Below are 56,639 nucleotides of genomic sequence, written 5' to 3'. Positions count from 1 at the left end.
AGGCGAGGTCGAACCAGGTCTTGAAATGCTGCGAGACGCCGAAGTTATACAGGGGAACGGTGAACAGCAGCGCATCGGCACCGGTCAGTTCATCAGCCAGTTCAGTGGCGAAGCCAAGAGCCTGGTGCTGCTCCTCGGTGCGGGCCGCTTCCGGAGAGAAGCCGCCCAGGACGGCATCCTGCCAGACCCCGGTGGGGATCGGCTCAGCGGCGAGGTCGCGGCGTCGAACGCTGGAATCAGGGTGAGCGGCAGTCCACTGCTCCTCGACGAGGTCGCCGAGGGCACGGCTGGCGGACGTGGCGGGCAGGATGCTGGCATCCAGGCGGAAGAGCGTCATGGGGTCTCCGATCAATAAGTTCCTTAGTAACTCTGTTTTTCAGAGTGACTAGGCTGACAGTAGCGGTAGAATCGCCGTATGGATAGAGGCCCGGTTTCAATGCACACATGTGATTCCGCGGTCAGCCTTGCCTTCACCATCCTGGGTAAGCGCTGGAACGGGATGATTGTGGATGCCCTCAGCGCCGGGCCGTTGTCCTTCGCGGCCCTGCGGCGATCCGTCGAGGGAATCAGCGACGCCGTACTCTCTGACCGGCTCACCGAGCTGGCCGAGGCCCTGCTGCTGACGCGCGTTGTGGAGCCCGGCCCGCCGATCTCGGTGGCGTACACCCTGACGCCCAGCGGGGAGCAGCTGGTGCCGTTGCTGCGGCAGTTGGGGCAGTGGGCAACAGCCCACCTTCCCCAGTCGGAGGAGCAGCCCGAGCGGTGACCGCCCGGCGGTGACCGCCCGGCGGGCCGGAGGCAAAATTTCCGCAACGGGCCGTAGGCTTCCCCGCATGACTGCTTCCATCTCGCACACCACCTTTGACAGCCTCGACCCGTACGCGCAGTCCGTGTTCTGGGCGCAGGTGCTCGACTTCCACGCAGATCCGGAGGAGCCCTTTGGGCCCGGCGACGACGAGTGCATGATCTACTCGCCCGACGGCTCCCAGCGGCTGCTGTTTATCAAGGTGCCGGACCGCAAACAGGTCAAGAACCGCCTGCACCTGGACCTGCAGCCGGAAGAGTCCGGCGGACGGGACCAGGAGCTCGCGCGGTTGCTGACACTCGGAGCCACGCAGGTCGATGACCAGCGCCGCCCGGATGGAACCGGCTGGGTGGTACTGGCCGACCCGGAAGGCAACGAATTCTGCATCCTGCGCAGCCACGCGGAACGGTACGCCGTCTAGGTTTCCGGCGGAAAAGCAGCGATCCCGCGGAGTAGGCTGTGCTCATACCAGGTCTCTAATTGGGGGAAGAATGCAAAAGGGAAGCATGCCTAAGGGAAGCATCGCCGTGCTGCTGCTCGCCGCGGCTGTCGGATTAGCGGGATGTTCATCCTCCGCCGACGCAGCCAGGGAATCCGCTCCGGCCACGCCTTCCCGGAGCGCGTCGTCGTCCGCCCCGACAACTCCGCCGGCCCCGCCGTCGCCCACCCCCACTCCGACGCCCACGCTAACGCCCCCGCCAACCCTTTCCGCGCCGGCGCCGGTCACACCGGCCGAGCCCTTCACGGCCATAGCCATCGCCCAGCAGCTGCAGGCGGTTGTCCCCGGCATCACCTCGGTCACTGAAGTAACGGCGGAGAATGACCCGGGCGGATTCATCGGCCAGCCGGGCTATTACACCTCGGCGGCGTGGATCGCCGACGCCTCCGCAGCCGCGCCGGAGAACAGCGTTGTGGGCGGAGCCGTGGTGGAAGTCTTCGCCAGCGAAGCAGAAGCCCAGTCGCGCTTCGCCCAGCTACAGGAGCACATCGCCCTGGGCGCCGCCTACAAACGGGAATACATGTATCTGCAGGGAACGGCGCTCCTCCGCGTGACCGGAATGCTCGGCGACGAATCGGCCGCCATTTATGAGCAGGCCTTCTATGCCCTCGGGATTGGGTAACTGTTTCGGGTAGCCCAGTCGTCAAAAGGGGGAATCACCGTGGCATTGTTCAGCACCAAACCGATTGTGAAGAAGAAGGAACAGTGGACAGCGCTTCAGCCGCCGGAGGCGGTCCTGCAAACCCTGGCCACGGCCTTCTCCTTCCACGGTGAAGATGTCCGGCGGGAAAAGTCCTCGGTGGAGGTGCATTTGGGGTCCAATGCGGAATACCGGATGTGGGGCAACCTGACCGAAGAAGGGCGCAAGCACCTGCCGATCGCCCTGACGTTCACCGCCTCCTGGTTCGGCACGGGCACTGCGGTAGAGGTGTATGCCCGCGACACCTTCGGTTTCCGTGTGGGCAGCGGCAAGTCCTTCGGGGTGCCGGAAACGTTCAACCGGCGGATAGAGGAATTCCTCAGTTACGCGGCCGGGACGCTCGGCATAACCCTGCCCGTCTCCGGACCCGTCCCTTCCCCGCCGCCCATCAGTTTCTAGCCCCGCACCAGCCCGAGCACCCGCCGCAGGATTTCCTCGCCGGCCAGCACTCCGCGGGCCGCGGTGACCTGCAGGTGCGGGTCGGTGTAGCCGGTGTCGTCCAGTTCGCCGTGCGCGGGGCGGAAGGCGACATGGGCGGCCTGGAGCATCGGCCGGTCCAGCAGTGAATCCCCGGCGGCAACGATGCGCTCCGCCCCGGTCCGCCGGGCGACCTCGGCCACGGCATCCTGCTTGGTCACGGGCACCGGCACGCAGTACAGCTTGCGGCCCTGCAGCGAGACAGTCCAGCCGCGCTCCGCACACCAGGTCTCCAGCTCCAGCAGGAACTGCCCCGGCAGCGCCGCCCGGTCCACCACGGCGTAGGCAAACAGGTCCTCGGCAGTGCGCAGCTTCAGCGTCCAGGCAGCGAACTCCGGGCGGGCCAGATGCGCCGACACCTCGGCCAGGGGAGCGCAGCCGCCGGCCACCAGGGAACGGACCTTGTCCTGCCAGTCGGCGTCGGGCTCCCCGTGGTGCAGGATCACCCCGCCGTTGGTGGTCACCGCGTACTCCGGTGACGGAGCGGGCAACTGGATCCGCCGGTACTGGGCCACCGTCCGCGTGGTCACGGGAACAAACACCGCAGCCTCCGCGGCGGCCACCAGCAGGTCCTCGGCCGCACGGGTCATAAAGGACAGCGGTTTGCCCTCGTACACCTCGGAGACCACCAGGCCCGGCGCGGCGGCATCCTCGGTGTCCAGGAACAGGGCGTTGGCGGAATAGATCAGTGTCCGGTCCAGGTCCGAGGCGAAGAGGGTCCTCACGCGTCGGCCCCCGAGGCGGCTCCGGAACCGGCTGGAGCCCCTGCGCCGGCCGCTGCACCGGCAACAGCCTTCCCGTCCGCACCCACCGCCCCCGCGGTGAACCGGGGATGGATCAGGCCCACGCAGCTGAACGGCAGGTCCGGGACTTCCTCCACCGGCACGCCGCGCTGTTCGGCCAGCAGCAGCACATGTGCCACGTCGGTCCGGGCCGCCGGATGCACCAGTACTTTCCACGGCACCCGGCGCAGCAGCACCCGCGTGGTCTCGCCGACCCCGGGCTTCACCAGGTTCACGTTATGGATGCCGTACTCCTCGCTCAGCCGTTCCACCGCGGCCCAGCCGACCCAGGTGGGTGTCCGGTCGGTGCCGGCCAGCTCGGAGGCGTGCGCGACGGCGGCGGTCCGAACGGCGTCGAAATGCGCGGACACGGCGGTCAGGAAGTCCCGGGAAACGTCTGCTGCGGCCAGGTGGGAGTAGAACTTCGCGCCGTGGAAATCCTCCGGTCCAATGAGTTCCTTGTTGAACACCGTGCGGGATACCAGGCCCGAAACGGTGGAATTCAAGCAGGCCGAGGGGATCAGGTAATCCTCCCGGGTGCCGAACAGCTCCACGGAATGCCCGGGATCGGCCAGCACCGCCAGCTGCGCGGAGAACCGTACGCCGTCGGTTGCCTCGAACTTCTCCAGCGCGGCGGTCAGTTCGCGGGTGATGGCGCCCTTACCGGTCCAGCCGTCCACAAACAGGATCCGCGCCGGATCGTACCGGGAGGCGAGGAAGCGCAGCGCGGTTTCATCCATGCCCACCCCGCGCACAATGCTCATGGTGTAGTGCGGCAGGTCCAGGCCGTGCATCTGCTGCGCCCAGCGGCGCATCAGGATCCCGATGGGTGTACCGGCCCGGGCCAGGGACACCAGCACCGGCTCGCGGTTGCGGGCCGCCAGCGCCAGTTCAGTGACGGTGCCGACGGCGGCGGCCACCCGGGGTGCGGAGCGGACCAGGGCCTCCTCGTACAGGTCCTGGTACTGGGCCGAGGGCAGGTATTCCATCGGCAGCGACTCGGCATAATTCGCGCCGCCGGACTGGATGGCCGCTTCCCGCTCGGCCGTGGGTGCCTCCAGCTGCGCATCGCGCAGGTCCTTGAGCAGCCAGGTCACGTCCTCGGCCGCATAGGAGCCGAACGCCGGTCCGGTCAGCGGCACCGCGGAAACCGGCACCGCGGAGACCGGCACCGCGGCGGGAGCGGCTGCCGGGTGTCCGGCCCACTCATCGGCGGCGGGCAGGTCCGCGGGGGCCAGCAGCACGACGACGGCGGGAGTCACCGTGCGCAGCGCCTCGGTGACGCTGCCCGGGCCGGTGATGGACGCCAGATCCGTCCCGGGTTCGGGCACCAGGACAATGCTGCCGAAACCGACCGCGGACCCTCCCGTGCCCTGGACCGTGCCGAGCCGCGGGCCCACGTTGTAGGCGTGCCGCGGGCCGGGGCCGTCTTCGGTGAGGTCATGGCTGGCGAAGTCCACCGAGTTGTTGATGGCGTAGTCGGGCCGGTCGATGGGCACGATGGGGGAGCGGGTGGTGGTGGAAAAACGCACCGGCCCGGTTTCGGCCAGGGCGTTGGCCACGGTTAGGGGCACGTGGATGAATTCCTCGCAGCCCAGCACCAGCACCGGTCCGGTGCTCGAGGGCAGGGCGGCGCGCAGTGCGGCAGCGATGACGGCCAGGTCCTCGCCGGACACTGCGCCCGGCAGGGCCTCGGGCAGGGTGCCCAGGTACTGAGAGGACATTCCCGCGGGATTGCCGAACCGGTCGCTGCGCAGCGGCCGCTGGCAGTCCTTCGCTGCGTCCAGCACGGTCAGCGTGCCCGGTTTCTGCGCCGTCGCCTCCACTGCCGCGGGGCCAGCGCCGTCGTTTCCTGCGGCGGCGGGCAGGGCAGTGATGACTTGCTGCGCCCGGGCCAGGATGTCTTCGCCCAGCTCGATGCGGCCGGTGCCGAGGGCAACTACTTCGATCCGGCAGTCCAGCTCGGCGGCCAGCTCGTCGAACCGCGCCCGGTCGGCGTCGGAACGCAGGTCGATCAGCGAGGCCACCACGTACACCGGATGCGGGGCCGCGGCGTGCAGTTCGGCGATGGTGTTGATGACCGTGGCACCGGTGCTCAGCTCATCATCCACGAGCACCACCGGGACGTTGCCGTTCAGCAGGGCCGGGTCGGTGGGCAGCAGGCGGTGCGAGGTGGCGTGCGAATGGGCTTCCTCGAAAGCCCCGTAGGCCACCGCGCCCTCCGGCGCGTGCCGGGTGGAGTGGATGTAGTAGGAGCCCAGTGTGTCCGCGACCAGCCGGCCCAGCCCGGTGGCCGTTTCCGCGTACCCGATGGTCAATACTTCGGGGTGGGAAATCGGCAGGTCCCAGAGCTGTTCCCGGGCATGCATGAGCCGGGCGCGCGCCGACCGTCCCGCAGCCGGGCGGGCGCCGGCGCCGCGGGCGTCGCCGTCGACCGCCGCGCCTTCACCGCGCAGCACCGCCTGCACCTCGGCCGCGACCGAGCACAGGACGGCCCCGTTCACCGTGCTGCCCAGCGCGGCGCCGGCCAGGGAGCCAAGCAGCTCGCCGGCGGCCAGCACCAGGGCGGGTTCGGTGGGGACGTGCTTGGCCAGCACGCGGGAGACCAAGAGGTGCGCCCGGCGCGGGTTCCGGCGCAGCGCCAGGCCCACCAGGTCTTCCACGGGCAGCAGCGCGGAGGGGTCGGAGGTGATCCGCACGCCCAGGGCCTCGTGGACAAACCCGCCGGTCCAGGGGTGCTGGCTCAATTCATGCTCGCTTCCAGAAGATCTACATAGGTGGTGTCGGGGGCGGCCACGCCGAAGGCGGCGGCCCGGACGAGGGTGGAAGCTGCCCACGCCTGATGCGGTTTCATTTCGTTCATCTTGTTTTTATACGGGGACGCCGCCGCCCCGCCGCCGGCCGCACCGGAGATGTGCAGGGCGTCCAGGTAGGCCTCGTGGCTGATCACGGACATGGCGTGGACCAGCGGAACGTGCGAGGGATGGATAACGGTTTTGCCGAGCAGGCCGTTGGCCAGGTCCAGTTCGATCTCGCGGATCAGCCCGTCCAGGTTCGCCGTCAGCAACCGCTGCCGCAGGCCCAGCTCGTCCGCCTCCGCGAATGGGGTGGAGCGCAGCATGGACCGCAGGACCCGTTCCCCGGAACCGTAGTGTTCCCAGACCGGTCCGCTGATGATGAAGCCGTCCGGCCGGCCCAGGATGTTCACGATGTCGCCGATCACCGCGGAGACCACCTTGACGTCATAGATGGTCAGGTCCCGGGACCGGCGCAGCCCGTAGGCGCTGGACATGTCCGTGGCGCCTATCCGCACCGCGAGGACATCAGCCCGGTTTGCCTGCAGCAGGTCCTGTATCCCGGTGAGGGTGGATGTGCGGGTTTCGGCGTGGATCATCAGCGGCGATTCCAGGATCGGCATGATCCGCAGCGGCCGGGTGCCCGGCACGGCAGCTTCACGCGCCGCGTTCACGGTGTGCAGGGCGTCCAGGAAACGCTGCGCGGACCCGGTGGTGTTCTCGAACTTCGGGATCACGAACCCAGTGAGCACGTCCAGCGCCGTGCCGGCGCGTTCGGCCAGGCTGAGCAGCTGTTCCGGGGTGCGTACCCGGACGAAAAGCATCAGGTCCGCTGTACTGCCGCTGCGGCTTTCCCGCTCCAGCTCGACCAGGGCGTCCACCACATTGGTTTCCGCTGCCGGAACATCGGCGTCCGCAATGGAATCCTCCAGGCACAGCACCATACTCAGCACGCCGCGGGCGGCCTGCTTGCGGACATCCTTGACCAGGTCCGGGCGGGTGCCGGGGCAGTACAGGGTGGCGCCAAGCGCGGTCGCCAGCAGGCCGGGGTCGGAATCCAAGCCCAGGTCCTGCGGCGGACGGTGGAACAGGCGGGCGGTTTCGGCCTCGCTGAGGCTGGAGAAGTGGCGCACGGCGTCAGTTCCCCCGGAACGGGAAACGTGCGGTCATGCTGAATCCGAAGGCCTCCCAGATGGATTTCAGTTCCATGCCGTAGGGCATCACCTCGGCGCGCAGCTCCAGCACGTTGCCGATCCGCAGGACCGAGAGCACGTAGAAGCTGCGTTCTCCGGCCGCTTCCGGGATCGTGACCGATTCCCCGTTGAACAGGCCCACGTTCATGGGCTGTTTGGGCTTGGGGAAGAACAGTGCCCGGCGCAGCATCCCGGAATGGCGCAGCGCGATCAGGGCCAGGTCATCTTCGTAACTGACCAGCCGGCGGTTCCCCGGAGTGTCCACGGCCACGCCTTCGAGGGCGTCGGCGGGGATTCCGGGACCGGGTGCGGGCTGGCTGCCGGTGCTGAAGTCCCGGCCCTCCCAGACGGCGCGGATGGTCCCGGCGACGGCAAGGCTGCCCACTGCCGATTCCATCGGAGTCAGGCGCAGGACCGGGTTGCCGGTGTCCAGGGTGCGCAGCTCCTTGATGCCCGGGGCGGGGAACAGCCGGGTGTGCAGCGGGGCGGGGGCGGAGGGTGAGGCCGCGGGCGCGGCTGGGGACGACGGCGCGGACGACGACGGCGCCCCGGAACCGCGGGACTCGGCGTCGTTGGCGGTGGCCCGGTTGGCGGTGGCCCGGTTGCTGTGCGCCTCGGCGTTGGGGGAGAGCCCCAGGGACAGCGAAGTGCTGACCGTGGGCGGTGCCGCCTGCTGCCGGGGCGGGGACAGCGAGAGGGATCCCGGGGCCGGAGTTGCGGGAGCCGACGTCGTGCGGGGCGGGCTTGCCGGCGTCCCGGACGAGACCGGAGCCGACGGCGAAACCGGCGTCGAGGCAGCGGGTGCGGCAGCAACCGGGGTTGCCGCGGCGCGCGGCTTGACCCGGCGGCTCAGGTAGGGGAGATCGGTGCGCACGGCACGCGAACGGTTCACGGCCATTGCCTAGAGGTCGAATCCGAAGTCGGCGGCGAGCCCGCGGAGCCCGGTGGTGTATCCCTGGCCCAGGGCACGGAACTTCCAGTCACTGCGGTGCCGGTACAGCTCGCCGAACATCATGGCGGTGATGCTGTCCCGGTTGGCGGCGGGCAGGTCGAAGCGGACCAGTTCCCCGCCGTCGGCCCGGGCCACCCGGATGTAGGCGCTGCGCACGGCGGCGAAGGTGCCCGGGCCGCGCAGTTCGGGGTCCGCGTAGACGGCAAACACAATCTTGGTAACGGACTCGGGCACCCGGGAAAGGTCGACGTCGATCTGTTCCTCGTCCTCGTCGCCGGCGAACTGCACCGAAGCCTCGGGGCTGGCGATCTGGTTGAAGAACACCAGATGGTCATCGGAGAGGACCCGGCCGTCGGGGCCGCAGAGCAGGGTCAGCGGCACCAGCTCGGACTGCGGTCCGCGGCTGGGAATCACATTCCAGCCCAGGCCCACCATTACCGAGGTCAGGCCCGGGTTTTCCGCGGTCAGGGCGGCGTTGGCGCCGGCCACCAGGGTACCCATTTACTGCTCCCCGAAGGTCAGGGAGGAGGGGGAGAACTTGTCATCCAGGAACCGGCCGTGCGTGGACAGCTCGGCGATGGCACCGGTGCGGACCTGGTTCTCCAAATCCCGGGCGATGCCCTCGAGGATGGTCAGTTGTTCAACGAGCAATGCGGTGGCCTCGGAATCGTCGGTCCGCTCCCGGTCATTCAGGGCCACGTAGGCCCGCAGGGGAGTCGGAAGGTAGTTGGTGATGATGGCGTTGAGCAGCACCCGCTGCTCGGTGGACGCGCCGTTGCTGCCCACGTACTCCAGCAGCGGGGCCAGGATGTCATCGATCTGCCGGACCATGGAAGAGACCATCGGCGGCAGGGCAGCTCCGGCGCGGCGGACGGCGGTGCGCAGGTTCACCAGTGACCGTACGGTCTCCCGGTGTTCGGCGTCGGGGCCCGACGGCGGCTGGTCGCCTTGCTGCGCCAGCTCCGCCACCGGTTCCGGCGTGTTGCCGAAAAGGGACCCGAAGAACCTGCCTATCGCCACGGCCGTACCTCATGCATGGAAGCTGCCCTGCCCGGCATTTAGCGGGACTCGCTCTGGCGGGAGCGCTCCAGGTACGGCTTCGCCTGGGTGATGGTGCTCTCCAGGGACTTCACCGTGCCCTCCATGTTGCGGGCAGCCTCGGAACGGAAGTTGTCGATGGCGTCCATGGTCTGGAACACGTTGTCGAAGGCCCGCTGCAGGGTCTCCACGCTCACGCCGGAGCTGGAGGCCTGCTGGTGGATGCGCGCCGTCTGGTCCTTGAGCATTTCGCTGGTGCTCAGGATCATGTTGTTCGTGGTGGCGTTCACGGCGTCGATCTGGTCCAGGACCATCTTCTGGTTCGCCAGTGCCTGGGCCACGATCACGGCGGTGCGCAGCGCCGAAATGGTGGTGGTGCGGGCCCGTTCCACGCCCTTGATCAGTTCCACGTTGTTCTTGCGGATCAGGTCCATGGCCAGGTAGCCCTGCACGGAGACGGCCAGCTGGGTCAGGATGTCCTGGCGGCGCTGCCGGATGGGGAAGAGCACGTCCGCTTCCAAGGCGTTGGCCTGTTCAATCTGCCCGGAGTTCTTGAGCTTGTCCACCTTCTCCACGCAGGCGGCGTCCAGGGACTCGGCCAGCACGGAGTATTCGCTCAGGGTCTGCATGGTCTTCCACAGCTCCACCTTTTCCCCGGCGAGGGAGGCGTTGTCCTTGAGCAGCTCGTCCTGGCCGGCCATCAGCGACTTGATGATCTTGTCCAGCTGGACCTGCGCGGACTCGTACTTCTGGAAGTACTTGGCCAGCTTGTTGCCGCCCGGGATGATGCCCAGGATCTTGCGGCCGGTGCCCAGGTTGGCCTGGTTGGGGGTCAGGTCCTCCACGGTGCTGCGCAGGTCGCCCAGAGTGGTGGCGACCTTCTTCTGGGCGTCGTTGCCGGAGCGCTTGGCGCCGGCCACCGAGGTGGAGGAGCGGTCCAGCAGGCGGCTGGAGTAGCCGGCGGACGTGGTCATTTCCTGTCCGGCCAGCTTGTTGATGGAATCCACCTGGGCGGTGAACTCCGGGCTGCGGGCGTCCAGCTTGGATACTTCCTCCATGAAGGAACGCGCCTGGGCGGCGATTTCCTTGCGGCGTTCTTCCGGAACCGGGACCATTCCCGGAGCGTCGTTCGGCGCTACCGGGGCGGGCGGTTCGGGTGCCTGAAGCACCAGGGCTTCGGAGGCGTCCGGGGGAGTCAGCGGTGAAGTCATGGTCCAGCCTTTTCGTAAGGTGAGCTGCGGTATGGGTGCGGGGAGTGTTCCGGCCCGCGGAAGCACTCCCCGCAGGGGTGTAGCTGAGAGCTAGAGCCTAGCTGAGCTGGACTCCAAAATCGGTAACAATTCCGGCCAGTCCCGAAGCGTAGCCCTGGCCCACGGCCTTGAACTTCCATTCGCCGTTGTTGCGGTACACCTCGGCGAAGATCATGGAGGTTTCCGGTGCGGCGTCCTCGCTGAGGTCGAACCGGACAATCTCGGAGTCGTTGTCCTGGTTGATCACCCGGCAGTATGCACCGCGGACCTGGCCGAAGTTCTGGTGGCGCACGTCGGCCTGGTCAATGGAGACCACAATGACCACGCGCTCGACGTCGGCGGCCATGGAGGTCAGGTCCAGCAGGATCTGCTCATCGTCGCCTTCACCGGCGCCGGAGCGGTTGTCGCCCAGGTGGGTGACGGAGCCGTCCTTGGCTGCGGGCTGGTTGTAGAAGATGAAGTCGTCGGAGGACCGCACCTTGCCGTTGGCGCCGATCATCAGGGCCGAGGCGTCGAGGTCGAAGGGTTCGCCCGTGGTGGTGCGGGGATCCCAGCCCAGGCCGACAACGGCCTTCTGCAGCCCGGGGTCGGTCTTGGTGAGGGAAAGGTTGTTGCCCTTCGCGAGGGTCAGACCTGCCATGGTATTCAGCTCCTAGTACGGGGGATGGGTTTAGTCGAGGGCGATGCCGAAGTCGGTGGCGACTCCGTACAGTCCGGAGGCGTAGCCCTGGCCGATGGCGCGGAACTTCCACTCTCCGCGGTTGCGGTAGATCTCCGCGAAGATCATGCAGGTTTCCGCTGCTGCGTCTTCGCTGAGGTCGTAGCGGACCACTTCCGCGTCCGTGTCCTGGTTGACCACCCGGCAGTACGCGTCGCGCACCTGGCCGAAGTTCTGGTGGCGGGCTTCGGCCTGGTCGATGGAAACCACAATGACCACGCGGTCGACGTCGTCGGTCAGGATGCTGAGGTCAATCAGGATCTGCTCGTCGTCGCCGTCGCCCAGGCCGGTGCGGTTGTCGCCCTGGTGGACCACCGAGCCGTCCTTGGCGGACAGCTGGTTGTAGAAGATGAAGTCGTCCTGGGAGCGCACCTTGCCGTTGGCGCCCAGCAGCAGTGCCGACGCGTCCAGGTCAAAGGGATCCCCGCTGGTGGTGCGCGGGTCCCAGCCCAGGCCGATCAGGGCCCGTTCCAGCCCCGGATCGGCCTTCGTGAGGGAAAGGTTGCTTCCTTTGGACAATGTCAGGCTGGACAAGGTGCTCTCCTTTGAGACGTGCGGTTAGAGCGAGCGGGCGGCGGTGGGGATCAGGTCCATGACCGTGCGGCCCTGGGCCCGTTCGCCGAGAGCGGTGAAGCTCCAGCCCGAACCGTCGCGGGACACCTTCGCCATGACCATGGCCGTGTGGGTGCCCGAGTCGGTCAGCTGGTAGCGGGCAATTTCGGGGCTGCCCGGCGTCGAGTCGTCGATCAGGCGGCAGAAGGCGTTCTCCACCTGGTCGAAGGTCTGCCGGCTGTAGCTGGAGATCACGAAGACAATCTGCTGCACGGCGGGGGAGACGGCCTGCAGGTTTACCAGGATGACCTCGTCGTCGCCCTCGCCGGCACCGGTGAGGTTGTCACCGGTGTGCTTGGCGGAGCCGTCCTTGCTGGCCAGCTGGCCGTACCAGACCTGGTCAACGGCGTTGCCGTTGGCATCGAAGAAAATGGCTGAGGCATCCAGGTCCACTTCGGCGGCCTTCTTGGTGCCGAAGATTCCACGCTTGACCGGGGCTGCGGAATCCCAGCCCAATCCCAGACGCGTCTTGCTCAGTGCGCCGCCGTCCTTCTTCGTCAGTGACAGCGACTGACCTTTCTGCAGGCTCAGGCCCATGATTCTCCTTTGTTATTTGGTGTACGCGGGTTCATTGGCGGCGTTGGCCGCTGCCACGCGCTTGTTGCGGACAATCGAGGAGGTCAGGGCGGCGAGGATGAAGACCACGCCGATCAGACCGGTGATGACCTCGTTGATTTCGAGCTCGATGGTGAGCAGCAGGATGGCGGCCAGGGCGCCGATGGCCCAGTGTGCGCCATGGTCCAGGTACACGAACTCGTCCAGGGTGCCCTGGCGGACCAGGAAGACAGTCAGGGACCGGACGAACAGGGCGCCGATGAGGCCGAGGCCGAGGGCAATGATGATCGGGTCCGAGGTGATCGCGAAGGCGCCAATGACACCGTCGAAGGAGAAGGACGCATCAATGACTTCCAGGTAGAGGAAGAGCATGAAGGCGGCCTTGCCGGTGGCCTTGACCAGCCCGTTGGGGCCCTTCTTCGGCTCGTGCGCCTCGGCGTCGTCGGCGTCGTAGTCCTCATCGCCGTCGACGTCGAACATGTCGCCCAGCCCCGTGACCAGCAGGTAGGTGATCAGGCCGGCTACACCGGCAATGAAGATGTCGGTGGTGTGCTCGGCATCGGCCAGCAGGGCTGCGGCCAGCAGGGCGGCGAGGCCAACCACGAGGGAGGCGCCGTTGATCTTGCCGATCTTGCCCAGCGGGGCCTCAAGCCAGCGCAGCCAGCGGATGTCGCGTTCCTCGAACATGAAGTCCAGGAAGATCATCAGCAGGAACAGGCCGCCGAAGGCAGCGATCTGCGGGTGGGCCTCGTGCAGGATGTACCCGTAGGTGCCTTCCTGCTCCGGATCGCCCTTTTCCAGGGCCAGCTGCAGCGCATCGATGGGGTTCATGCTGGCACTGATGCCCACAATCAGCAGCGGGAAGATGATGCGCATGCCAACGACGGCGATCAGGATGCCGACGGTGAGGAACATCTTCTGCCAGAAGGGGCTCATTTTTTCGAGGATGCGCGCGTTGACCACGGCATTGTCGAAGCTGAGGCTGATTTCGAGAACACCCAGGATGGCGCAAAGGACAAGTGCCTCTACCCCGCCGTAGAAGAACGCGATGACCAGCGCGACGGCCGTAATGGCGAACGACCAACCGAAAGTCTTGAGAAACACTCTGCTTGCAGCTCCTTCAGTTCCTGCACGCAGCCGGTGGCCGGGGTAGGCAAAAACTAGGTAGAGGATGGCTTTGTTCCAAACGGAATTAGGGGTTCAGTATGTCGCACCGGAAAGGGCGCGGGCAACTACCACCGGTAGCGGCGGCGGGGACGCCGGAGCGGGCCGGTGCCGCGGCGCGCAGCGCGGCGTCTGAGGGCCGGGTCCTGGGGTGCTTGCAGAGGCGCGCGATTGGGCAGGGACGGCTGCCGTCTGGAAGGATAAAGGAAAGCCTACTTACCAAGGCGCCGTTTGAAGGAGGACTGCATGCAGGACCACACTCAGGACCACACTCAGGCTCAGGATCATGTTCAGCCGCAGGACCAGACGCTGCCCCAGGGCCAGGCGCTGCCCCAGGACCAGGGGCTGCCCCAGGATCAGGGAAGCCGGATCACCAGCCCGGTGATGAACATTCCGGCGGCCGACATTGTTGACGGCGGCGCCTCTGCTGCCCCGGCTTCACAGGTGGATCCGGCCGAGGTGGCCATCCTTGCCGAAGCGGAGGATCCGGGCACAAGCCATCTGCGGCTCCAGGAACTGGCGACCGATCATCCCCTGGCCCGTCCTGCCGTTGCCGCGAACCCCGCGGCTGGCCCGGAACTGCTTGAATGGCTGGCCGCACTGGGCGACGCCGGTGTAAACGAGGCCCTCGCGCGGCGCGGAGCCTAGCTGCAGGCCGTTTGTGCTTTGCACGCTTCCAGCCGAGGCGGGTGCAACTCACTGCATCACTGCAACTAACTGCAACTAACTGCAACTAACTGCAACTAACTGCATAACTAAGGGACATCCCGCTGCACCAGGACCTGGGCGGCGGGATGTCCTGTATCCGGGGTCGGGTCGGTCGGCAGGTCGGAGGGAGGGGCCGGGGTCGGTCGGCGAGGGGGAGTGCGGGGCGCTGCTTCTTAGGTGAGCAGTTTTTCCCACGCTCTGTTATTGGTGAGGCTGGTGGGTTCCCTCGAATCACTTCAGTAACAGAGCGTGGGAACCCGCGTGCGCCGGGGGAGTCCTGGTCCGGGGAAACCAGCACCTTTCGCCGCTGGCTGCAGGCGGGTTGTATCCGCAGATGAATTCCTTGTTCCCACGCCTGTGACCGCCGCAACAGTGGGCCGAACAGCGTGCTAGGGTCTTCTGCGATACGTATCTGTTGGCTCGGGGGGACCATCACTTACTCCTTCCGGGCGTAACTACCTGGGGGAGAATTGAAAAACTGCACGAGCTGCGGCGCTGCACTACAGCCGCACTGGAAATTCTGTACCAACTGCCAGGCGCCTCAGCCGGCGCAGCAAGACAGTGGAACCGCAGCTCCTGCCGACCCGGATGCTTCGCGCACAGCCGGTTCCGGGGACCAAAATGAGCAGCCGACGCAGCGCTTCGAGCAGCCGGCCGCCGGGCCTACGGATTCGCAGCCGACGCAGCGCTTCGAGCAGCCGACCCCCTGGCCTACGGATTCCCAGCCGACGCAGCGCTTCGAGCAGCCCCCGGCCCAAGCGGGTGCGTCCACCCCGACAACCTCGGTATTTGATCCGCCCGTTGTCGCCCCCACCGGCGCCTACGCAACGGGCGGAAGCTTCGCTCAGCACGCCCCGGGCCAGGGTGCCGGCGCTTCCGCCAATCCCGGCGGATACGGGCCGGGCAACGGCAATAACTTCACCGGCCCGGGCAACGGCGCGAACAACAACGGCAACGGCCCCGCCGGACCCGGTGTGCCGCCGTCGGGCTCCGAAACGCCGAAAAAACCCAACCGCAAGGTAATCATCCTGGTTGTGGTCCTGGCGATCCTGCTTGCCCTGGGCATCGGAGCGTACTTCTTTGTGCAGAACATCGTCCGCGGCGGCGCCGGCTCCCCGGAGGCTGCAGCAGACAAGCTGTTGGAATCCATCGAATCCAAGGACGTGGTGTCCCTGGTCGGGCTGGTTCCCCCGAACGAGCGTGAGCCGCTTCAGCGGCTGCAGGAACACGTCGAAGAGAAGATGGACGAATTCGGGATCCAAGACGCCATGGACAAGGTTGGCCGCGGCGAGGAAGAAAACGAGGACGAACTGACGTTCGACGGCGTCGACATCACCTTCACGGACGTTGCGCCGGAAATCACCGAGATTGACGAGAACACGGCCCTGATCAAGTACACCGAGGGTGAAGTCCGGGTACAGATGGACCCGGACGCCACCAACGGACAGCTGCGGTCCCTGCTGGACGCATCCGGTGACGCGGGCGAGGAAAAGATTGACGAGACCACAAAGCTGTCCGAGCTGGGACCGGACGGATCGGCCCTGACGCTGGTCGCCACCAAGCGTGACGGCAGCTGGTACATCAGCCCCACGTACAGCGTGGTGGAAATGGTCAACCAGAGCGAAGACTACGGCCACGGCTCCGTGCCGGATTCCGCAGGCGGCAGCAACAGTCCCGCCGAGGCGGCGCAGGCCATGGTGGAGTCGCTGCCCGAGGTGATGGACAAGGGGAGCGTGGAGCCGCTGGCCGGAACACTGTCCGTCCACGAAGGCGGCCTCCTGTACCTTTACGGCGAAATGTTCGACTCGGTCTTGGAGGGTGTGGCCGGGGAAGAGCTGAACGTGAGCGACGTGCGCTTCTCCGAAGGTGAAACGGACGGAGACCGTGCCAGCGCCGTCGTCGAGAACATCACGCTGGAAAGCGGATACGGCGACGAGATCACAGTGACCAAGGACTGCATCGAGGGTGAAACAGATTCGGACAGCTTCTGCCTGAGCGGTTCCGGCTACTCCTCGAACGCGTCGCCGGAGATGTTCGGCGGGGTGAAGGAGTTCTCCCTGACCACGGTCAAAGAGGACGGCAAATGGCGGGTCAGCATGGAGGACACCGTTGTTGACTGGATGATTCGGTGGTCGGATTCGCTCACCCGGGAGCAGGCCCTGGCCTTGATGCAACTCGCCAGCAGCGAGGATCCCAGCGGAGATATCGTGCCCGATGAAGCCACTGAGGTGGAGTTCAACTCGGCCGGTTACGCGGTGCTCTCCCTGAGCCTGGATGAGGACATGGAACTGGCGGCCGAAGACGAATACGAGTTCGGCACCATCACCGTGTACTCCGAGGACGGCAAGGAAGAGATCAGCACCCTGGGCTACGGCGATGAGATTCCGGCAGGTGACTACAAGCTGGTGGTCTTCGCCGGCTATGAATGGGACGGCGAGTTTGCCGAGAACGGCAGCGACACCAACTATTCCAAGGAACTTACGCTGACCGAGGACGACGGCTATTCGTCGTCGACGTCCCCGACGTCGCCGAAGTCGCCATCCACGACGCCGTCACCCTCCGCCTCGCCCTCGACGGCGCCTGACGCCCCGGAGGACTCTGCCTACGGCTTGCTGATGCCAGGGGAAACCATGAGCCACGACATGGCTGCCAGCGACGGCGAGTCAGAGGCCGTGGTGACTGTGATGGGTTCCTCCACGTCACCGATTGTCATCGGCGTGACCCTGGACGGCCAGGAACACAAGCTGGACATTGCGCAGGGAGGACGCGGCGAGCTCCCCATCCCGTATCCCAATGACGGCAAGGGCCACACCATGACCGTCCGGATGATCGACGGCGGTGACGGCTCCATGATGCTCAGCTACAACATCAGCATCGAACGCAAGTAACGTGCACCGGTACCGGGACCGCATGCCCGTCCCGGTACCGGTGCTCCACTCTTCAAGATTTCCCGGCGACTGCCGGCGCACACGACGTAGAAACCCAAGGGAAGGCACCATGAAATTCTGTGCAGAATGCGGTAAACCACAAGAACCGGGAGGCCGGTTCTGCCCGGAGTGCGGGCACGCCATGGGCGCCGACACTTCGCCGGAAACCAGCTCCGCCCCGGCGCAGCCCGTTTCGGGTCCTTCCGGAGAAACTCCTGCGGCCGGTCCTGCCGGCGAAGCCGGAACGGCCGGACCTGAGTCCGCCGGAGCGGGGACCCCTGCAGCCGCCGCCGAGGTCCGTGAGCCGCAGTTTGCCCCCGCCGGTGCCCCCGCCGCAGGCCACCCCCACCAGGGCTTCGCCCAGCCGGGCCAGCCGGGTCAGCCGCAGGGCTTCGCGCAGCCGGGTCGGCCGCAGGGTTACGGTCAGCAGCCGCCCCAGGGTTACGGTCAGCCGGGTCAGCCGCAGGGTTATGGCCAGCCCGGTCAGCAGCCGCCGCAGGGTTACGGTCAGCAGCCGCCGCAGGGTTACGGCCTGCCGGGTCAGCCGCAGGGTTATGGCCAGCAGCAGCCGCCGCAGGGCTACCCTTACCCGCAGGGTTACCCGCAGCCGCCCGTGCAGCAGGCGCCCAAGCGTCCGTCCGCATTTGCCGGCGTCCCGGTCAGCGACTATGTCCGGGACGGCATTGCGTTCCTGGCCCTGTTCTTTTCGCTGTTTATGACCTGGTGCTGGGGACTTGACACCTACGAAGAGAACGAGGCCAAGGCCTGGGGCCGGGTCGACGTCCTGCTGATCACCATCCTCAGCATGCTCTCCCTTGGCGTCAGCTACCTCTGGCGTGCCGGAATGCTGGGACAGAAGGTTGGTTACCGGGCCATTCAGGACATCAGGCTGCTGGCCAATGTCCCGTACGTGGTGCTGGTGCTCGTGTATCTGCTCCTGAGCATGCTGGCCAAGGACGCTTACTCCAACTTCTACGGGCTGGGCGCAGCGGTGGCCTTCGGCCTGGCCGGAGCGCTGCTTGCCGCACAACCGCGGCGCGCGGAAATTGCCGATGGAGACGCCGACGGCGCCCGGAACCGGCGTTGGCTGTTCATCGCGTTTGGCGTGGTGGGTCTCGCCGCAGTTGTCGTAGTTGTTGACCTTGTCCAAGCAGCGATCCAGGTTGTGTCGGAGGACATCGATGTCGACCACATGGGGGTCAGCCTGGTCCTGGCCATCCTGGGTTCGGGCCTTGCCGTATTCATCCTGGCCTTCATCACACTGCGGGTCCGGCGTGGGGAAGACCCCTGGCGCTTCCTGGGTGTCGTCCTGGGCGTGGGCACCGCATTCCTGGCCCTTATCTCGCTGACCCGAACCCAAGCATTCGATATCTCAGTCACCCCGGGCTGGATCGGCTTCCCTCAGATGTTCTGGATGGCGTTCGGCGTTGTGATGTCAGCACCGTCTGTTGCCCGTCTCACGGAACGTACTGTCGCGGCCCCCGACGACCGCAAGGCTGCACTTAAGCCGTTCCTGTTCCTGGCGTTGCTCCTGTCCTCCGCCGTCGTGGTCTTTTCGCTGGTGGGCCTGACCGTGGCCTTGGTGAACGAGTACGACGTTATTGCCCCCTGGGTAGTCACGCTGATCCTGGGCCTCGTTGCGGCCGTCGGCACCGTGCTGGCGCCGCGGCTGCTTTACCGCGACGGACGGTCCACGTTCGTGATGGGCAGTGCCTACGCCGTCGGGCTGTTCGTTATTGCCCTGATCCTGATGATTGTCTGGGCGGTCGCGGGATCCGATGGCTCACCGTTCAGTGAGGGTATTCCCAGCTCGCCAGTCGAGTCCATGGTCCTGGTACTTGGCTGGATCCTGGCCTTCGGCGTGCTTGCCGTGCTGTGGCTGAACCGTGCGGTCCGCGCACACTTCACCTCGCTGCCTGCTGCCGGCAGCCGTACCGGGTTCAACTTTGCAGGAGCTCCGGGCCAGCAGGCGCCGTCGCACACTCCGGGCATTCCGACGCCGGCAGCCCTCTACGGTGCGCAGCAGGTTCCGTTCCAGCAGCCGGCACAGCCCGGGCAGTTCGCGGGTCCGCAGGGTCAGCAGCCGCCGCAGTTTGGCGGACAACCGGGCCAGCAGTTCCCCGGGCAGCAGTCCGCTCCGGGAACCCAGCAGGCACCTGCGCAGCCGCAGCACCAGCAGGCACCTCAGGAGCAGACTCCCGTCCAGGAGCAGGCTCCGGTCCAGGAGCAGGCTCCGGTCCAGGAGCAGGCTCCGGTCCAGGAGCAGGCTCCGGTCCAGGAGCAGGCACCCGTGCACGAGCAGGCCCCGGTCCGGGAGCAGGCAGCGCACCTGGCGCCGGCCGAGCCTCAGCAGCCCGCCGAAGAGGAAGCGGCCGAAGAAACCGTCCGCCGCGTCCCCGCAGACGATCCCGATGCCGCCCTCCTGGCAGAAGCAGCCGATCCGGCAACGCCTCTGGCCCGGCTGCAGGAGCTGGCCACCCATCCGCGGGCGCGGGTAGCGGTGGCGGCGAACCCGTCCACGTACCCGGATCTGCTCAACTGGCTTGGCCAGCTGGGCGATCCGGCCGTGAATGAGGCATTGAACCGCCGCCAGCAGTAGGTACCGCACCGCACCGCACTGCGGCAGCCGGCGTCGTCGCACCAGCGACGGCGCCGGCTGCCTTTTCATCCGACACCACCTGAGGGGCATTATGAGGACACCGAAACTGCCGTTCTCCGGGCGGTCCCGCAGGAACATCAGGGTGCGGCGCAGGACGGCGGCCGCCGCGGGCATGGCCGTGTTCCTGGTTGCCTGTTCGGGCACCACACCGGAGCACCGGCCCGCCCCATCCGCCCCAACGCCAGCCGCCCCCAGCTCGGCAGCGCCACCCCCGGCCCCGTCCTCGACGCCGGCGCCGTCCTCCACCCCCGACCCGAACGTGGCGGCCCTCCCGGTGCCCTCCGGCTGGCTGGCCGGCAGAAGCGGCGACGCCGGCCGCCTGGTGCTGCTGGGTGACTCCTTCGCTGCGGGTGAAGGCGCCGGAGATTATCGGCCGGCTGTTCCGGGCTACCGCGATTCCTGCCACCGCAGCCTGCACCCGGTGGGAACGGACCTGTTTGCGCCCGAGAACATTACAAATATCGCCTGTTCCCGTGCCACCACCGGCCACCTTGAAGAGCTGCAGCAACTGGTGACCGGCGATTCCGGCCGGGACGCCGAATCTGTGCCCGCCCAGCTCGCACAGCTCCAGGCCGCAGACCCCACGCTTGTACTGCTTTCAGTAGGCGGCAATGACCTGGACTTCGCCGGCCTCCTGCAGGCGTGCCTGCTCGAGGCGCAGTCCTGCAGCGAGAACCCGCAGCTGCGGGAGGACGCGACAGAGCAGCTCGCGGGCCTGCAGCCGGCCCTGGCCGAGGCCTATGCCCGCACGGCGGCCGCCGTCACCGTACCGGTGCTGGTGCTCCCGTATCCGCAGCTGTTCGACGCTCCGCAGGACGGCTGCGGACGCTTGGACCCCGGCGAACAGGCCTTCGCCCGCCAGCTGATCACCGACCTGAACGCGACCATCCGCTCCGCCGTGGTTGCTTCCCCTGCCGCCAACATCTTCTACGTGGATGAGGTGGAGGGCGCCCTGACCGGACACGGCGCCTGCAGTCGGGACCCCTATGTCCATTCCGCCAACGTTTCCGGCCTGCTGGAGGCAGCCGGCTCACGGGCCGCGGACCAGGAGCTGCTGCATCCCACCCGGGACGGTTACCGGGCCATGACCCGTGAGCTGATCCGCTGGGCGGATCAGAACCCGGCACCGGGAACCCAGTGAGCCGTGTCATATCGGACGGGCATGCTGGGTAATACTGGACCGGGACAGCCTGCAAGGACGCGGGCGGGGAACGAAAGGACGTGCCGCCGTGACAAACCGCCCGCCAGGCGCTGCAGCGCTGGACGGATTTTCGACGCTGCTGGTCACCGAGGGAGATGACCGGATCCACGTCCGGCTGAACCGGCCCGAGGTCCGCAATGCCATCGACCAGCTCATGGTGGATGAACTCCACGCAGTATGCGCCGAGCTTGAACGCCGGCCGCGCACGCTGATCCTCTCCGGCACCGAGGTGTCGGGGAAGGGAGTCTTTGCCTCCGGAGCCGACATTGCCCAGCTGCGCGAACGGCGCCGCGACGACGCGCTGGCAGGCATCAACTCCGGGATCTTCGCCCGCCTTGCCGCCTTGCCGCTGCCCGTGATTGCCGCGCTGGACGGGTACGCGCTGGGCGGAGGAGCTGAACTGGCCTATGCTGCCGATTTCCGGCTGGGCACTCCGCGGCTGAAGATCGGCCAGCCGGAAGCAGGCTTGGGCATCATGGCCGCCGCCGGTGCCACCTGGCGGTTGAAGGAACTGGTGGGGGAACCGTTGGCGAAGGAAATGCTGCTGGCAGGCCGGATCCTGGACGCTGATGAAGCACTCGCCGCACGGCTGGTTACCGCACTGCACGAACCGGCCGAGCTGCTGCCGGCCGCCCACGCGCTCGCAGACCGGATCGGTGCCGCGGATCCGCTGGCCCTCCGCCTGACCAAAAGCGCGTTTTCCGCTCCGCGGGAGGCCCACCCGCTGATCGACAACCTGGCCCAGGGCATCTTGTTTGAGTCCGCCGCCAAGTTTGAACGCATGCAGGCGTTCCTGGACCGCAAGGAGACCGGCCGTGACCGATGAAAACGAGAACACCGCCGTCGTTCCGGACCGGGTGGGTGTACTGGGCGGCGGACGGATGGGCGCCGGCATAGCCCATGCCTTCCTGCTCGCGGGAGCGGAGGTGGTGGTGGTGGAACGCGACAGGGACGCCGCCGACGCCGCCCGCGCCCGTGTCACCGGGTCCCTCGCCAAAAGCGTGGAACGAGGCGATACCGATGAAAGCGCCGACGAGCTGGCCGAACGTGCCGTGTTTGCCGTGGACTATGCCGAGTTTGCCCGCTGCGGGCTGGTGGTGGAAGCGGTGCCGGAGGACTTCGCGCTAAAGGCTGCCGCGCTGCGGGCTGTGGAGGAACAGCTCGACGACGGCGCCTGGCTGGCCACCAACACCTCCTCCCTGTCCGTGGACAAGCTGGCCGCCGAACTGTCCCGCCCCGAACGCTTCTGCGGCCTGCACTTCTTCAACCCGGTGCCTGCTTCCAAGCTGGTGGAACTGGTCCTGGGGGCCGCCACCTCCGACGTACTGGCCCGCACCGCCCGGGACTGGATCAGCGCCCTGGACAAAACCGCCGTCGTGGTCCATGACGCCCCCGGCTTCGCCTCCTCCCGCCTGGGTGTTGCGATTGCCCTGGAAGCCATGCGCATGGTGGAGGAAGGCGTGGCCTCCGCCGAGGACATCGACGCTGCCATGACGCTGGGCTACCGGCACCCCACCGGACCGCTGCACACCACGGACCTGGTGGGGCTGGATGTGCGGCTTGGCATTGCCGAGTACCTGCACTCCACGCTGGGGGACCGGTTCGCCCCGCCGCAGATCCTGCGCGACAAGGTGGCCCGCGGCGAGCTGGGCCGCAAGACCGGGCAGGGGTTCTTCAGCTACGAATAGCCCTTGGGCCGCACGGGTGAATGCTAGAGCTCGGCGACGGCGAGGATCGGCAGCGTAGGTGCTTCCGAGCCGCCCGCCGGTTCCACGGTCATGGCCACTGCCCCGGCAGCGGACACATCGCCGTCGAGCCAGATCCGGACATCACCGCCGGTGAAGCGCACATTGGGGATGGGTGTATCGTCCTCAAGCAGCCACAGCTGGTATTCCTCGCCCTCGCCCGCATCCGGCAGGCCGCCGGCCACGAATAACGCCGCGTCCTGGTCCTGCGAGATGACCAGTGTGGCCGGCGAACCGTTCACGTCCAGCCGGTGGGTCGTGACATCGGGTGCGGACAACAAAGAATTCTCACGGATCTGTTCGGCTGCTGCGGACTGCTCCTGCTGCCGTTGCTCCCACTGGACGCCCAGTCCCCAACCGCCCAGGGCAATGCCCGGAATCAGGACGGCGGCTGCCGCCGCGGCCAGCAGGGAACGACGGCGGCTCCGTCGCCGCTCGTCCAGGGAAGCGACCTCGGCCATCTGCCCCGGCTTGGTGCCGTGGATGGCCGCGAGCACCGAACTGCGCAGCTCCGCAGGAGGCTCTTCCTGTGTTTGGGCTGCCAGATAGGCGCCGACCTCGGCGTACTCCGCCACCTCGGCCCGGCACTGCGGGCACTTTGCCAGGTGCTGCTCGAAGCCGACGCGTTCCTGCGGCTCAAGGGCGTCCACGGCATACAGCGGCGCCAGCTCATGGAGGGTGCCGGCGCCAACATGGCGGTCTGAGCTGTTCACCGTTCTCCCCCCAGCACTGATTTGAGACTCTTCAACCCGTCACGGATCCGGGCTTTGGCCGTGCCCAGTGGAATGCCGAGGTGCTCGGCCACCTGACGGTGCGTGCATCCCTGATAGTAGGCCAATGCCACCGCCTCGCGCTGGAGGGGGCTGAGGGTATCCAGCCCGTCGCGGACCTGGTGGGCGTCCATACTCTGTTCCACTTCCTGCCAGGTTTGGTCAGCTGGCGGTTCGGTCCGCTCTTCTTCATAGGTTTGTTCCCGCTCACGCTCACGGACCAACTGGCGGATCCGGTCCACGGCCCGGCGGTGGGCGAGGGTGCACAACCAAGCCGGTACCGAGCCCAGCGCCGAATCGAACCGCTCCGACTGCTGCCAGGCCATCAGATAAACCTCCTGGACAACTTCAGCGGCGATCTCCGGGGACCTGACCACGCGTAACGCCAAGCCGTAGACCTTCGAGGAGGTGGCGTCATAGAGCGCCGCGAAGCTCGCTTCATCTCCGTTTCCGCTGCGCCGCACCAGGTCCGCGAGGTCCGGCCCGTGGTTTTCGCCGCCGTCGGGGGACGTATCCGCGGAAGCCGGTTGACCGGGATCCCTCCGGTCTATGCGCGGGTCATTCATTCGCTTCCACGGATTGTCCCTTCGACTACCCCGCCCCAACCGCGGTGCGGTGGCGGGCGTTCCCGCCGAGAAGATTGTCACATCACCACTCCGCGGCGCCACCCGCACCGGGATCCACGTCCGCTGTCCGGCCCATGTGCGCCGTTTATCCGCTGTCTGTCCATATGTACTGTTCGCCGCCGGACGCCGAACGGACGGGTCCGGCGGGAACGGGCGGTCCGGGAAGCTTCTGCAGGTTTTTCTTCCCGCGACCCATCCGCTCGCGGCTCGGCTCCGAACCTGTGCTGTTACACACACCCGACCTCACGAAGGACACGATCATGAATAAGAAGATGCGTCTGCTTGCTGTTCCTACCCTGGCCCTGGGTGCCGTGGCGCTGTCCACCGGTCCGGCGATGGCCCACGGCGAGGACTCCTGGTCCAGCCAGGCCACACTGAACACGATGAACAATTCCGGCACCACGGGACAAGCCATGGTGGAGGTCCACGGAACCGAAGCCCAGGTCACCGTCAACGTGTCCGGTGCTGCCGAGACCTTTATGGACGGACCCTTCCCGCATGCCCAGCACATCCACATCGCGGCCCAGGGTGTTTGCCCCGGCCCGGATGCCGATACAGACGGCGACGGCGTGGTGAACACCACCGAAGGCCACCCGTTCTACGGACACATCGGGACCTCACTGACTACTGAGGGGGACAGCAGCCCCGATTCCGCGCTGGCTGTGGAACGCTTCCCGGGCGGATCGTCCTACACCTACGAGCGGACCCTGGAACTGAGCCCGGAGACGGCCGCTTCGCTCAAGGACGGCAGTGCGGTGGTTGTGGTGCACGGTGTGGACCCGTCACGGATGCCTGAGGCCGCGGCCGCGAAGATGTCCGACCTGGACCCGTCCCTGCCCGCAGCGGCAACCCTGCCCGCCGCCTGCGGCACGCTGATCGGCTCGCAGATGGCCGACATGCCCGCCGGCGGTGCTGATACCGGAGTGGAGAGTGACAACGGTGCTGCCGGCACCGCCGTCGCCGGCGCCGGATTTGGCTTCCTGGCGCTGGCCGGCACAGCGGTGGCTGTCCTCCGCCGCCGCGCGCGCGCCTAGCGGATGCCATGAAGGTATCTGCACACGGCCGCCGCGTGCTGACCGGCGCGGCGGCCGCCCTCCTCCTGCTGGGCGGCTGTGCGGGAAACACCATGCCGGAGGGCAGTAGTCCGGCTGCGTCCACGGCGTCCACGGCCCTTCCGGCACCGGCTGCTGAATCCGCTGCGCCGGTGGCCCCGCCCACTGCGACGGCGGCCCCGCCCGCTGCGCAGCCTGCGGCTGCCGCCCCTGTTTCCTTGTCCATTCCGGCCATCGGAACAAACTCGCAGCTGCTGCCATTGGGGCTGCGCGATGACGGCACACTTGAGGTTCCCCCGGAACCACCGGGCTCACCGGCGGGTTGGTACACAGGCTCGCCGGCGCCCGGCGACCGCGGCCCGGCAGTCCTGCTGGGACATGTCAATGCCACCGGCGGCGGCCCGGGCGTCTTTGCCGGCCTGCGCGACCTCCGCCCGGGGGACCGCATCAACGTTGCCCGCGAGGACGGTTCCACGGCGGTTTTCACCGTGGACCGCGGAGAGCAGTACGGGAAGGCCGACTTTCCGACCCTGGAGGTGTACGGCAACACCGAGGCGGCGGAGCTGAGGCTGATCACCTGCGACGGATTTGACGCAGCCAGCGGCGAATTCGACGACAACTACGTGGTGTACGCGACGCTGGTGCCCTGAGCGCGGCATCCCGGGCGTCCGCTAGGACGTCAAAGCGCCGGCGATGACACAGCCTGCAGGAAGGTTTCCGTTATGGCGGCGTGGTCCAGGGCAGTGGCCACCGAGATCACGGGCGCCGGGGCCAGGAGCCCGTGCACCGTGTCCTCACCGGCAATCACGCGGCGGTCCACCAGGGTCTGTCCCCGGCTGTGCCCGGCCAGTTCCACCCGGACCGGATAGTCCTGCAGCACCACGGTCCCGGGTGCGGCGATTAGGCAGGCTGCCCCGGCGTCGCCCATGGTCACCGGCGGCAGCCCGCCGTCGTCGGCCTGCGCCAGCGTTTGTGCCGCCGCCGGAACCGCCGCCGGTGCCGCCGCCGGTGCCGCCGCCTGCACCGCCGCCTGCACCGCCGCGCGCGCCCCGGAGGCGAGCAGCGTCCCCACCAGCCGTGCACCCGGATCGCCGGACCCCTCCAAGGCCAGGTACTGCTGCGCGTCCACGGTGGCGAGGGTAAAAACGTCCAGCCCATACATGGTCACGGGCAGGCCGGAATCCAGCACCACGGCCAGTGCCTCCGGGTCCTGCCAGGCGTTGAACTCGGCATGCGACGTGGCGTTGCCGATCCCGGCCGACCCGCCCATAAACACAATCCGGGCCAGCTTCCGTGCCGTGCGCGGATAGGCACGCAGGAACACGGCAATGTTGGTCAGCGGTCCGATGCCCAGCAGCGTCACGGGTTCGGGGGAGTCCTCGATGGTGCGGTGCAGCAGCTCGACGGCGGCCAGCGGCGAGGGAGCCGCCGGACTGGCCGGCAGGGTCAGCCCGCCCAATCCGTTGGCTCCATGGAAGGCGTGCGCATTGCGCGGTTCGTTGATCAGCGGCCGTTCGGCTCCGCGGGCCACCGGGATGTCCGGCCTCCCGGCCACCGCCAGCACATCGAGGGTGTTGCGCAGCACCTGGTCGACGTCGGTGTTCCCGGAAACGCAGGTGACGGCCCGCAGGTCGATTCGCGGGCTGCGGGCCAGGAACATCAGGGCCAGGGCATCGTCCACACCGGTGTCGACGTCGGCAATGACGGGAACCGGCGGCTGCGGCCGTGACGTGGGAGGGGAAGGAGGAGAGGAAGGCACACGCCGGCTTTCGTTTGATCTGCTGCCCGCGGGCAGGGAAGGTATCTAGAGAATAGGACACTTCGGGCAGGGACAAGGGATGGCCATGACGGACACCAACGGGGCCCTGCGCGTTGCCGTGCTGGGCGGCGGCATTCTGGGTGTTTCGACGGCGGTGCAGATGCTGCGCGGCGGGGCCGCGGTGGTGCTCGTGACCGAGGCAGGCATTGCCAGCGGCGCGTCCGGCCGGTCACTGGCCTGGCTGAACTCCGCGGGCCCAAAGTCTGAGGCCTACCACCGGCTGCGGCTGGCCGGCCTTGACCGCTACCGCACGCTGCTGGCGCAGAACCCGGGGATCGGCTGGCTGGGTTTCGGCGGCGGACTGTACTGGGCGTCAGCCGCCGATGAGGCGGACACGCGGGAGCGGCACGACACCGAGGTGGCGCACGGCTACGACTCCCGGCTGCTGCCGCAGGACACCGCGGTGAACGTGCTGCCGGGCATCGACCCCGCGGTGGCCCCGGAAGCCGTCACCGGTCCGGTGGTGCACAACCCGGGCGAAGGCTGGGTGAGCCTGCCGCACCTGGTGCAGCACCTGATGCAGGAGTTCACCGCCCGCGGCGGTGAACTGGTAGCCGGGGCCGGGAAGGCCGCCGTCGTCCTGGCCGACGGGCGGGCAGCAGGACTGAGGCTGGCGGACGGACGCGGGATTGCCGCTGATGCGGTGCTGGTGGCGGCCGGTGCCGATACTCCTGCCGTGGTGCGGCCGCTGGGGGTGGACCTTCCGGATGCCTCGGACCTGGCCCTGCTGGTCATCACCGAGCCGGTGGAAACATCTCTGGCCACCGTGCTGAACACGCCGCGCGTCTCGGTGCGTCCGCATCCGGGCAACCGGCTGGCGATGGATTCCTCCTGGTACCTGGACCGGATCACGCGGAACGCGGACGGCAGCTACGCCATTGATCCGGCCGTGGTGCAGGAGCTGATTGGAGAGGCGTCCAAGGTGCTGGCCGGGCAGCCGGAGCTGCGCGCGGCGGAGCATCTGGCCGGCCGCAAACCGATTCCCGGCGACGGCGAGCCGGTGCTGGGGGAACTTCCCACCGTGCCCGGTTGTTTTGTGGCCTTTACCCACTCCGGTGCAACGCTGGGCCTGATTGCCGGCGAGCTGCTGGCCGGTGAAATCCTCACTGGCCGCCGGCATCCGCTGCTGGCCGGGTTCCGGGCGGAACGCTTCAGCTAGCCTCGACGTCGGAGAGCGCGGCGGCGCCGTTCGCCGGGTCCGCCGACGGCGCGGCCAACAGCGGTGCGAACACCAGTTCGGCGGCACCCACCAGCAGCAGCTCCGAGCGCAGGGCCGCTCGGCGCAGCTGCACCCGCCCGCCCAGGCCGGCGATGGCGTCGCCGGCCACGGAGCCCTGCAGCCGCTCCGGGTTGCAGGCAAACAGCGTGCCCAGGAAACCGCCGAGCACTATGGTCTCCGGGTTGAAGATGTTCACGAAGTTGGTCAGCGCCACGGCGAGGTGGTCCAGCTGCCGGTCCGCTTCGGCCCGGACCGCGGCGGAACGGGGTTCGGCCATGGCGGCATCCAAAGTGTCCTGGTCCGCGCGTTCCAGACCCAGTGCCGCCAGCAGGCGGGGCAGGTTCACTTCCGTTTCCAGGCAGCCGCGCCGGCCGCAGTGGCACAGTGCCCCGTTGCTGCGGACCATGGTGTGGCCCAGTTCGCCGGCGTATCCGTCGGCTCCGCGCAGGGGTTCGCCGGCCGCGATGATGCCGCCGCCGATGCCGCTGGCGCTGCCGTTGAGGTACACGGCGTTACCGGCGTCGACGGCGGCGCCGAATAGGCTTTCGGCCACGGAGGCCAGCGTGGCGTCGTTGCCGGCGATGACCGGCAGGCCGAGTGCCTCCGCCAGCGGTGCGGCCAGCGGTTCGTTCCGCCAGCCCAGGTGCGGAGCCAGCAGTACCAGGCCGTCGGTGGTGCGGGTGAGCCCGGGAACGGCTACGCCCACCCCCACAATCCGGTCCAGGGTTTCCAGCTCGCCGGCCATTGCGGCAAGGGCGGCACGGGTGAGCTCCACGGTGTCCGGGACGCCGGGAGCGGCGGGGGTTTCGCAGCGGATTCGCCGGTGCACGCGCCCGCCCAGGCCCACCAACCCCACGGTGACGGCGTCGACATCGGGATGGACCGCCACAGCTGCCACCTGCTCATTGGGGTGCACCAGGGGGCTGGGCCGCCCCACCCGTCCGGCGGGCGGATTGGTTTCATACGCCAAACCCATGGCGGCCAGTTCCCCGGCCAGGGCGCCCACGGTGGAGCGGTTGAAACCGGTCCGGCGGGTCAGCTCGGCCCGGGACAGCGGTCCGTGCCGGTGCAGCAGGGTCAGCACCCGGGACAGGTTAGTTGCCCGCAGGCTGTCGGTCCCGCCTCCGGCCGGTGCCGGCTGCACACTGCCCGTGGTCTTGCTGTTCCTGCCGGCCATGCCGCCGATCCCCCTGCCCGTGAAACTGCCCGTGAAGCTGCCCGTGTACCAGCCTGCCAGCCCCTGCTTGGGCCCGGCTGCCGGTTTCAGCGTACCCGCTGAAACCGTTGACACCCCCGCTTCGCCGGAATATGTTGTGGCTACCAACTAATTCTTGCGACCTGGAGCTAACGTGACAATGACGCCATCGCCTTCTGACCGTTTTACCTTCGGCCTGTGGACCATCGGCTGGACCGGAACGGACCCCTTCGGCACTCCCACCCGCGCCAACCTGGATCCTGTCGAAGGCATGCATAAGCTCGCCGAACTGGGCGCCTACGGGGTGACCTTCCACGACAATGACCTGGTGCCGTTCGATGCCTCAGCGCAGGAACGGGACCTAATCCTGAAGAACTTCACCAACGCCCTGGCCGAAACCGGCCTGAAGGCGCCCATGGTGACCACCAACCTGTTCACCCATCCGGTCTTCAAGGACGGCGGCTTCACCTCCAATGACCGGTCCGTGCGCCGCTTCGCGCTGCGCAAGGTGCTGCGCAACATTGACCTGGCCGCCGAACTCGGTGCGGAGACCTTCGTGATGTGGGGCGGCCGGGAAGGCAGCGAATACGACGGGTCCAAGGACTTCGCCGCGGCGTTTGAGCGGATGAAGGAAGGCGTGGACACGGTAGCTGGCTACGTGAAGGAAAAGGGCTACGGCCTGCGCCTGGCCATTGAGCCCAAACCCAACGAACCGCGCGGCGACATTTTCCTGCCGACCATCGGCCACGCGCTGGCGTTCATTGCCCAGCTGGAGAACGGCGACATTGTTGGCCTGAACCCGGAGACGGGGCACGAGCAGATGGCCGGGCTGAACTTCACCCACGGCATCGCCCAGGCCCTGTGGTCCGGCAAGCTGTTCCACATTGACCTCAACGGGCAGAAGTCCATCAAGTTCGACCAGGACCTGGTCTTCGGCCACGGCGACCTCACCAGCGCCTTCTTCACCGTGGACCTGCTGGAAAACGGTTTCCCCAACGGCGGCCCGCGCTACGAGGGCCCGCGCCACTTCGACTACAAGCCCTCCCGCACCGAGGGCTACACCGGAGTCTGGGAATCAGCCAAGGCCAATATGGACATGTACCTGCTGCTCAAGGAACGCGCCACCGCTTTCCGGGCCGCCCCCGAGGTGCAGGAAGCCCTGCAGTACGCCGGGATCGGCGAACTGGCGCAGCCCACGCTGGCCGCCGGGGAAACCGTCACGGACCTGCTGCAGGATGCCTCCGCTTTCGAGGACTTCGACGCTGCTGCGGCCGCGGAGCGCGACTTCGGGTTCGTGAAGCTGAACCAGCTGGCACTGGAACACCTGATGGGTGCCCGCTAGGCTCTCGGACCTAACCGGAATCACACGCGGAAAAGTACTTCCATCCGTGCTGCCGCCGGCCCTTTGGGGGGAGCCGGCGGCAGCACCTGTTGAAAGGCCGGGCATGCCCCTCGTCGCCGGAGTCGACAGCTCCACCCAGTCCTGCAAGGTAGTCATCCGCGATGCGCAGAGCGGGGCCCTGCTGCGCGAGGGCACTGCACGCCATCCCGCCGGCACCGAGGTGGATCCCGAAGCATGGTGGACCGCTCTGCAGGAGGCGCTTGCCGCTGCCGGGGGTCTGGTGGACGTGGCCGCGGTGTCCGTGGGCGGGCAGCAGCACGGCATGGTCTGCCTGGACGAGACCGGGGCCGTGGTCCGCCCGGCCCTGCTCTGGAACGACGTCCGTTCTGCGGGAGCGGCTGAACAAATGGTGGCCGACGCCGGCCCGGACGGCGCGCGCTACTGGGCGGACAGCACCGGATCGGTTCCTGTGGCCGCCTTTACCGCCGCGAAACTGCGCTGGCTGGCGGAGAACGAACCGGACAACGCCGCCCGCACCGCCGCGGTGTGCCTGCCGCACGACTGGCTGAGCTGGCGGCTGGCCGGATACGGGCCGGGCAGCGGCGCCGAGGCCCTGGCCGCCCTCACCACCGACCGGTCCGACGCCTCAGGCACCGGTTACTGGTCCCCGGCGAACGGCGAGTACCTGCCCGAGGTCCTGAAGCAGGTCCTGGGCCATGTGCCGCTGCTGCCACGCCTGCTCGGGCCGCTGGAAGCTGCCGGGCGCACGCCGTCCGGAGCCCTGATCGGGCCCGGCGCGGGGGATAACGCGGCCGCCGGGCTGGGCGTTGCCGCCGGGGTGGGGGACGTAGTGGTCTCCATCGGCACTTCCGGTACTGTGTTTGCCGTCGCCGACGCGCCGACGTCGGACGCCACCGGCCTGGTGGCAGGATTCGCCGACGCCACCGGGCACTACCTGCCGCTGGCCTGCACGCTGAACGCCTCCCGGGTCCTCGACGCCACCGCGGCGATGCTCGGCGTCGACTTGCATGAACTGACCCGCCTGGCGCTCTCCGCCCCGACCGGAGCGCAGGGCCTGGTGCTGGTGCCGTACTTCGAGGGCGAGCGGACACCCAACCTGCCGGATGCAACCGGTTCCCTGCACGGGGTGACGCTGGCCAATTTCACCCCCGCGAACCTGGCCCGCGCCGCAGTCGAGGGCATTGCCTGTTCGCTGGCGGACGGGTTCGCCGCGCTGAAGGACACCGGCGTGGACGCGCAGCGGGTGATCCTGGTGGGCGGCGCCGCCCGGTCCGAGGCGGTGCAGCAGTCCATCGCCGCGGTGTTTGGCCTGCCCGTCACCGTGCCCCGGCCGGGGGAATACGTGGCCGACGGCGCCGCGCGGCAGGCGGCCGCTGTCCTCACCGGGGACTGGCCGGCCTGGAACGACGGCACGTCCACCGTGGTGACGGCCGATCCGGCACCGGAAGTGTTGGCCCGCTACCGGCAGGCCGCTGTCACTCCTGCGCTTCCGGCCACCCGGTAGGCTCGTGCCCATGACGAACACCGGTTTCCACGGCACAGGTCCCAACGGCAGCCCCATCGAACTGGCGGCCGGTTCCTACCGCGCCACCATCTACCCGGTTGGCGCCACGCTGGCCGCGCTGACCCGGGACGGCCGGCACCTGGTGTTGCCGCTGCCCGAGGACACCGTGCCGCACGCCTACACCGGCAAGGTGCTTATGCCCTGGCCCAACCGGATTGCCGGCGGACGTTACTCCTTTGAGGGCTCCGACTACCAGGTGCCCGTCAACGAACCCGAGACCGGGATGGCCCTGCACGGGCTCGTGTGCTGGGACGAATGGCAGGTAGCCGAGGCCGCTGCCGACCGCGTGGTGCTGCGGCACCGGCTGATGGGCCAGCCGGGCTATCCCTTCACCCTGGAGCTCGAAGCGGTGTACGCGCTCGACGCCGGCGCCGGGCTGAGCGTGGAACTGGCCGCCCGCAATGCCGGGACTTCCGCTGCGCCGTACGGGGTCTCCGCCCACCCCTACCTCACCGCCGATCTGGTGCCGGTGGACCGGTGTGTGCTGGAGGTGCCTGCCGCGCAGGTGCTCGGCACCCTGGAACAGTCCGGCCGGCCCCTGGACCTGTCCGAGCTGCAGGACGTGAAAGGCACCGCGCTGGCTTTTACGGCTGCGGAACCCATCGGCGCCCGCACTGCCGACCATGCCTATGCGGGCCTGCCCGACGGCGAATGGCAGGTCCGCCTGACGGATCCCGAAACCGGCGTCGGCTCGGTTCTGTCCGCCAACGGCAAGGACGCGCCCTGGCTCCAGGTTTACTCCGGGGAGCAGATGGGCCGCCGGGGTGCGGCCGTTGAACCGATGACCTGCCCGCCGGATGCCTTCAATTCCGGGGAGGGCCTGATTGTGCTGGCTCCGGGGGAGGAGCACAGGCTGGGCTTCGGCATCGCTGCGGCCTGACCCGCGGCCCCTGTTGCGGGGGTGGGCACGGCTCTAGCATTGTGCCTATGGCCCAGGATCCAGTGGAGTCCAATCCAGACCACTACGCCGTGGTGTTTGAAAACGAGCGTGTGCGCGTGCTGGAGTACCGGGACACCCCGGGGCATATCAGCGTGGCGCACCGGCATCCCGACAGCGTCATGATTACGGCCAGCTCCTTTCAGCGGCGGTTGCACTCGAGTGCCGGTCCGGCGGGATCCCATATGGATGTGGAACTGCCTGCTGGTGCCGTGCGCTGGCTTCCGGCCCAAGAGCATTACGGCGAAAACACGGGTGAGACGGAAACCCACGTTTTTTTCGTGGAGCTCAAGGAACCGAATCCGGCGGGAACGACGCCTGACGTGTTGGGACCTGCTGCCCCCTGACCTCTTCGTTCAACCGGCGCCGGTACAGCATCACCACGAGCGCTCCCGTGCCGCTGGCTACGATTCCCGCGACCAGGCCCAAAGCAACGGCCGGAGGACACATCTGTGCCCGGGACGTACGGTCCAGTATCGCCGCGAGCAGGGCTACGACGGTGAGCAGGGAAGCGGCCAGAATATCTGCACAGGCCACGTGGCGACGGCGGATCACGCTGCTGGGTTGAAGGAGCGGAAGCAAGGGCCACAGTGACAGCAGCCCCAGCTCAACTGCTGCCACCACCAGTACAGCCAGCGCGGTGACGGGTTGCCGGAGAGGTGCGGCTTCCGGAAAGGTCCCGACCGCTGCGCCGGCCAACCACGGGATTGCCCACACCTGGCACAACACGCACCCGGCCAGGAGCAACGCAAGTGCGGCCTTGGCGGCCACGGGATGTATCCCTCGCATCGAAACCCCTACTAATCGAAAAACGATAGGTATATGTTGTTCGGCGATAGTTGCAGATTGTGTGTGAGAAGCACAAGAGATTCCGGGATGTCGCCGGCGCCAGCCTTGCCGTGCATCCGCAGCGACCGTAGACTGCCCGAATGCGCGCCCTCGAGACCGACCGGCTGACCCTCCGCCCGTTCACCGCCGACGACGCCGACTTTGTCCTCGACCTGTACTCCCGGATGGACGTGCAGCGCTATATCAGCGGCCACCCCCCGAAGCTGATGAAGGACCGGACCGAGGCAGTTGCGCTCATCGAGGCGTGGGCCCGCCGGGATGACGGGACCTGCGGCATTTGGGCCGTGCAGGAGAAGGCGGCGGAGGACAACGTCGCTGGGCAGCTCACCGGGACGCTCCTGCTGAAGCCCATACCGGCGTCGGGCCCGGAACTGCAGGAGTCCGGCGACATTGAAATCGGCTGGCACTTCCACCCGGACTTCTGGGGGCGGGGCTATGCGCCGGAGGCTGCAGCCGCCGTCCTGCAGCATGGGTTCGACGCCGGCCTTCCCCGCATTGTGGCAGTAACCAATCCCGCCAATACGGCGTCGATGCGGGTCTGCGGGAAAATCGGGCTCCAGGCGCAGGGCACCACCGACCGGTACTACAACAAGACCTGCCAGCTCTTCACCGCTGACAATCCCGCCGGGAACAACGCTGGTGCGGAGAGCTAGCCCTCCCCGAACTGCTTGCGCAGGAACGCCAGCGCGGCGAGCTCATCCTGGCTGCCCCCGGCCTCGTGCTGGTTGAAGGGCCAGACGGAGAGTTCCTTTGGGCCGGCATAGGTGTTGTAGGCGGCGTACACCGTGGACGGGGGAGTGGTGGTATCCATCAGGCCCACCGCGAACAGCGCCGGTGCGGAGGCGCGCGGCACCAGGTTCACGACGTCGAAATAGCGCAGCGTCTGCATCACCTGCTGCGCCGTCCCGCGCTGCATGGACAGGAAATCGGTGATTTCCCGGTACGGGTAGGCATCGGTAACGGTCAGCGCCCGCGGAAAGTCCGAAAGGAACGGGACCAGGGCGACGACGGCGGCCACCTCCGGGTACAGCGCGGCAGCCGCCAGAGCCAGCCCGCCGCCCTGGCTCATCCCCAGCACCGCCACCCGTTCCGGATCCACCGGCACCAAACCCCTGCCCGCAAGTGAACGCATGGCCTCCACCGCCCGAACGGCATCGGTGATCAGCCGGCGGTAGTAATACGTCTGCGGATCGAGCACCCCGCGGGTCATCACCCCCGGAACCTGGGGACCGGCACTGCCGGCGGCATCCGGCGTCGTGCCCGTGCTCCAGCCAGCACCCTGCCCGCGGGTGTCCATCTGCAGGTGTGCGAAGCCGGCTGAAGCCCAGAACAGGCTCTCGTGTGCGTCGCCCCGGCCGCCGCCGTAGCCCACAAACTGCACCACGCCGGGCAGCGGGCCGTCGCCCCGGATGCTCCGGGCGGGCAGTCGGAGCCAGGCCCGGATCGGGTCACCGGCGAAGCCCGGGAACACCACGTCGTAGACCTCAACCGTCCGTAACCCGCTGGGGAAGGGGGTGACCTCCACCTCCAGAGGATGTGCCCGCGCCTGGTCCAGGGTGTCCGCCCAGAACCGGTCCAGGTCCTCCGGGGCGCTGGTGCTGCCGCGGTAGGTGGCAAGTTCTTCGGCCGGCAGATCGTAATACATGCGGCTCCCGGGTGTCGTAGGGGTGCAGGCGGTGCGGACCGGTGCTGCTCAATCCATGCGGCTCAGTCCAGTGGGCTCAATCCAGCGGGCTCACCTCCGCCGGGCAATGCAGCCGCCGGGTGTGGTCCACCTCGCGCACGGTACCGGTCAGGGTAACACCGGCCGTTGCACGGATATCAGTGCTGGAGGCGCCCAGTCGCAACTCCAATTCACCTGGTTCCACAATCCGCACCCCGTTCCGGCCGGTGAAGGACGCAACGTCCGCCGGCACGCCAAAGCTCACCCGCGCAGAAGCTCCGGCGGCCAGCGGCACCCGGGCGAACCCCGTCAGCCGGTGCTCCGGACGGACCACCGAGGCCACCGGATCGTGCAGGTACAGCTGGACTATCTCCGTGCCGTCGCGCCCGGAGGTGTTGGTGACGGTCACGGAGACCACTGTTTCGCCGTCGACGCCGAACTCCGCCGGACCGTCCAGTGCAGCATCGGACCAGGTGAAGGTGCTGTACCCGATCCCGTGCCCGAACGGGAAAGCAGGGGTGGGGTCAATGCTGGACACGTCGCTGGACCGGGCCAGGGGAGCGGCCAGATAGGTGGAGGGCTGCGCGCCGGGGGAGGCCGGCACACTGACCGGCAGCCGTCCGCTGGGATTAATCCGTCCGCTGAGCACGCCCGCCACCGCCGGTCCGCCCTCTTCGCCGGGGAAGAAGGCCTGCACAATGGCCGCCGCCTCGGTGGCCGCCCGGCCCAGGGCGTAGGGCCGTCCGGTGAGCAGCACCAAGACCACGGGGGTGCCGGTGTCGAGCAGGGCCTCGAGCAGCTGCTGCTGCACCCCGGGCAGCACCAGCGATTCCGTGTCGCAGCCCTCGCCGCTGGTACCGCGGCCAAACAGGCCGGACCGGTCGCCCAACACCGCCACCACCACGTCCGCGTCCCCGGCCGCGGCCACGGCGGCGTCGAATCCGTCCGTGGCAGGTCCGTCCACGCTGCAGCCTTCGGCGACGGTGATCGTGCTGTCCGGGAATTCGGTGCGCAGTGCGGCGGCCACCGTGGGCAGTTCGATGCCGGCGGCCACCTCCGGATGCTGCACCCCCACATGTGCTGGGAAGGAGTAGCAGCCCAGGAACGCCATCGGATTATCTCCATTGGGCCCGACGACGGCGATCCGTCCCGGTGCTGCCAGCGGCAGAATGCCGTTGTTGGCGGTCAGGACCAGGGCCTGTTCGGCCACTTCTGCGGCCAGGGCACGGTTTTCCGGTCCGTCCAGGTTTACGGATCCGGCTACGCTGACCGCTGGGGCGCCGTCCGAGGCCCTGTCCGCCGTGCCGCCGGCCAGATCCAGGCCGGGTATGCCCGCCAGGGCTGGCGGGACGGCTGACCAGTCCGCGTCCAGCAGCCCGAGCTGGATCTTCTGCTCCAGCACCCGCTGCACCGCGGTATCGATCACGGACTCATCCAGCCGCCCGGCCTCAAGTTCCGCCAGCAGCGGCTCGCCGAAGGCATCCACAGTGGGCAGTTCGACGTCGACCCCTGCGGTCAGTGCCGCTGCGGCGGCCCCGCCCATGGTGCCGGCCACCCGGTGCAGCTCCTTGAGGAAACCCACTCCGAAGTAGTCGGCCACCACGGTGCCTTCAAATCCCCAGGTCTCGCGCAGCAGGCCGGTGAGCAGGTCCCGGTCCGCAGCGGAGGGGACGCCGTCGACGTCGGTATAGGCGTGCATCACCGAACGCACGCCGGCTTCCCGGACCGCCATTTCAAAAGGTGGCAGCAGCACGTCGGCGCGCTCGCGGACACCTACCGAGACGGGCGCCAGGTTGCGGCCGGCCTTGGAAGCCGAGTAGCCCACAAAGTGTTTCAGCGTGGCCACCACGCCTGCGCCTTCCAAGCCGCGGATGTAGGCGGAGGCGATGCTCCCCACCAGGTACGGGTCCTCGCCGATGGTTTCCTCCACCCGTCCCCAGCGGGCGTCGCGGACGACGTCGAGCACCGGAGCCAACCCCTGGTGCACCCCGACGGAACGCATGTCCGCGCCGATGGCTGCGCCCACCCGGGCAATCAGCTCAGGGTTGAAGGTGGCCCCCCAGGACAGCGGAACCGGGTAGGCCGTAGCGCCCCAGGCCGCGAATCCGGCCAGGCACTCCTCATGCGCCATGGCAGGGATGCCGAACCGGTTGGCTCCGGCGATCCGCTGCTGGGTGCGCATCAGGGACAGGGCACCCATCCCCGCATCCACCGGGTGCGTACCGAAGGGGCGGGTGAGCTGGCCCAGCCCGGAAGGGAGCAGGTTCTCGAGGGGGACCGGTTCCTTCATGTCGTGCTGATGCGGGGCGACCTGGCCGCCCTCGCTGGAGGCACCCACCCAGACGCCAAAGAGCTGGGCCACTTTTTCCTGCCTGGTCATCTGTGCTGCCAGCAGGGCGGCGCGCTCGCGGGCGGTCCGGGAGGTGTCACGCCAGGGCAGGTAATCAACTGTTGTATCTGTCATGTCTACTTTCCGCCCACGCCCATAAGGCCCTGGACCAGCGCGCGACGCGCAAAGAGGTACACCAGCAGCACCGGAATCATGGAGAGCATCACTGCGGCGAGGATGCCCGGCACGTTGATGCCGTACTGGGTTTGGAAGTTGAACAGGCCCAGGGTGACCACCTTGGTGGAGTCGGACTGGGTAAGGATCAGGGGCAGGAGGAACCCGTTCCAGCCCTGCAGGGCGGCGAACACGGCGATGGTGGACAGTCCGCCCTTGGACAGCGGCAGCACCAGGCGCAGGAACGTGCGCGCCGTGGAGGCGCCGTCCACGGACATGGCCTCGTAGAGGTCGGGGGTGATGTCCCGCATGGTCCCGGAGAGGATCAGGGTGCAAATCGGCAGGGCGAACGCCGCCGTGGGCAGGATGATGCCCAGCAGAGTGTCATACAGCCCTACGGAATTGATCAGGTAGAACATCGGCACAATCACCGCCTGCACCGGAATGGCCAGCCCCAGCAGGAAGAACCTGAAGATCAGCGTGGTGGACCGGGACTGGCTGCGCACAATGGCGTAGGCCAGCGGCGGAACCACGAGCAGGACTATGCCCACCACCCCGGCGGTGACCACAAAGGTGTTCAGGAAGTACTTGCCGAAGCCGCTGCGGAACACCTCCAGGAAGTTGTCCAGCGTGAAACCGGTGGGCAAGGCAACCGGGCCGTTGGCGCTGAATTCGGTGCGGCTCTGCACGCTGGCGGCCACCATTACGTACAGCGGCAGGGCCACGATCAGCAGCCAGAGGGTGACGGCGGCGCCGGCAATGTAATTGGGACGGGTACGCATCAGACTCCCTCCATGGTGCTGCGCATTTTGTCGTAGCCGGAGAGCTTCACCATGACCAGGGAAATGGCGGTGGCCACCACCACCAGCACCACGGCAATGGCCGAACCCATGCCGAAGTTGTAGCGGCGGAAGGCTTCCTCGAACATGTAGAAGGCGGTGATGGTGGTGTCTGTCCCGGGTCCGCCGTTGGTCAGGATCAGCACCGTTTCAAAGGTGGTCAGGCCGCCCACCACCATGAGGATCACCGAGGTGATGATGCTGTTGCGCAGCTGCGGCAGGGTGATGGAAAAGAACTGCCGGGCCCGTCCGGCTCCGTCCACTTCCGCGGCCTGGTAGAGCACCGGCGGAACGGATTTGGCGGCCCCTTGGTAGATCAGGGTGTGGAAGGGGGTGAACTGCCACATGCCCACAAAGATGATGACGCCTATCGCGGTGGGCTGGTGGCCGAAGAGGTTGCCGTCTCCGAACAGCCAGCGGAACTGCGCCGGGACGCCGAAGTTTGGATCAAGCAGCGCCCGCCACAGCACGGAGATGGCTGCCGAGGACAGCAGCAGCGGCAGGAAGAAGATGGCGCTGAGCACGGCACGGTTGCGTTGCGGCCCGGCCGCCCATACACCGAGGAGGATGCTCACCGGAGTTTGGGTCGCCACCCCGAGCACAATGAACAGCAGGCTCAGCCACAGGCTCTTGAGCATTACCGGATCTCCGGCCAGCTCCTGCCAGTTTTCCATGCCGACAAACTTCGGATCGCCGAGGCCCGTCCAGGTCATAAAGGACAGGACCACGACGGCGATCAGCGGGATCACGGCGAAGAGCAGGAAAAACACGGTGGCGGGCAGGGTCCATGCCACGCCGGGACGGTTGAGGCGGGCGCGGCCCGGCCGCACCGGACGCCCCTTGGCGGGGTGGTCCGATGCGGCCGGCGGCCGCGGTGGAAGCAGAGTGGTCATGGTCTGGCCTTTGCCCCGGTTTACTTCTTCAGGGACTGCATGGCCGAAATGAAACCGTCTTCGTCGATGCTTCCGGCGAAGAAATCGGCCACGGCGCTGTGGATGGTGGGGGTGGCGGCCGGCGGATAGGCCTGGTCCCAGGAGAGCTGGAAGTTCGGGGCGTCCTGCACCAGCTCGAACTGGTAGCGGGCATACTCCGGGTTGGTCGCCTGGTCCAGGAACTGCTCCGTGCTGGTGGTGGTGGGCAGGTTGCCGGTGGCCATCTGCGCCTGGACGAATTCATCCGAGTACATCAGTTTCAGGAAGTCCCGCACGGTGTCCGGGTACCGGGTGTCCTTGAGGACGGAATAGTAGTTGTTGGTGTTGCCCACCAGGTTGGCGGCGTCACCCTTCCCGCCCCCAATCGCGGGGAACGTGCTCCAGCCCAAGTTGGTGGCCACGAAGTCAGGGTTGGTGTCCCGGATGGTGGAGTACTCCCAGGAGCCCATAAGTTCGAAGCCGGCCTGTCCGCCTGCCAGCAGCGCGGGGGAGCCGCCGTCGGTGAACTTCACGGACTGGAAGTTGGTGCCGAAGGCGCCGGAATCCACCAGGTCGCGGAGCTTGCCCAGAGCTTCCCGGCTCTCTTCGGAGTCCCACACGCTGGTGTCGCCGTCGAGTGCGGTCTGGAAGAGTTCCGGACCTGCCACCCGGTCATAAACGTAGGAGAACCACATCTGGGTGGGCCATTCATCGCCTCCGCCCAGGGCAATGGGCGTCTTGCCGGCTGCCTTGAGCTTGTCGACGGCGGCGAGCAGGTCATCCCACGTCTTCGGGGATTCGGTGATGCCCACAGAGGCGAGGACTTCCTTGTTGTTGAACAGCATGACCGGCTGGGTGCCGCGCATCGGGATGCCGTAGGGAGTGCCGTCCACCGTGGCGACGTCGAACACCGAGGGCAGGAAGGCGTCCTTGAGCTGCGGGTCCTCTTCGATGAAGTCATCCAGCGGCATCAGCAGGTCAGCGTCCACGAAGTTGGAGATGCTGCCTCCGCCCCAGTTGAAGAAGATGTCCGGTGCGGCGTCGGTGCTCATCACCGTCTGGAGCTTCTGCTGGTAGTCGGCGCCGGGGATGGTGTCCAGGACAACCTTTACATCGGAGGTTTCGTTGAAGCGGTCCACCATGGCGGTTTCGACGTCGTTGCTCGCGTCTCCGTAAACGAGGACGTGAACCTCGTTCTCGGGACGGTCTGAGGATGCGGATTCGCCGCCTCCTCCGCAGCCGGCCAGCGTGAGGCCGAGGGCCAGCGTGCTGGCTGCGGCCAGGACCGGGGTCCGTAGCGAGGGCTTGTTCATCTTTGAACACCTTCCGAAAGTTTCGGTATATTGATCGAAAGTTACTTGACGCGGTCAGCATAAGTTGGGCGTAATGTGATGCGCAACACTTTTCGATAAACTGGTTTCCGTTTTTGTATCGCCTCACCGAAGGGCACTTCATGCCGTCATCCGTCCCGCAGAGCCCGGTCACCCTGGCTGATCTGGCTGCGGAAGCCGATGTTTCCCTCTCCACAGTTTCGAAAGTATTGAACGGCAGGTCCGATGTTTCACGGGCCACCCGGGCGAAAGTGGAGGCGCTGCTGGAGGATCACGGCTACCGGCGGAAGGGAGGAGCGAAGTCGCGGCTGCTCGAGCTGGTGTTCCACGAACTCGAAAGTGCGTGGGCGCTGGAGATCATCCGCGGGGTGGAGAATGTGGCCCGTGAAAAGGGACTGAGCGTGGTCCTGACCGAAAGCGGTACCCGGCACGCGCCGTCGCCCGAGTGGGTGGAAGGCGTGATTGCCCGCCGGCCGGTCGGCGTCGTGCTGGTGTTCTCCGACCTGGCCCAGGACTCGCGCCGCCAACTCGAAGCACGGTCCATTCCTTTTGTCATCATCGATCCGGCGGGTGACCCGGCGCCGGATGTGCCCTCTGTGGGTTCGGCGAACTGGTCCGGCGGCATGATGGCCACCCGGCACCTGATCGATTTGGGGCACACGCGCATTGCCGCCATTACCGGGCCGGAGGACATGATGTGTTCCCTGGCCCGGATTGACGGCTACAGTTCCGCGCTCAATGCTGCAGCCCTGCCCCTGGACCGGGAGCTGATCCGGTACGGGAACTTCCATGTGGACGGCGGACGCGACCACGCCTTGGAACTGCTCTCCCTGCCGGACCGGCCCACCGCCATTTTTGCGGGCAGCGACCTGCAGGCGCTCGGGGTGCTCGACGCCGCCCGGCAGCTGGGCATCAGCGTTCCGGAGGAGCTGTCCATTGTTGGGTACGACGACCTGCAGGTGGCGCAGTGGTCCAGCCCGGCGCTGACCACGGTGCACCAGCCGCTGATCGAGATGGCCGAAGAAGCAGCTCGGATGGCGGTGCGGTTGTTCGAAGGGGAGCGGCCCAACAACCTGCGACTGGATTTGGCCACGTCACTGGTGGTGCGGCAGAGCACGGCGCCGGTGGCGGCACCGGTCGGGTCGCGGGGATCGGGGAACTGAGGTTGGGAGGCGAAGGTTGATCCCCGGCTGCTGGGGCACAGGCGTTCAGAAGGGTGCGGGTTCCAACACGTCGCCGGGCTCACGCGTTGAGGGTGCAGATCCGCATTCCAGGAAAGGATCAGTGCGGTAAACCCGTCCCGTGGGCGAGGTCCACTCGATCACACCTGGTGTTGGCTGGCGGGCCTTCCAATAACCCAGGGTCTTGAACCGGTGGTGCCGGCGGCACAGGTGTTCAAGGTTGCCGTGCTCGGTGGGACCGCCTGCCGCCCAGTCGATGGTGTGGTCGATTTCCGTGACGGCGGTGCTGACCCTGCAACCCGGGAACCGGCAGGTCCCGTCCCGGGCGCGTAGCCAGCGGGCCAGTCCGGCGGGGACTTTCCGACGCCTGCCCACGCCGAGGATTTCACCGGTCTTCGGATCCTGGGCCAGACCCGTCCACCCCGCAGCGTTGCGGGCCAGTCGGCGGGCTTCTTCGGCGCTGATCGGACCGTAGCCGTGGAGCTCAGCCGGCTCCTCGTTGGCGCCGAAGAGGGTTTCAGCGTTGATCAGGACCATGATTTCGGCCCGCGGCAGGACTGCTGAGGCGTCGGGATCGGCCTCGGCAGGTCCACTGCCCGCTCCGCCGGCTGCTCGACCGCCTGCACGGTCGGCTGCACGGTCGGCTGCTCGACCGCCTGCACGGTCGGCTGCTCCGCCGGCTGCTCGACCGCCTGCTCCGCCGGCTGCTCGACCGCCTGCTCCGCCGGCTGCTCGACCGCCTGCTTCGGCGCCCGCTCCACTTCGTGCACCTGACGGGGCTGAGCCGAGGCCGCCCATCAGCAGCTGGGCCAGGACATCGGCGCGCAGCTGGTCCGCAGTCCGGGAGTCACCGGCGGCCTGTTCACCGCGGGCAGCAGTGCTCAAGGCCGTGTAGATCTGCTGGGCTTCCGCGGCCCGCAAATGCGCCGACAGCCACGACATGCCGTCCTCGTCCCGGTCCAGGACAACCCGCCGCTTATCAAAGGCAGTCAGATGCCGTTCGGGCACGGTCTCCGGGTTTTTGCGCTCCCTTAGCCGCCTGGCCTTGGCACAGAACTGGCTCCTCGTTACGCCTTCTGCCTTGGCCAGCAGTTCGGACTCGAACCCGGGAAGCTCCGACGCCGGAATGTTCTCACACTGGTCGAGCACCACTTGAGCGTGCCCGTAGCTGAACCGTCCGTCTTCCAATCCGGCCAGGGTGGCGGTATGGACGCCGCAGAGCCTGTCCGCTTCGAACATCATCCCCTGCGCGGTGGTCTGCGGGACGTTCAAAATAGCTGCGCATTCCGAAGCTGCGAGGCTGAACGCGAGCCCGGCTTCTTCCCGGCCCAAATCCTTGCAGAGACCGGACCGGAAGAGTTCCTCCATATGGTGGATCAGGCGGGCCTCCTGTGCCTGCGTCCACCGAACCAGATGGACCACGCGGGCCAAAACATCGCAGGTGGTCTGTTCGTCAAAGGATTCAAGGTTCTGCAGGGCCAGCACCCCGCTGAAGCCGTCCGGAAAACCGGCGTCAAAACCTGGATCTCCGGCAGCGCCTGGATTTCCGGCAGCGCCGGCATAGGCGGTGGTGGAGGCCGCGGCGTCGAAGCCACCGCCGACTTGTCCGGCGTCGTTAACCGCTACATGCAAATCAGCCCGGAAAACTGCGAGTGTGCGCTCCGAGTCGGAGGCACCCGCCTTACCAGCCTGGCCTTTAGCCGACTGGTGTTTTGTCTCTGATTCTTCAGTTATCCGTTCGGCGTTTCCGAGCTGATCCATGCCTCAAGGATTTCACCCGGCACTGACAATTCCGGGGCCAAAAGAGGGTCAAAACGACCTTTCGGGAAACTCCAAATACCCGTCTTTTTGACACCGCTACCTACCCTCCAAAAGCTGACCCTGTTTCTCCCCGGGGCCGCTCCGGACGGCACACATGGCCGGTAGCCCGGCAACGTTGGTGGCGGCGGTAGGCTCGCCGTGAGGGCGGCAGCCCCGCACCCCGCACCCCGCACCCCGCGACCCGCCGCCCGCAGCCGGCAGGGGACGGCTGATCGACCGGCCAGTGACGTCACACAGAAGGAGCATCTTTGAGGTATTCAAACCCCCGTTTCGAGCTATGGGACGGAACGTGGGCCTTGGTCCAGCATTCGTATCCGCGCCCGTTGTGGGAATACCGGGTTTTTGAAGAAAACGGCGACTTTATCCGCCGGAGCCCGCAGTTCGCCAGCAGATCGGAAGCGGTCCAAGGAATGGAACGGCTTCGCGGCGAGACGGCCCCAAGTGCCGCTGCCTCCTTCGAGGTCCGGCAACTCACTTCTGCTCACCGGACTGAGGACGGAACACCGCCCACCGGGCAGGAAGCCGTGGCAGAAGTTCGTCACGGGGTTCTTTCGGCAGCCCGGGGGCTCCGCCACGCAGCACTCACCGACGACGATGAGCAGCGGGAGAACGTGGCTGATTGGGTGGAAGCCATGTTCAACGCAATTACAGATGAGCAGTCGCTGCGTCGATCTGCAGCCAAGGCGCTGGAACTGTACCGCGGGGGAGCGGGCGGCTTTGCGGACTACGGCAGCGCTGTCATGGCAGAAGCGGGCCACAACCTCGGGCTGGCCTTGATTCGCGGACGGGACTTTCCGGAAACGTGAAACCCGCCCGGCCCTGACGCCACCCCTGCCCGGTACTCAGCCCAAACGGTGAATGGAAAAGGCGACCAGGAACCCGAAGGAAGCAATCAAACCGGTCAGCACATGGCTCTCTTCGAAAGCCTCGGGAATCATCGTGTCCGCGAGCATGGCCAGGATGGCCCCGGCAGCAATGGCAGTAATGAAGGCGATCAGCTCCACGGGTGCACCTTGCAAGGCAACAAAGCCGAGCAACGACGCCAGTCCGCACAGGATCGCGATACCGCCCCACACGCCGAAAACGTACTTGGCGCTGCGCCCGGAACGCTTCATGCCCGCAGTGCTGGAAAGCCCCTCAGGCACGTTGGAAATGAAGACAGCAGCAAGCATGGCAGGGCTGACCGCTGACGCCGTCACCAGCCCCAAACCCAGCACTACGGATTCCGGAATGCCGTCCAGCAGTGCACCCACGGCAATGGCGCCGCCGCTGCCCGGGCTGTCCTCCTCGCTGGGGTGCTTGTCGCCGGAACGCTTCCGGTGCCGCGCGCCGGCCCGGGCCAGCAGGGTATTGGCCCCGACATACGCCACCGAGCCGGCGAGGAAACCCCAAACGGTGGCCGGGAGGCCGCCGGATTCCACGGCCTCGTCCACCAGCTCAAAGGCCAGGGCGGAAATCAAAACACCGGCGCCGAAAGCCATCACCGAAGAGACGATCTTCGGCGGGATATGCCATTTCCATGCAATGGCGGACCCGATCACCAGCGCCGATCCAGCCACCGTTCCCCACAGCAACGCGTCATACCACGAGCCCAAAGACGTTCCTCTCTCCGTTTACCGAAGATCAGCATACTGATACTTGGGCCAGCAGGTTCCATCTCGCCTCCGGTCTATTCGGCCTCGAAGGCCCGCGCACGGACCAGGGGAACGCGCAGCTTGGACACGGCATCAGACATGAGTTCGGTTCCAACGTCTGAGAAGGACCCCATTCCGCCATAGAGGCCAAGGCAGTCAGCAGCGCGCTCCCGCAGGTCGCCCGCTTCGGTCACGCCCGCAAACAACTCTTCGATCCGTGCGGCCACCCCGGATCGCCACTCGTCGTTCTCCAGGCGGGCTGCGGCCCGGACAGCGGCAGCGGCTGAAAGGATCTCGTCCCGGATTTCTTCCACCGGCTGCTGGATACTCAACGCCGAAACCTCTGCCGCAGGGGAGAGGATCTCCACCCGGTTCCCGAACGGGTCCTTGCAGTGGAACCGGCCAACGACGGCGGCTTGGGCACCTCCGTCAGGCCCAGCGCCTCGCCGTAGAAGCGCCGGGCGGAGTTTTCGCCGTCGGCCGGCATTGAAACCTGGACATGGTGTAACCGCATATCTCCCCCAAAACAGTGCCCGCGAACCCCCAAAGCCAGGTGTTCACGCACCGTTAGCCTAGCGTTCGCGACCCCGTAAATCCGGGCAGTTAGCGTGGCACACATACAGCCGTGGCGTTCGGCACGAAGTTCGGCGCCAGGCCCGCGGGAGGCCTAACGTCGAAGTGGACGAGCCACCGTCCGGCGGCGGCTGCAACATCAATGTGCGAAGTGTGACGAGGTACCCCGCAGGTGGCATACAGGACAGGACAGACGGCACTTCAAGGGCACCCTCCGCTGGTGGTGGGGCACCGCGGGAACAGCGGTTCGGCACCCGAAAACACAGCGGCTTCCTTCGCCCGGGCGCGTGCAGCTGGCGCCGACATGATCGAAACCGATGTCCGCCTCACGGCCGACGGCGAGTTGTTCCTTTTCCACGACGAAACCGGCTTCCGCACTACCAACGTGGCGCAGGTCTACCCGTTACGGGCCGGCGACCCCATCACCTCCTTTACCGCAGGAGAGCTCCGCCAGCTGGATTGCGGAGCGTATTTCGACGCGCAGTACACCGGAGAGCCGGTGCTCTTCCTCGCCGACCTTCCCGAGGCGGTGGGTTTTGACCTGGGCATCAACCTGGAGATCAAGGCGCCGGCCAGTTCGCCGGGCGTTGAACAGGCCCTTGCCTCAATGCTGGCCGACCATGATGACTGGATGCGGCTGCGTGAAACCCGGCCGGTGACGGTCAGTTCCTTTGACCCCGCCGCCGTGGGCAAGGCGGCTGACTGCAACCTGCAGGCATGGCAGCTGGTCGACGCCGATCCGGACGCCCTGCTGCTGAACGGGTTGGATCCGCGGACAGCCGGGGTGGTGGCTAATCACCTGTGCCTTACCGACGACGGCGCCGCAGCGGTCCGCGCTGCCGGACTGGGCCTGTGGGTCTACACGGTCAATGCTCCGGCACACAGCGCGAAGGTCCTGGCGCTGGGGGTGGACGCTGTGATTACGGATTACCCGGAAAACCTGCGGACAGTTGTCGGCGGCAGCAGGGAGCAGTCCCTCCTTCCCCTCGCGGGCTAGCGGGAGCGGGCCACAACGTGGACCCTTACACCCGCCCGGGATATCTTCTCCAACGCCGTCGGGTCTGCAGTTTCATCTGTCAGGAAATCGTCGATCTGACGTAGGTCCGCCATTTTCGCCAGGGTCATTTTACCGACCTTTGATCCGTCGGAAACGACAATAACGCGCTGGGCCGCCTCGACCATCGCCCGGTTGGTCCGGGCCTCCGTGGCGTCATGGGTAGTCACTCCGCCCTCGACGCTGATCCCGTCAGTGCCAAGGACAGCAGTGCCAATGTTCATTGACGCGAAGGCCGATTCGGATAGCGGCCCCACCGCCTCGAGCGAGCTGGCGCGGACGGTACCCCCGGTGATGATGACGTTCAGCCTCGGATTCGCGGCGCAGTCGACGGCAATGGTCAATGCGTTCGTAATGATGGTCAGGTTCGTTCGATAGTGGAGAGCGCGTACGACTTCCTGCGTCGTGGTGCCGCCGCTGACTGCAAGGGCGTGGGGCCCTGATGGAATCATGAGCGCCGCCTGCCGTGCAATAAGGCTTTTGGTCCCCGGCGCCTGGGCGTCCCGCAGCCGCACTGGAATCTCCCTGCTCGAGCCCCTGGCCCTTGCGCCGCCGTGTGTCCTGATCAAGAGCCCCTGTTCATCCAGGGCGGCCAGGTCGCGTCGAAGGGTCGCTTTGGATAGCCCTAATTGCTGGGCGAGACCGTCCAGGGAGGCGTAGCGCTCGTTGTGAAGCACGGACAATATCCGGTGCATACGGTTGAGGCGTTTCCTGCTGATGGCATGGGGGCGGAGTTCCTCTGTTCCCAGGTCTGACATGGCGGCCCGCCTCCCATGCGCGCGCAAAATTTCTGCTCACTTTAGCACCGGGTATTGATATTTATTGCGCAAAGCGAACACTTTACTCATCGCAGGTACGACGCGGGACGCAAACGCCAAAAGGAGCGGGCCATGCCTGGATTTACTGCGCCTACAGCCACCGGAATGCGTACATATTTAGGTGTTGACGGAGGAGGAACGAAAACAGCGTTTGTCCTGATTGACGCAACCGGCCGAGTACTGGCCGAAGTGGAGCAGCCAAGCTGCTACTACGTGGACGAAGGCATTGAGCTTGTAGCAACAGTTCTGCGCAAAGGCATAGAAGAAATATCCCTGCAATCAGGCATAGCCCCCGCAGACATCACACAGTCATTTTTCGGGCTCCCGGGTTACGGAGAGGTCAGCGGGGATGTGGCGGAACTCCGTGCCATGCCGGAGGGCATTCTGGGATCGTCCCGCTACTCGTGCGACAACGACATGATTTGCGGATGGTCCGGCTCGCTCGCTGCAGCGGACGGCATCAACGTCATCAGCGGGACCGGTTCCATGACCTACGGCGAGCGCGCAGGCCGTACCTATAGGGCAGGAGGGTGGGGCGAGCTGTTCGGGGACGAAGGATCCGCATATTGGATTGCCGTGCGCGGATTGAACGCCTTTTCACGGATGAGCGACGGGCGGAAGCAGCGAAGCGAGCTCTACGACGTGATGCGGGCACGCATGAATATCTCCAACGACCTGGACCTGGTCGGCATTGTCCAAAACGAGTGGCACGGCCGGCGGATGGCAATCGCGGACCTGTCAAAGACGGTGGTCCAGGCCGCGGAATTGGGCGACGGACTTGCCGCGGAAATCATCCGTGACGCGTGCCGTGAACTTGTGCAGATTGTCGACGTCACCGCTATGAACCTCAGCTATTGCGCAGATGAAGCGGTTCCGCTTTCCTATTCCGGCGGAATGTTCGGTTCCGCTTACATGCGGAACATGTTCAGCGATGCGATCGGATTCCGCGCGTTCCGCTACGAACTTCGCACGCCTCTCCTCGGGCCGGGAATTGGGGCTGCCCTGTATGCCGCACGGACTGCGGGCCAACCGTTGTCCGATCCGGCGCTCGAGAACCTCCAGCAATTGCAACCCACGACCTAAGGACACCACCATGAGGAAAACCCAGTCCTGGATTGTCTACGCTTCGCTCCTGATTCTTTTCTGGGGCGTTTGGGGCGCCTTTTCCGCCTCTCCCACCACGCTCTACGGATATCCGAACGAAATGGTGTACGTGATCTGGTCACTAACCATGATCATTCCGGCGGCGTTTGCCCTCCGCCGGCAGAAATTCGACCGGCGTCCCATGGCGGCTGTATACGGCGTACTTGTGGGGCTGACCGGCGCAGGCGGCCAGCTGCTTCTTTTCGAGGCACTGTCCCGCGGACCGGCATACCTCATCTTTCCGATCATCTCGATCTCCCCGGCCATCACTGTTGTGATGGCGATCGTCTTCCTCCGGGAGAGACTCACCAAGATTGCAGTACTCGGGCTGGTGGCCGTCCTTGCCGCACTGGTCCTCTTCAGCATCTCCAGCGGAGATGACGATGCCAGTGCAGGGACCTGGCTGCTCCTTTCAATCCTGATTTGCGTAGCTTGGGGCGTGCAGGCGTTCTTTATGCGCAAAGCGGCAACCATCGGCGTGAATGACGCGACCACCTTCGCCTGGATGGCGATCACCGGCCTGCTGCTCGCACCTGTTGCACTCATAGCCGGCGGCGGAATCCCGCTTGATGCCCCGTGGCAGGCACCGGCCCTGACCGCCGCAACCCAGCTGCTCAATGCCGTAGGTGCCCTGTTCCTCGTGATGGCGCTCAGCCGGGGGAAGGCGTCCATCGTTTCACCGGTCACGAATGCGCTCGCGCCGGCACTGACCATTGTTGTATCCCTTGCGGTGTACCAGACGCTGCCTTCCACCTACGGGCTGATTGCCATTGTCCTTGCCTTGGTGGGATCAACCCTTATGGTCTACAGCGACGAGCGCCGCGGCGAGGCCCTCAGCGAGGCCGTCCTGGCAGACGACGCCGAACGCCGGACACCCCTGTCCACGTAATCGCGGCCGTTGACCGTGTCCGGGGACGGGTTTCACACTAAGAGCAGCATATGCGAGGTCCGTCCCCGAGCAGAGGTGCTTCCCATGGACAAGAACTTCCTGAACTATCCCGACTGGCAGGCCACCGCGGATACCCTGCACCTGTTCCTGCAGATGGCCGGCAAGGTGAAAGTGGAACGAAGCTGTCCGGAACCGGAGTGGGCGCACGTACGGATGCCGCTGACGGTGCAGGGTATCGGCACCGGCGTGATCCCCGGTCCGGACACCAACTTCGAGATCTATTTCAACCTGCGTGAGCACCACGTCGATGTGCAGAACACGAATTACATCCGCACGCGGCTGGACCTGACCGACGGGCTCAGCGTGGCCGGCTTCTACCAGCAGCTAATGGATGCCCTTGAGTTCATCGAAGCTCCCACGCCCATCAACACGGAGCCGCAGGAATTCTATGATCCAGTGCCTTTTGATGCCGACACCAAGCATCACAGCTACGACAGGCATGCCGTGGAACTGTTCCTGGACAACCTGCACTTCGCCCAGCGGAGCCTGTCACAGTTCCTGGCACCGGTGCGCGGCAAGGTGCATCTGCCGGCGTACTGGTTCGGCACCATGGACATCTCCGGAGCGATTTACAGCGGCCAGTCCGCTCCCTATCCGGGCAAGGGAGCCATTGCCGCAAACAGCTTCGATGAGCGGTTCTGCGAGTTCGGTTTCTGGCCCGGCGACCCGTCATCCATCGAACCGGCGTTTTACGTGATGCCCTATCCGTTCCTGTCCAACATCGGCAGCTACGGCAGCATGCTGGCGCCGCCCCAGGCAGAGTTCCTCACCAAGTCCAGCGAATTCATCCTCACCCTCAAGGACGCTTTCTCCACCCCCGATCCCCAGCGTGCGGTGGTGGACTTCTGCCGCACCAGCTTCGACATCCTGCAGCGGATGGATCCGTGGAGCGACATTGAGTGGATCACGGAACCGCTGACCTACGCCCCGCAGCACTAGCGCGTAAACGGCCGGAGCGGCTGACGCAGCGCCCCTTCGCGCAGGAGCTTCAGGCGGATCTGGCGGGCTGTTTCCATGTGCGCACGGGCAATCCGGCGTGCCTCATCCACGTCCTGCCGCTCAATGGCCTCGATCAGGGCCGCATGCTCGGCCAGTGCGGTATCCCATCGGGTCTCCACGGACAGCGTGGACTGCGGGGCGTGCACCAGGTGCGTGCTCAGCCGCTCCAGCAGATCCGTCAGGACCGGATTGTGCGCACAAGCCCACACCGCCGCGTGGAATTCCAGATTAGTGGTGATCCGCGTGGTGTCATCAGGCTCCGTCAGCTGCCGGTCGCGTTCCAGCAGGGCCTCCAGCCGCATCAGGTCGGTGAACTGCCGCGCGCGGGCTGCCTGTCCGGCCGCTTCTTCTTCGAGCATGATCCGCATGTCATAGATTTGGATGACCTGCGCCGGATCGATTTCGGGCACCTGCAGCCCTCGTGCCACCCGCTCCAACAGGCGTTCCTGCTGCAGGCGGGAGAGCGCCTCCCGGACCGGAGTCCGGGAGACGCCGAAGCGTTCGGCCAGGGTTACTTCCCGCATGGGCGTACCGGGGCTGTGCACGCCGGAGAGGATCTCACTGCGCAGCGTTGCGAAGATCGCCTCACCGTCAATACGTGCTGATGCTGCTTGGGCCACTGAACGTCCTCGAAGAGATACGGAATATAACCGAAACTGTCGGTCCCAACATTACGCGGTCACACCGGCCCTACGCGGTCACACCGGCCCGGCGCAGTCAGGCCAGCGCGCCGGCCCTGCGGCCGAAGACGCAGCCGGCGGCCAGGCCGGACCCGCCGGGGTAGTTGATGCTGAAGAGTCCGCCCAGCATCTCGCCCGCGGCGAAGAGCCCCGGGATGGCGTTGCCCTCGGTGTCCAGCACCCGACCGGAGGTATCGCCCCGGACCCCGCCGAACGTAAAGGTGATGCCGCAGGTGACACCGAACGCGTAGAACGGTCCGGTTTCCAGCGGATTCGCCCAGTTGCTCTTCACCGGAGCGGTTTGGGCACCCCGGCCATCGAGCACGTTGGGATCGAACTCCACGCTGCGGTCAATGGAGGAGTTGTAGTCCGCGACGGTTTTCTCCAGCGCTTCGGGGCTGATGCCGGTCTTGGCGGCCAGCTCCGCGATGGTGTCCGCGGTTTCCACGGAGACACCGGGCATGTCGTATTCCTCGGTGCGCAGCATCGGGCGCAGCGCGGCGTCGAATATCTGCCAGGCGACGGACCCGGGCTGGCGGAGGATTTCCTTGCCGTACTTGGCGTAGGTGTAGTTGCGGAAGTCTGCACCTTCATCCAGGAACCGCTCGCCGTCGCGGTTCACAATGATGCCCAGGGGGTAGCTCTGCCGGGTGAGCCGGTTGGTCAGCTCACGGTTGCTTTCGTTCTCCGGCGTAAAGGCATCCCATTGCACGCTGTGGCAGGTGTTCCAGTCCCCGCCGCGGCCGGCGCCGGCGTCGAGCGCAGCCAGGATCATGTCGCCGGTGTTGTACGGGGTGCCGCGCACCTTCGCGTTCTCCCACCCTTCGCCCAGGTGTTCCCGGCGCAGCTGCGGATCGGATTCAAAGCCGCCGGCGGTGAGGATTACGGACTCGGCTTCGATCCGGTACTCACCAACGGGTCCGCTAACGACGACGCCGGTGACGCGGCCGCCGTCGACCACAAGGCGGGTCGCGGGGCTGGCGTAACGGATGTCAGTGCCCAGCTCCCGGGCCACCCGGACGTGGTCCGCCATCATGCCTTCGCCGCCGCCCACGTTTCCCACGTGCAGCCCGCCCCAGAACAGGTAGCTGCCGTCCGGACGCTCGTAGGCCTGGCGCTCGTACATCAGCCGGTACTTCAGTCCCAGGCCGTTAAGCCAGCGCAGGGTGGACTGGCTTTCGGCGATCAGGACCTCGGTCAGCTCCGGGTCGTTGCGCCCTTCAGTCACCTTGGCCAGGTCCGAGGCGTAGTTTTCTGCGGTGTAAGGCGGCACCACGGTGGAGGCGTGCCGGTCATCGGGTTCCACCAGTCCGGCCAGGTCCTCCAGCCCGCCGTGGACAATCCGCGTGGCGCCGGCGGTGTAGAAACTGTTGCCGCCGGAAAGTTCCTCGGCACCCTTCTCCAGGAGGATCACCTTTCGTCCGCGTTCGGCTGCGGCGTGTGCGGCGGTAAACCCGGCGTTGCCGCCGCCCACCACCACTACTTCGGTCCTGACGGTCTCCGGAACTTCTGTCATGATGCACTCCTGGTTGCTGTTGCATACAACTGTATACATTCAATCTGCGAACGGTGAAGAGTCTACGCAGATTCCCTACCCGATCCAACGGCGGCGAAATATTGAGGCACATCTTCCTTTTGTTACCGGAGTCGCGTTTGGGACTAGAGTGATGCGGGTCACTTCGGGTATAGCTGTATTGCATTGTGTACAACGCGCCCCACCCCCTCCGACAACGAAGTAATGGAACGGGAAACATGAAAAAGACCATTCGCACCGGGCTTTTCGCCCTGGTCGTAGCCGTGGTCACGGTGCTGGCGTTCGTCAACGCAGCAGCATCCGGCGGCACGGCAACCGCACGCAGCAAACTCACGCTCATCGCTCCGGCCGCCCCCGGAGGCGGCTGGGACGGGTTTGCCCGCGAGGCGCAGCAGGCGCTCCGCAGCAACGGCGTGGTGAACAATCCGCAGGTAGTCAACGTGCCCGGCGCCGGCGGCACCATCGGCCTGAGCCAGTTTGTCCAGACCCCGGGGCGCGAAGACGCGCTGCTGGTCACCGGAGGCGTGATGGTGGGGGCCATCGAACTGGCGGACAATCCAGAGTCCATGGCCGACGTCGTGCCCATCGCCCGCCTCGCGGACGATTACGCCGTGCTGGTGGTCCCGGCCGACTCCGAAATCCAGACCCTGGCCGACTTCCTCGACGCGTGGAAGGCGAACCCGGGCGCCAACTCGATAGGCGGCGGGTCCCTGGGATCCATCGACCACCTGCTCAGCGGACTGCTGGCCCAAAAGAGCGGCATTGATCCCCGGGACGTGAACTATGTGGCGTACTCCGGCGGCGGCGAAGCCCTGACCTCCCTGCTGTCCCACACCACCGTGGCCGGCATGTCCGGCTACAACGAGGTGGCGGACCAGATCGAAGCCGGCACCCTCCGGGCACTGGCCATCTCCTCGGAGGAACGGCTCGACGGCGTTGATGTGCCCACCTTCATGGAGCAGGGAGTGGACGTGTCCATGTCCAACTGGCGCGGCGTCGTCGCAGCCCCCGGCATCTCGGACGAGGCGAAGGCCGAGTTCATCGCCATCATCACCGAAATGCGCGACTCCGAGGAATGGAAGGACACGCTGGAACGCAACAGCTGGACGGACAGCTTTGCCACCGGCGAGGAATTCGAAGCCTTCATCGAAGAAGAAGTTTCCACGGCACAGTCAATCGTGAAGGAGCTGGGACTATGAGCCTCGCCCAGGACAAACCGGCACCCGTGCAGCAGTCCACCAACCGGCGCGGGGGCGCACTGGAAGGCCGCAGCGAACTGATTGTCGTAGCGGTCCTCTACGCCATAGCCGTCTTCCTGGCGGTCGGCACCGCCACCATGAACGTGCAGGGCAGTGCAACACCCGGGCCGCAGTTCTTCCCCATCCTGGTCTGCGTGGCCCTGTTCGCCGTCGCCACCGCCCTGGCGATCTCGATAATCCGCCGTCCCGTCATCCCCGACACCCGGATCCACCCCGGCCGCGGCAACTTCTCCGGCGCCATGCTGGACGACCTTTCCGGCGAACACGAATTCGCCGCCGAACACCCCGCAGCAGGGGAGGGGCAGCGGAACTGGAAAACCTACTCCGACTGGCGCACCGTGGGCCTGGTGGTGGGCGGCGTGGTGGTCTTTACCGCCGCACTGAACATCCTGGGCTGGATCCTCAGCGCCGCGTTCCTGTTCTGGGTGATCTGCTACGCCATGGGCAGCAAGCGCCCCGGCTTTGACGTGGGGGTATCCCTGCTCTTCGCCTCTGCCGTGCAGCTGGCCTTCAGCGCCGGCCTCGGCCTCAACCTGCCCTCCGGCTTCCTGGGAGGGATGCTCTGATGGATCAGCTGGCACTGCTTTTTGAAGGGTTCGCCCACGCGCTGACCCCCGTAAACCTGCTCTGGGTGCTTATCGGCGCGGTGCTGGGCACCGCCGTCGGCGTCCTGCCCGGCCTCGGCTCCGCCATGGCGGTGGCCCTGCTGCTGCCGGTGACCTTCTCACTGGAACCCACCGCGGCGTTCATTATGTTCGCCGGCATCTACTTCGGCGGACTGTTTGGCGATTCCACGGCAGGCATCCTGCTGAACACGCCGGGCAACTCCTCAGCCATTGCCTCCACCTTCGAGGGCCACCGGATGGCTAAGAACGGACACGCCGCCAAGGCGCTGGCCACCGCGGCCATCGGCGCCTTCATCGGCGGCCTGATCGCCACCACCCTGGTGGTGTTCTTCGCCCCCACGCTGGTGAAGCTGGCCACCGTGTTCGGGCCGGCCGAATACTTCGCGCTGGCCGTCTTCGCGTTCCTGGCCATCTCCGCGGTGGTCTCCGAATCCGTGATCCGCGGCGTGGCTGCCCTGGGCATCGGCCTGGCCCTGGCGCTGGTGGGCATCGACGGCCCCAGCGGCACCGCCCGGTTCACCCTCGGCATGCCGCAGCTGTTTGACGGGATCTCTGTCATTGTCATCACCGTGGGCCTGCTCGCGCTGGGTGAAGTCTTCCATGTGGCCTCGCGGATCCACCGCGACCCCGTCGCCACCCGGATCGAGTCCGGCGGCAACGCCCGGATCAACTTCAAGGACTTCCGCAAGGCACTGCCGTCCTGGCTGCGCGGCACCGCGTTCGGAGCCCCCTTCGGGCTGATCCCGGCCGGCGGCGCCGAAGTCCCCACCTTCCTGGCGTACGGCACCGAAAAGCAGCTCGCCAAGCGCCGGAAGGACCCGGAGTTCGGCACCACCGGTTCCATCAAGGGGCTGGCCGCACCGGAAGCGGCATCCAACGCCACCGCGGGTACCGCCATGGGCGCCCTGCTCGCCCTGGGCCTGCCGACGTCGGCCACCGCCGCCATC

At 66.8% G+C, this 56,639-nt stretch carries 55 protein-coding genes (2 of these 55 only partly in view); 27 read left to right on the top strand and 28 right to left on the bottom strand.

The features are described 5' to 3' along the window. Positions 1-337: the 5' portion of an FMN-dependent NADH-azoreductase gene (locus LOC57_RS11695; RefSeq protein WP_229960074.1), read on the bottom strand. It extends 320 nt beyond the left edge of the window; 337 of the gene's 657 nt are visible here — the first part of the coding sequence; it begins with the start codon at positions 335-337; the stop codon falls past the left edge of the window. Between the two features lie 78 nt (positions 338-415). Here LOC57_RS11695 and LOC57_RS11690 point away from each other — a divergent pair, with 78 nt between their 5' ends. From LOC57_RS11690 to LOC57_RS11675, 4 genes are all read left to right on the top strand, one after another. Next, the gene (locus LOC57_RS11690) at positions 416-766 is read left to right on the top strand and encodes a winged helix-turn-helix transcriptional regulator (protein ID WP_227926816.1); all 351 of its coding nucleotides are present in this window, start codon (positions 416-418) and stop codon (positions 764-766) included. A 67-nt stretch (positions 767-833) separates the two neighbouring features. Then, complete coding sequence (locus LOC57_RS11685; protein ID WP_229959848.1) at positions 834-1,226, top strand: VOC family protein; 393 nt, start codon at positions 834-836, stop codon at positions 1,224-1,226. Between the two features lie 85 nt (positions 1,227-1,311). Further along, entirely contained in the window at positions 1,312-1,926 is a 615-nt protein-coding gene (locus LOC57_RS11680; protein WP_229959846.1) for a hypothetical protein, read from the top strand. A gap of 39 nt (positions 1,927-1,965) precedes the next feature. Next, positions 1,966-2,403 (top strand): hypothetical protein, encoded by a 438-nt coding sequence (locus tag LOC57_RS11675; RefSeq protein WP_229959844.1) that lies wholly within the window; start codon positions 1,966-1,968, stop codon positions 2,401-2,403. On the opposite strand, the gene LOC57_RS11670 is transcribed toward LOC57_RS11675, so the two are convergent. The 11 genes from LOC57_RS11670 to LOC57_RS11620 form a co-directional block, all read right to left on the bottom strand. Further along, the gene (locus LOC57_RS11670) at positions 2,400-3,206 is read right to left on the bottom strand and encodes an HAD family hydrolase (RefSeq protein WP_229959843.1); all 807 of its coding nucleotides are present in this window, start codon (positions 3,204-3,206) and stop codon (positions 2,400-2,402) included. The genes LOC57_RS11675 and LOC57_RS11670 overlap by 4 nt on opposite strands. After that, positions 3,203-6,010 carry a phosphoribosyltransferase domain-containing protein gene (locus tag LOC57_RS11665; protein ID WP_229959841.1) on the bottom strand — a complete coding sequence of 936 codons (2,808 nt, stop codon included), beginning with the start codon at positions 6,008-6,010 and terminating at the stop codon, positions 3,203-3,205. The genes LOC57_RS11670 and LOC57_RS11665 overlap by 4 nt, the downstream gene beginning before the upstream one ends. Further along, a complete protein-coding gene (locus LOC57_RS11660) occupies positions 6,007-7,191 on the bottom strand; it encodes an HpcH/HpaI aldolase/citrate lyase family protein (RefSeq protein ID WP_229959839.1) in 1,185 nt (394 codons plus the stop codon). Before LOC57_RS11660 ends, LOC57_RS11665 begins: the two co-directional genes overlap by 4 nt. Before the next feature lie 4 nt (positions 7,192-7,195). After that, positions 7,196-8,143, bottom strand: a complete 948-nt coding sequence (locus LOC57_RS11655) for a hypothetical protein (RefSeq protein ID WP_229959837.1) — start codon at positions 8,141-8,143, stop codon at positions 7,196-7,198. Between the two features lie 9 nt (positions 8,144-8,152). Further along, positions 8,153-8,704, bottom strand: a complete 552-nt coding sequence (locus LOC57_RS11650; protein WP_229959835.1) for a TerD family protein — start codon at positions 8,702-8,704, stop codon at positions 8,153-8,155. Then, complete coding sequence (locus tag LOC57_RS11645) at positions 8,705-9,223, bottom strand: hypothetical protein (RefSeq protein ID WP_227913382.1); 519 nt, start codon at positions 9,221-9,223, stop codon at positions 8,705-8,707. A 38-nt stretch (positions 9,224-9,261) separates the two neighbouring features. Then, positions 9,262-10,452 (bottom strand): toxic anion resistance protein, encoded by a 1,191-nt coding sequence (locus tag LOC57_RS11640; protein WP_227913381.1) that lies wholly within the window; start codon positions 10,450-10,452, stop codon positions 9,262-9,264. Between the two features lie 97 nt (positions 10,453-10,549). Then, positions 10,550-11,131, bottom strand: coding sequence for a TerD family protein (locus tag LOC57_RS11635; protein ID WP_227913380.1), 582 nt, complete (start codon positions 11,129-11,131; stop codon positions 10,550-10,552). A 30-nt stretch (positions 11,132-11,161) separates the two neighbouring features. After that, entirely contained in the window at positions 11,162-11,743 is a 582-nt protein-coding gene (locus LOC57_RS11630; RefSeq protein ID WP_227913379.1) for a TerD family protein, read from the bottom strand. A 24-nt stretch (positions 11,744-11,767) separates the two neighbouring features. Beyond that, a complete protein-coding gene (locus LOC57_RS11625) occupies positions 11,768-12,358 on the bottom strand; it encodes a TerD family protein (protein WP_227913378.1) in 591 nt (196 codons plus the stop codon). 12 nt (positions 12,359-12,370) lie between these two features. Then, complete coding sequence (locus LOC57_RS11620; RefSeq protein WP_229959834.1) at positions 12,371-13,480, bottom strand: DUF475 domain-containing protein; 1,110 nt, start codon at positions 13,478-13,480, stop codon at positions 12,371-12,373. A gap of 306 nt (positions 13,481-13,786) precedes the next feature. Between LOC57_RS11620 and LOC57_RS11615 the strand changes: the two genes are divergently transcribed. The 6 genes from LOC57_RS11615 to LOC57_RS11590 all read left to right on the top strand — a co-directional run bounded on the left by LOC57_RS11615 (position 13,787) and on the right by LOC57_RS11590 (position 22,723). After that, positions 13,787-14,188: a variant leucine-rich repeat-containing protein gene (locus tag LOC57_RS11615; RefSeq protein ID WP_229959832.1), complete on the top strand. Its 402-nt coding sequence runs from the start codon at positions 13,787-13,789 to the stop codon at positions 14,186-14,188. Between the two features lie 530 nt (positions 14,189-14,718). Then, positions 14,719-17,136: a hypothetical protein gene (locus tag LOC57_RS11610; RefSeq protein WP_229959830.1), complete on the top strand. Its 2,418-nt coding sequence runs from the start codon at positions 14,719-14,721 to the stop codon at positions 17,134-17,136. Positions 17,137-17,317: 181 nt separating this feature from the next. Then, on the top strand, positions 17,318-19,774 hold the full coding sequence (locus LOC57_RS11605; protein ID WP_229959828.1) for a DUF7937 domain-containing protein: 2,457 nt from the start codon (positions 17,318-17,320) through the stop codon (positions 19,772-19,774). Between the two features lie 91 nt (positions 19,775-19,865). Beyond that, entirely contained in the window at positions 19,866-20,975 is a 1,110-nt protein-coding gene (locus tag LOC57_RS11600; RefSeq protein WP_229959826.1) for a GDSL-type esterase/lipase family protein, read from the top strand. 88 nt (positions 20,976-21,063) lie between these two features. Then, complete coding sequence (locus LOC57_RS11595; protein ID WP_227913372.1) at positions 21,064-21,861, top strand: enoyl-CoA hydratase/isomerase family protein; 798 nt, start codon at positions 21,064-21,066, stop codon at positions 21,859-21,861. Then, positions 21,851-22,723 (top strand): 3-hydroxyacyl-CoA dehydrogenase family protein, encoded by an 873-nt coding sequence (locus LOC57_RS11590; RefSeq protein ID WP_331460664.1) that lies wholly within the window; start codon positions 21,851-21,853, stop codon positions 22,721-22,723. Before LOC57_RS11595 ends, LOC57_RS11590 begins: the two co-directional genes overlap by 11 nt. A 23-nt stretch (positions 22,724-22,746) precedes the next feature. Here the strand turns inward: LOC57_RS11590 and LOC57_RS11585 are convergent, their stop codons facing one another. Both LOC57_RS11585 and LOC57_RS11580 read right to left on the bottom strand, forming a co-directional pair. Continuing rightward, entirely contained in the window at positions 22,747-23,493 is a 747-nt protein-coding gene (locus tag LOC57_RS11585; protein ID WP_229959824.1) for an anti-sigma factor, read from the bottom strand. Beyond that, positions 23,490-24,116: a sigma-70 family RNA polymerase sigma factor gene (locus LOC57_RS11580; protein WP_229959823.1), complete on the bottom strand. Its 627-nt coding sequence runs from the start codon at positions 24,114-24,116 to the stop codon at positions 23,490-23,492. The genes LOC57_RS11585 and LOC57_RS11580 overlap by 4 nt, the downstream gene beginning before the upstream one ends. A 320-nt stretch (positions 24,117-24,436) precedes the next feature. Between LOC57_RS11580 and LOC57_RS11575 the strand changes: the two genes are divergently transcribed. Together LOC57_RS11575 and LOC57_RS11570 are read left to right on the top strand one after the other, a co-directional pair. Continuing rightward, positions 24,437-25,210, top strand: coding sequence for a hypothetical protein (locus LOC57_RS11575; protein ID WP_229959821.1), 774 nt, complete (start codon positions 24,437-24,439; stop codon positions 25,208-25,210). 8 nt (positions 25,211-25,218) lie between these two features. Beyond that, the gene (locus tag LOC57_RS11570; protein ID WP_229959819.1) at positions 25,219-25,878 is read left to right on the top strand and encodes a class F sortase; all 660 of its coding nucleotides are present in this window, start codon (positions 25,219-25,221) and stop codon (positions 25,876-25,878) included. Between the two features lie 29 nt (positions 25,879-25,907). Here the strand turns inward: LOC57_RS11570 and LOC57_RS11565 are convergent, their stop codons facing one another. Next, the gene (locus LOC57_RS11565) at positions 25,908-26,987 is read right to left on the bottom strand and encodes a nucleoside hydrolase (protein WP_229959817.1); all 1,080 of its coding nucleotides are present in this window, start codon (positions 26,985-26,987) and stop codon (positions 25,908-25,910) included. Between the two features lie 85 nt (positions 26,988-27,072). On the opposite strand from LOC57_RS11565, the gene LOC57_RS11560 reads away from it, so the two are divergent. Next, positions 27,073-28,206: an NAD(P)/FAD-dependent oxidoreductase gene (locus LOC57_RS11560; RefSeq protein ID WP_229959815.1), complete on the top strand. Its 1,134-nt coding sequence runs from the start codon at positions 27,073-27,075 to the stop codon at positions 28,204-28,206. On the opposite strand, the gene LOC57_RS11555 is transcribed toward LOC57_RS11560, so the two are convergent. After that, the gene (locus tag LOC57_RS11555; RefSeq protein WP_229959814.1) at positions 28,199-29,590 is read right to left on the bottom strand and encodes an ROK family transcriptional regulator; all 1,392 of its coding nucleotides are present in this window, start codon (positions 29,588-29,590) and stop codon (positions 28,199-28,201) included. The two genes, LOC57_RS11560 and LOC57_RS11555, sit on opposite strands and share 8 nt — an antisense overlap. 31 nt (positions 29,591-29,621) lie before the next feature. On the opposite strand from LOC57_RS11555, the gene xylA reads away from it, so the two are divergent. The 4 genes from xylA to LOC57_RS11535 all read left to right on the top strand — a co-directional run bounded on the left by xylA (position 29,622) and on the right by LOC57_RS11535 (position 33,672). Further along, positions 29,622-30,803, top strand: coding sequence for a xylose isomerase (xylA, locus tag LOC57_RS11550; RefSeq protein WP_231700763.1), 1,182 nt, complete (start codon positions 29,622-29,624; stop codon positions 30,801-30,803). 103 nt (positions 30,804-30,906) lie between these two features. Then, entirely contained in the window at positions 30,907-32,328 is a 1,422-nt protein-coding gene (gene xylB, locus LOC57_RS11545; protein WP_229959809.1) for a xylulokinase, read from the top strand. Between the two features lie 10 nt (positions 32,329-32,338). Further along, positions 32,339-33,268 (top strand): aldose-1-epimerase, encoded by a 930-nt coding sequence (locus LOC57_RS11540; RefSeq protein WP_229959807.1) that lies wholly within the window; start codon positions 32,339-32,341, stop codon positions 33,266-33,268. A gap of 47 nt (positions 33,269-33,315) precedes the next feature. Next, complete coding sequence (locus LOC57_RS11535; RefSeq protein WP_229959805.1) at positions 33,316-33,672, top strand: cytoplasmic protein; 357 nt, start codon at positions 33,316-33,318, stop codon at positions 33,670-33,672. Here LOC57_RS11535 and LOC57_RS16600 read toward each other — a convergent pair. Beyond that, on the bottom strand, positions 33,614-34,114 hold the full coding sequence (locus LOC57_RS16600) for a DUF2975 domain-containing protein (RefSeq protein ID WP_442860721.1): 501 nt from the start codon (positions 34,112-34,114) through the stop codon (positions 33,614-33,616). The two genes, LOC57_RS11535 and LOC57_RS16600, sit on opposite strands and share 59 nt — an antisense overlap. A gap of 140 nt (positions 34,115-34,254) precedes the next feature. On the opposite strand from LOC57_RS16600, the gene LOC57_RS11530 reads away from it, so the two are divergent. Next, entirely contained in the window at positions 34,255-34,827 is a 573-nt protein-coding gene (locus LOC57_RS11530) for a GNAT family N-acetyltransferase (RefSeq protein WP_229959803.1), read from the top strand. Here LOC57_RS11530 and LOC57_RS11525 read toward each other — a convergent pair. The 5 genes from LOC57_RS11525 to LOC57_RS11505 form a co-directional block, all read right to left on the bottom strand. Next, positions 34,824-35,819, bottom strand: coding sequence for an acetylxylan esterase (locus tag LOC57_RS11525; protein WP_229959801.1), 996 nt, complete (start codon positions 35,817-35,819; stop codon positions 34,824-34,826). The two genes, LOC57_RS11530 and LOC57_RS11525, sit on opposite strands and share 4 nt — an antisense overlap. A gap of 76 nt (positions 35,820-35,895) precedes the next feature. After that, the gene (locus LOC57_RS11520) at positions 35,896-38,301 is read right to left on the bottom strand and encodes a beta-glucosidase family protein (RefSeq protein ID WP_229959799.1); all 2,406 of its coding nucleotides are present in this window, start codon (positions 38,299-38,301) and stop codon (positions 35,896-35,898) included. A 2-nt stretch (positions 38,302-38,303) separates the two neighbouring features. Beyond that, positions 38,304-39,122, bottom strand: a complete 819-nt coding sequence (locus tag LOC57_RS11515; RefSeq protein WP_227913356.1) for a carbohydrate ABC transporter permease — start codon at positions 39,120-39,122, stop codon at positions 38,304-38,306. Beyond that, the gene (locus LOC57_RS11510) at positions 39,122-40,072 is read right to left on the bottom strand and encodes a carbohydrate ABC transporter permease (RefSeq protein WP_229959797.1); all 951 of its coding nucleotides are present in this window, start codon (positions 40,070-40,072) and stop codon (positions 39,122-39,124) included. The genes LOC57_RS11515 and LOC57_RS11510 overlap by 1 nt, the downstream gene beginning before the upstream one ends. Positions 40,073-40,092: 20 nt before the next feature. After that, positions 40,093-41,403: an ABC transporter substrate-binding protein gene (locus tag LOC57_RS11505; RefSeq protein WP_229959795.1), complete on the bottom strand. Its 1,311-nt coding sequence runs from the start codon at positions 41,401-41,403 to the stop codon at positions 40,093-40,095. A 140-nt stretch (positions 41,404-41,543) separates the two neighbouring features. Between LOC57_RS11505 and LOC57_RS11500 the strand changes: the two genes are divergently transcribed. Beyond that, a complete protein-coding gene (locus LOC57_RS11500; protein ID WP_227913353.1) occupies positions 41,544-42,584 on the top strand; it encodes a LacI family DNA-binding transcriptional regulator in 1,041 nt (346 codons plus the stop codon). A gap of 45 nt (positions 42,585-42,629) precedes the next feature. Here LOC57_RS11500 and LOC57_RS11495 read toward each other — a convergent pair whose 3' ends face one another. After that, positions 42,630-44,363: an HNH endonuclease signature motif containing protein gene (locus LOC57_RS11495; protein WP_229959793.1), complete on the bottom strand. Its 1,734-nt coding sequence runs from the start codon at positions 44,361-44,363 to the stop codon at positions 42,630-42,632. Positions 44,364-44,833: 470 nt separating this feature from the next. Between LOC57_RS11495 and LOC57_RS11490 the strand changes: the two genes are divergently transcribed. After that, on the top strand, positions 44,834-45,229 hold the full coding sequence (locus LOC57_RS11490; protein ID WP_229959791.1) for a hypothetical protein: 396 nt from the start codon (positions 44,834-44,836) through the stop codon (positions 45,227-45,229). Between the two features lie 36 nt (positions 45,230-45,265). On the opposite strand, the gene LOC57_RS11485 is transcribed toward LOC57_RS11490, so the two are convergent. Together LOC57_RS11485 and LOC57_RS11480 are read right to left on the bottom strand one after the other, a co-directional pair. Beyond that, positions 45,266-46,018, bottom strand: coding sequence for a ZIP family metal transporter (locus LOC57_RS11485; protein ID WP_229959789.1), 753 nt, complete (start codon positions 46,016-46,018; stop codon positions 45,266-45,268). Between the two features lie 74 nt (positions 46,019-46,092). Then, on the bottom strand, positions 46,093-46,389 hold the full coding sequence (locus LOC57_RS11480; protein WP_229959787.1) for a DUF6966 domain-containing protein: 297 nt from the start codon (positions 46,387-46,389) through the stop codon (positions 46,093-46,095). A gap of 413 nt (positions 46,390-46,802) precedes the next feature. On the opposite strand from LOC57_RS11480, the gene LOC57_RS11470 reads away from it, so the two are divergent. Beyond that, complete coding sequence (locus tag LOC57_RS11470) at positions 46,803-47,627, top strand: glycerophosphodiester phosphodiesterase (RefSeq protein ID WP_331460663.1); 825 nt, start codon at positions 46,803-46,805, stop codon at positions 47,625-47,627. On the opposite strand, the gene LOC57_RS11465 is transcribed toward LOC57_RS11470, so the two are convergent. Then, on the bottom strand, positions 47,624-48,379 hold the full coding sequence (locus LOC57_RS11465; protein WP_269440282.1) for a DeoR/GlpR family DNA-binding transcription regulator: 756 nt from the start codon (positions 48,377-48,379) through the stop codon (positions 47,624-47,626). The two genes, LOC57_RS11470 and LOC57_RS11465, sit on opposite strands and share 4 nt — an antisense overlap. Positions 48,380-48,574: 195 nt before the next feature. Between LOC57_RS11465 and LOC57_RS11455 the strand changes: the two genes are divergently transcribed. From LOC57_RS11455 to LOC57_RS11445, 3 genes are all read left to right on the top strand, one after another. Next, complete coding sequence (locus LOC57_RS11455) at positions 48,575-49,585, top strand: N-acetylglucosamine kinase (protein ID WP_227914370.1); 1,011 nt, start codon at positions 48,575-48,577, stop codon at positions 49,583-49,585. Between the two features lie 10 nt (positions 49,586-49,595). Continuing rightward, positions 49,596-50,534, top strand: coding sequence for a DMT family transporter (locus tag LOC57_RS11450; protein ID WP_229959785.1), 939 nt, complete (start codon positions 49,596-49,598; stop codon positions 50,532-50,534). A gap of 84 nt (positions 50,535-50,618) precedes the next feature. Further along, positions 50,619-51,533: a DUF5996 family protein gene (locus LOC57_RS11445; protein WP_227914368.1), complete on the top strand. Its 915-nt coding sequence runs from the start codon at positions 50,619-50,621 to the stop codon at positions 51,531-51,533. Here LOC57_RS11445 and LOC57_RS16520 read toward each other — a convergent pair. Both LOC57_RS16520 and tcuA read right to left on the bottom strand, forming a co-directional pair. Further along, the gene (locus LOC57_RS16520; protein ID WP_227914365.1) at positions 51,530-52,213 is read right to left on the bottom strand and encodes a GntR family transcriptional regulator; all 684 of its coding nucleotides are present in this window, start codon (positions 52,211-52,213) and stop codon (positions 51,530-51,532) included. The genes LOC57_RS11445 and LOC57_RS16520 overlap by 4 nt on opposite strands. 97 nt (positions 52,214-52,310) lie before the next feature. Next, entirely contained in the window at positions 52,311-53,789 is a 1,479-nt protein-coding gene (tcuA, locus tag LOC57_RS11435; protein ID WP_229959783.1) for an FAD-dependent tricarballylate dehydrogenase TcuA, read from the bottom strand. Positions 53,790-54,025: 236 nt separating this feature from the next. Between tcuA and LOC57_RS11430 the strand changes: the two genes are divergently transcribed. The 3 genes in view from LOC57_RS11430 to LOC57_RS11420 are tightly spaced (each overlapping or abutting the next) and all read left to right on the top strand, a layout consistent with a single transcriptional unit that may run on beyond the window. Beyond that, the gene (locus tag LOC57_RS11430) at positions 54,026-55,006 is read left to right on the top strand and encodes a tripartite tricarboxylate transporter substrate binding protein (RefSeq protein ID WP_227914362.1); all 981 of its coding nucleotides are present in this window, start codon (positions 54,026-54,028) and stop codon (positions 55,004-55,006) included. Further along, positions 55,003-55,632, top strand: a complete 630-nt coding sequence (locus tag LOC57_RS11425; protein ID WP_227914360.1) for a tripartite tricarboxylate transporter TctB family protein — start codon at positions 55,003-55,005, stop codon at positions 55,630-55,632. Before LOC57_RS11430 ends, LOC57_RS11425 begins: the two co-directional genes overlap by 4 nt. Then, on the top strand, positions 55,632-56,639 hold the 5' portion of the coding sequence (locus LOC57_RS11420; protein ID WP_227914358.1) for a tripartite tricarboxylate transporter permease. 534 nt of this gene lie beyond the right edge of the window; the window shows 1,008 of its 1,542 coding nt (coding positions 1-1,008); the start codon lies at positions 55,632-55,634; its stop codon lies off the right edge, out of view. The genes LOC57_RS11425 and LOC57_RS11420 overlap by 1 nt, the downstream gene beginning before the upstream one ends.

It is taken from the genome of Arthrobacter sp. zg-Y750, assembly GCF_020907365.1.
GTDB lineage: Bacteria > Actinomycetota > Actinomycetes > Actinomycetales > Micrococcaceae > Arthrobacter_B.
This window is presented reverse-complemented; position numbering and strand designations above follow the sequence as displayed.

Excerpts from the sequence above, each read along its gene's own strand:
- xylB (WP_229959809.1), top strand. The coding sequence starts at position 30,907 with ATGCCCCTCGTCGCCGGAGTCGACAGCTCCACCCAGTCCTGCAAGGTA.
- LOC57_RS11455 (WP_227914370.1), top strand. The coding sequence starts at position 48,575 with ATGCCTGGATTTACTGCGCCTACAGCCACCGGAATGCGTACATATTTA.
- LOC57_RS11490 (WP_229959791.1), top strand. The coding sequence starts at position 44,834 with ATGGAACGGCTTCGCGGCGAGACGGCCCCAAGTGCCGCTGCCTCCTTC.
- LOC57_RS11525 (WP_229959801.1), bottom strand. The coding sequence starts at position 35,819 with ATGTATTACGATCTGCCGGCCGAAGAACTTGCCACCTACCGCGGCAGC.
- LOC57_RS11495 (WP_229959793.1), bottom strand. The coding sequence starts at position 44,363 with ATGGATCAGCTCGGAAACGCCGAACGGATAACTGAAGAATCAGAGACA.
- LOC57_RS11640 (WP_227913381.1), bottom strand. The coding sequence starts at position 10,452 with ATGACTTCACCGCTGACTCCCCCGGACGCCTCCGAAGCCCTGGTGCTT.
- LOC57_RS11465 (WP_269440282.1), bottom strand. The coding sequence starts at position 48,379 with ATGCACCGGATATTGTCCGTGCTTCACAACGAGCGCTACGCCTCCCTG.
- LOC57_RS11570 (WP_229959819.1), top strand. The coding sequence starts at position 25,219 with ATGAAGGTATCTGCACACGGCCGCCGCGTGCTGACCGGCGCGGCGGCC.
- LOC57_RS11635 (WP_227913380.1), bottom strand. The coding sequence starts at position 11,131 with ATGGCAGGTCTGACCCTCGCGAAGGGCAACAACCTTTCCCTCACCAAG.
- LOC57_RS11690 (WP_227926816.1), top strand. The coding sequence starts at position 416 with ATGGATAGAGGCCCGGTTTCAATGCACACATGTGATTCCGCGGTCAGC.
- LOC57_RS11530 (WP_229959803.1), top strand. The coding sequence starts at position 34,255 with ATGCGCGCCCTCGAGACCGACCGGCTGACCCTCCGCCCGTTCACCGCC.
- LOC57_RS11500 (WP_227913353.1), top strand. The coding sequence starts at position 41,544 with ATGCCGTCATCCGTCCCGCAGAGCCCGGTCACCCTGGCTGATCTGGCT.
- LOC57_RS11430 (WP_227914362.1), top strand. The coding sequence starts at position 54,026 with ATGAAAAAGACCATTCGCACCGGGCTTTTCGCCCTGGTCGTAGCCGTG.
- LOC57_RS11535 (WP_229959805.1), top strand. The coding sequence starts at position 33,316 with ATGGCCCAGGATCCAGTGGAGTCCAATCCAGACCACTACGCCGTGGTG.
- LOC57_RS11450 (WP_229959785.1), top strand. The coding sequence starts at position 49,596 with ATGAGGAAAACCCAGTCCTGGATTGTCTACGCTTCGCTCCTGATTCTT.
- LOC57_RS11445 (WP_227914368.1), top strand. The coding sequence starts at position 50,619 with ATGGACAAGAACTTCCTGAACTATCCCGACTGGCAGGCCACCGCGGAT.
- LOC57_RS11650 (WP_229959835.1), bottom strand. The coding sequence starts at position 8,704 with ATGGGTACCCTGGTGGCCGGCGCCAACGCCGCCCTGACCGCGGAAAAC.
- LOC57_RS11540 (WP_229959807.1), top strand. The coding sequence starts at position 32,339 with ATGACGAACACCGGTTTCCACGGCACAGGTCCCAACGGCAGCCCCATC.
- LOC57_RS11680 (WP_229959846.1), top strand. The coding sequence starts at position 1,312 with ATGCCTAAGGGAAGCATCGCCGTGCTGCTGCTCGCCGCGGCTGTCGGA.
- LOC57_RS11615 (WP_229959832.1), top strand. The coding sequence starts at position 13,787 with ATGCAGGACCACACTCAGGACCACACTCAGGCTCAGGATCATGTTCAG.
- LOC57_RS11575 (WP_229959821.1), top strand. The coding sequence starts at position 24,437 with ATGAATAAGAAGATGCGTCTGCTTGCTGTTCCTACCCTGGCCCTGGGT.
- LOC57_RS11685 (WP_229959848.1), top strand. The coding sequence starts at position 834 with ATGACTGCTTCCATCTCGCACACCACCTTTGACAGCCTCGACCCGTAC.
- LOC57_RS11425 (WP_227914360.1), top strand. The coding sequence starts at position 55,003 with ATGAGCCTCGCCCAGGACAAACCGGCACCCGTGCAGCAGTCCACCAAC.
- LOC57_RS16600 (WP_442860721.1), bottom strand. The coding sequence starts at position 34,114 with ATGCGAGGGATACATCCCGTGGCCGCCAAGGCCGCACTTGCGTTGCTC.
- LOC57_RS11600 (WP_229959826.1), top strand. The coding sequence starts at position 19,866 with ATGAGGACACCGAAACTGCCGTTCTCCGGGCGGTCCCGCAGGAACATC.
- xylA (WP_231700763.1), top strand. The coding sequence starts at position 29,622 with ATGACGCCATCGCCTTCTGACCGTTTTACCTTCGGCCTGTGGACCATC.
- LOC57_RS11580 (WP_229959823.1), bottom strand. The coding sequence starts at position 24,116 with ATGAATGACCCGCGCATAGACCGGAGGGATCCCGGTCAACCGGCTTCC.
- LOC57_RS11605 (WP_229959828.1), top strand. The coding sequence starts at position 17,318 with ATGGGCGCCGACACTTCGCCGGAAACCAGCTCCGCCCCGGCGCAGCCC.
- LOC57_RS11625 (WP_227913378.1), bottom strand. The coding sequence starts at position 12,358 with ATGGGCCTGAGCCTGCAGAAAGGTCAGTCGCTGTCACTGACGAAGAAG.
- tcuA (WP_229959783.1), bottom strand. The coding sequence starts at position 53,789 with ATGACAGAAGTTCCGGAGACCGTCAGGACCGAAGTAGTGGTGGTGGGC.
- LOC57_RS11520 (WP_229959799.1), bottom strand. The coding sequence starts at position 38,301 with ATGACAGATACAACAGTTGATTACCTGCCCTGGCGTGACACCTCCCGG.
- LOC57_RS11505 (WP_229959795.1), bottom strand. The coding sequence starts at position 41,403 with ATGAACAAGCCCTCGCTACGGACCCCGGTCCTGGCCGCAGCCAGCACG.
- LOC57_RS11515 (WP_227913356.1), bottom strand. The coding sequence starts at position 39,122 with ATGCGTACCCGTCCCAATTACATTGCCGGCGCCGCCGTCACCCTCTGG.
- LOC57_RS11560 (WP_229959815.1), top strand. The coding sequence starts at position 27,073 with ATGACGGACACCAACGGGGCCCTGCGCGTTGCCGTGCTGGGCGGCGGC.
- LOC57_RS11510 (WP_229959797.1), bottom strand. The coding sequence starts at position 40,072 with ATGACCACTCTGCTTCCACCGCGGCCGCCGGCCGCATCGGACCACCCC.